The organism is Nitrosomonas sp. ANs5, from assembly GCF_050584665.1.
GTDB lineage: Bacteria > Pseudomonadota > Gammaproteobacteria > Burkholderiales > Nitrosomonadaceae > Nitrosomonas.
Window position 1 is genome coordinate 1 of the sequence record NZ_JBEUDO010000001.1, and the last position, 57671, is coordinate 57671.

The window sequence follows — 57671 nt, forward strand, 5'->3', positions numbered from 1 at the left end:
TTTTATTACTGGAAACTGAATGACACTTGCTTCAAGTTTGCAACCCAAAATTCCACGGGTTGGTTTTATTTCGCTGGGATGCCCTAAAGCGACCGTTGATTCTGAGCGTATTTTGACTTGCTTGCGCGCAGAAGGCTATTTGATTTCATCGAGTTATGCTGATTCCGATCTGGTTGTGGTCAATACCTGCGGTTTTATCGATAGTGCCATTGCTGAGTCGCTGGAAACGATCGGTGAAGCCCTGGCCGAAAATGGGAAAGTGGTGGTCACAGGATGTCTTGGCGCCAAGAGCGACATCATTCGGCAAATACATCCCAAAGTGCTGGCCGTGACCGGGCCTCAAGCGACCGAGGAGGTGATGGAAGCCATTCATCATCATCTGCCCAAGCCACATGATCCTTACCTGGATCTGGTGCCCCCTCAGGGTATTAGGCTGACACCCAAGCATTATGCCTATCTCAAGATTTCCGAGGGTTGTAATCACCGCTGTACGTTTTGCATTATTCCCAGCATGCGCGGGAATTTAGTCAGCCGGCCAGTTGGTGAGGTGCTGCAGGAGGCGCAGAACTTGGCCGATGCCGGTGTCAAAGAACTGCTGGTCATTTCTCAGGATACCAGCGCCTATGGCGTGGATATCAAGTACCGGACTGGATTCTGGCAGGGAAGGCCGGTCCGAACAAGGATAACCGAACTGGCCCAAGTGCTTGGAGAGTTAGGAATCTGGATACGCTTGCATTATGTTTATCCCTACCCGCATGTCGATGAATTGATTCCCCTGATGGCTGAAGGCAAGCTTCTGTCCTATCTGGATATTCCTTTTCAGCATGCCAATGCGCGTATCTTGAAGTTAATGAAGCGTCCGGCCAACAGCGAGAATGTACTGGCGCGGATAAAGCACTGGCGGGCGATTTGTCCCGAGATTACGTTACGCAGTACGTTCATCGTCGGTTTTCCGGGAGAGACCGAGCAGGAATTCGAGGAACTGCTCACTTTCCTCGAGCAGGCACAACTCGATCGGGTGGGGGCATTTACGTACTCTCCGGTTGAGGGGGCTGCTGCCAATGCCCTGCCTGATCCTATTCCTCCCGAATTGCAGCAGGAACGGTTGGCGCGCCTGATGCAATTGCAGGAGGCGATTAGCCGGGAGCGGCTGGCAGGTAAATTAGGCCAGACACTCCGAGTGCTGGTGGATACAGTCGATGAGAATGGTGCGATAGGCCGTAGTTCTGCTGATGCACCGGAAATCGATGGACTGGTTTATATCGATAGCGGCTTGCCACTCAAGGTAGGGGATTGGATCGATGTGCGCATTACCCGAACCGATACTCATGATCTGTGGGCTACGCCGGTTTGACATAGCGTTTTCAATGGCAGCAACCCTCGCGCGCAGGGTGCGCTTATGCACTATAAAACTGACGAGAGATTACTCTGGGCTTCTTGGCTGCTGCGCCATCGATGAGGTGAGGCATGTGATATGTTTCGCGCCACTTGATAATAATGGGGTTTTCTGGTATTGATGAGCGGTTCTATTTTTCCCCTATATATAATAATCAGGAGTGTTGCAGAGCATGAACATGCAATTAGAGTCACATAAATCGATAGCTCCTTATGAGCCAAAAAAGGGTGAGGAGTATATGAGTCCCGAGCAGCTGTTGCATTTTCGAAAAATACTGGAGGTCCAGAGAGCTGAATTATGCAGGGAAATAGACCGTGCAGTCCATGTGATGCAGGAAGGGGCAACGATCTTTGCCGATCCCAACGACCGGGCCAGCCAGGAATCCGATATGGCCTTGGAATTACGTAACCGTGATCGCGAGCGTAAGCTGATAAAAAAGATCGATGAGACCTTTCATAAAATTGACTCGGGTGATTATGGTTACTGCGAGAAATGCGGCGTCGAGATTGGTCTGAGGCGATTGGAAGCCAGGCCGACTGCATCGCTCTGCATCGATTGTAAAACGCTGGATGAAATCCGGGAAAAGCAAATGGCTAAATAATGTTTATGGCGCCACTGGCCTCAGTTTCTATTACATGCTTAAGGGTACCTCTAAAAATTCAGAGTTTTAAACAAGACGAGGCGAGAATAAAAAATGTTGACGCAGCATATGATTGATATGTAAGGAGACATTTTTTGTGAACAACGACGTATTGTGACGAAATATGGATTTTTAGAGGTGCCCTTGAGAGACTGTTTGGGTATTTCCTGTATTAGGTCAGCGCCGTCAACATTATCGTCATTGTGTCGAGATAGGGTTGCCGGAGAGCATCTGGATGGGCCCGGTCCGTTGGGCCTCGCCAAGGATAGGGGTCATTTTACTGTTCGTGACGAGCGCGCAGCGAAGCAATCCAGCCCAATGTCAACCTGGCCTTGATGCTGAGTGCCTTGCAAGCAGGCAGCGGTGGAGGTTGCCGATAGTTTTTAGAAAAAGCAGTGCGTATTGACACGTATTATGCAGCGGTATGATTACTCACGGCCAGCGTTTCCAAACAGCCTCCTAGGCGCTTGCTGGGAAAATGGCAGCACCATGATTGGCTTTATGCCAGGGTGACTGACCCCAGACAGGTATTTCCAAATAGCTTTCAGGACAGCCGAGCTAAATCAAATAGTTAATCACATCCTGTTGTCGATTTATTTTTCACTTTGGTAATGGTATTGATAAACATACCTGCCATAACTATGGCGTGATGAAGTTTCGGGAATATCATTGAAAATAATGCCTTTCAGATTGACGCCAGCCTGAACGAGTTTTCGGGTACTCTGTTCAAGTTCTCTTATCGGATGCGCGCCAGCTTTGGCTACCATAAGTGTTGCGCTTGCCAGGCGACCGATAATTGCCGCATCGGTAGCTGCCAGAATCGGTGGTGAGTCGATAATCACCAAATCATATCGTGTGCTCACGTTATCCAGAAGTTGCCTGAGATGTTCATGCAACAACAGTTCCGAAGGATTCGGAGGGATGGCTCCGGTGGGAATGAAATCAATGTTTGCCAATGGGATGGATTTGATGGCCTCTTCTATCCCAATGGAATGCGTAATGAGATCAGACAGGCCGTTTGCTCTTTCCTGAAACAAATGTTTATTGGCTACACCCCTGCGCAAATCTCCGTCGATCAGCAATACCTTCTTGCCGGCATCCGCCATGACTACGGCAAGATTGACAGCGACGAAGGTTTTGCCAATTCCGGGGCTGGGGCCGGTAATCATGATGATGTTGTTATGCGCTTCCAGGAAGGCAAAATGCAGGGTGGTGCGCAAACTGCGCAGACTTTCCATCGCAAGATCTTCTTTGTATTGCAGGGACAAGAGTAGAGGCGCGGAATTACTGGCCGAGGGGTGCGCATGTTTCAGTCTTTTATCGATTATTTTCTGATTCTTGCTATGCTGGATGGTTGCGTAGACAGGTATATGCAGGATTTTTTCGATTAAATCGGGATCCTTGACGCCTCGATTAAGTGATCGGAGGATGAATGCAGCCACAATGCCCAGAATTAATCCCGCAGCCAATGCGATGGCTATGATCAGCAGTTTCTTGGGTCTAACCGGTTCGTCGAGTGGCAGGGCATAATCGATAATCCTGACATTGCCAACGGTGCCTGCTTTGGCTACGCGTATGGTTTGGGCATGATTGAGCAAAGTGGTATAGAGTTCCGTGCTGACTTTCAAATCTCGCGATAGCCTCAATATGACTTGCTGGGTTTCTGGCAGCAACCCGATTTTTTTCTCGTAAGCGCTGATTTGCGTTTGTAGCCGGCTGATCTGTTTGTCTATCGCCACGACATTCGGGTGAGATTCCGTGAATCTCTGGCGTAATTCATCCCGTTTTTGTTGCAATAAGGTGAGCTGAGTATTCAGCTCAACTGTACCGCGCAGGATATTCTGGGTTTCCAGGTCCAGATCGATGGAACCCTTATGGGTTCTGTAATCATTCAGAGTGGAGGTAGCCGTTTCTAGTTGTTCCTTGAGTTCGGGCAATTGCTTCTCCAGAAACGCCAGGGTTTTCTGTGATTCGGCAGATTTCTGCTCGACGTTTTGCTGCAGGTAGGTATTGGCAATTTCATTGATGATGCGTACAGCTGCTGCCGGGCTACTCGACTCGATCGCCAGTTCGAGAATGCCAGTACCCTTACCTTTCTCGCTGATGGAAATGCTTTCTTTCAATCGACGGATTGCTTCGCCCTCCGAGCGTTGTACCAGTGCGAAGCGTGTGTGCGGGCGTGCCTGCAAGCGTGCGACAAATATTTTCACTGGCTGCTTGCGATTGGCTTGCTGAGCATGGGCCAGTTTACCAACTTCACCTTCCAGAATTATTTCATCCTGAAAAATGAGCTTGAATCGGTCATTTGCCATGGCTTGTATAACGATTTCCTCATCTTTCCAGTTATTCGGCACTTCAAGTGTGTCGACTTGAATGACTTCGCCTCCCCAAGCGAAATGGTCGAATCCGAACAGTGGATCGGAGAGAATATCGCTGCCGTTGCGTTTCTGGTACCAACGGGCAATGGCTTTCCCAATCAGCGGGAAATATTTGGGTTCTGCAATAATGTCGAGATGGAGATTTTTGATGGTCTTGCCCAATATCATTCTCGATTTAATCAATTCAATTTCAGCCTGTACTGGTGTTTTGGTCTCAAGGAATCCAGTCAGTGAATCTAGTCCGGCCATCGATTGCGTATTTTCCTTGACCTGCAGCAGACTATCCGCCTTGTATACCGGTTGATCCAGCAAAGACTTGGCGATACCGAAGAAGAGCGCGACTAACGTGATTGCTACAATCAATCCCTTGTTATCCGCCAAGGTGCCTAGCAGTTCACCCAGATCAATTTCGTCGCCATTACGGTTGATAGGATAATCAGGACTGGCCTTGGGCAAAATGGCTGGTGGGGCTTCAGGTATTGAGTATGTCATTGTTTGCGTCCGGTTCATAAAATTGCATTGAGCTTCATCTGAATGGCCATGTTTTCTATTCAGGACCAGTGATTACTGTTTCAGGAAGGGCTGGACTCTAAGTGCGCCATCGAAAGCATTCAACAGATTGATCGTAGGTTGTATCTGTCCAATAATCTGATTCCAGCGTATGCCTTCGGCCCGGTCAACGTAGATGACATCCCGCGGTTGAAGCGGGAAACGGTCTGCCAGTAGCAGGGCGTCAGGTGATTTTGCGTCCAGGTGATAGATCTCCGGTTTGCCCAGCCCTCCGCGGAAAACAAAGATTCTGGCTGCATCGGAAGTTTCCTGGTCAAGCCCACCTGCCTCACTGAGCGCTTCGGTCAGAGTCATGCGCGCCTTGTGCATGACGAGGCTGCGTGAACGGCCCATTCCCGCACCGCCCAGGACCCGGAAATTGGTTTCGCCCAATACGAACACCTTATTCAACGCGCTATCGGGCACATTCAGCACATCCCCATGTTGGAGCAATACATTCTGGGTAATATCGCCACCTTCATAGAGGCTTAGCAAATTGATGCTGTAGGTTTTGTTGTCGCGAGTCAGTGTGATATTGCGCAAATCAGCTTCATGATTCACGCCGCCGGCATTGTTGATCGCTTCTAGTACGGTCAGCGGAATGTCTTTGACCAGTTGAATGCCGGGCTGCGTGACTTCCCCCACCACATACACCCGCTGACTGCGATAGGCGGCCACCCTGACATCCAGCTGTACAAACTCTATGTATTTCGATAGCCGCCGGGTCAATTCTTCGCGAATTTCTTCGACTGTGCGGCCTGCAGCCTGGACGATGCCGACATAGGGATAGAAAAATGTGCCATCCTCGCCCACCACGTTACCTGCCGCCTCGGCTGAACGGAATTGGCCAGCCGGGATAGTCAGTTCAGGGTGATCCCATACAGTAATGTTGAGAATGTCCCGTGGGCCGACTCGATATTGTGTGTAAGGCTCATCCTCGGTAGGCACGCCTTTGACGGTTTTCGAACCTATCCGGTAATCGAAATAGTGGTTGGCAACATTGTCAGGGGCAAGGCTGAAATTACTGTAGTTCTTTTCGAGCTCGATGATCAGCTCGGCATTGATAGTCTGGATGTTGAGTTTCTCGAGAATGACTTCATCATTTTCTTTGGTCGGCATTTCCACGCTGGACTGCCTGGCAAATTGTCTTACGTGCTGCCCGGGCACGATCGTGCAGGCAGCCACCTGGCATAAGGCCAGGATGCATAAATAAGTTCTTACTTGCCGTAAATTCATGCTGGATAGAAGACAGGCTTTTTATGACAAATCATTTAATGGAAGTTTGAGTAGCCCGATGGAATTGCATGCAATCTATACCGGGCTGGGATTACAATTTCTCGACCCATTGCGTTACACCCTGTTCGATAAGTGTCATCGACTGTATGAAAATCGATAATTCTTTCTGATAAGGATCGTCAATATCAAATTTCCCCCATTTTCCCAGGCGAAACACTTTGCCTTTCGCGCTGAGCTCGCGTGTTTCAATCGCGGTTTTTTGCCATGCTTCCATTACCAGAATGAGATCGGCGTTGCGAATCATGTCACTCGATATTTGACGGGCGCGGTGGGCGGAAATATCTATCCCTTTTTGCAGCAAGAGTTGATGGGTGTTTGGATCAGCGCGCTGTCCCGTCAACGCCCCCAGTCCGGCGGAGCTGACGAAATAGCCAGTTTTGCCTTTTTCATCCAACGCGTGTTTCAGGATCCCTTCAGCCATCGGACTTCTGCAGATATTGCCGACACAAACCATGAGTATCTTGCTGAACAATTTTGATTTTCCGTAAGTACAATCAAAGCGGCATGTAACAGCCTAAAAAAATATGCCGAATCACATTGTGATAGCCAGTCTGCATCCGGTTGTTATGGAAGGGTTCTTCTGTGAATGGCGGCAGATTGTGCATGCTGGATTTCTCAGTTGGGCGGAATAGAATATTCGGTTTTTGCAGGTGTCGGGCATGCCGCTAACCGCCCCGAAGCCAACGTATTCAAAGATTGAAGTATGCTTTAAGAAAATATGCAGTAGTTCATGATGCTCATTTTCCAGCAAGTGCCCAACTGAGGAAACCAGGATCATCTGCCTGCCATACCTTGCACGCCCTTCAAGATATATGGTGCAACGAATACAGGGTTTTGCAAGTGGCGAATAGTAGGGCAAAAACAGTTATCTTCACTGGAATGTTCCGAACCAGAAATGGTTACAGTTGAACTGTCAGCAGTTGCAATCAGGATCTGCTGCGTGTTTAAGTGCCCATATATTGGCTGGCAACAGATAGCTGATAAAAAAAACCCTGTTGCTTGTCCAGACTAACTTCATACGACCTAGACGCCAATGCTGTTGAGACATAGTATCGCCTATCTGCTGGCACGCGGTGGCCCGGGTCTGGTGAATTTTGCCGCACTTGCAATTTACACGCGCCTGCTCAATCCCGATGAATACGGGCGCTATGCATTAGTCATTGCTGGAATAAGCTTCTTCAATGTCGTTTTCTTCCAGTGGCTCAGATCCTCATTGCTTCGATTTCTACCGTCGCACCTCACCAATCCGGTTCCCGTACTGGGCACTCTCTTGTGTGCTTTTGCTGGCATAGTTTTTCTTACTGGTTTATTGGGCACCACTATTATTTTGCTGTGGGCGGAGACCTCCTGGAAAAATCTGATCGCACTTGCCATCCCGTTACTCTGGATGCATGCCTGGATCGATCTCAATCTGGAGCTGGCCCGTAGCTCGCTTCAACCCAGGCATTACGGTATGGTGGCAGCGACAAAGGCCGTAACCGCACTGGTGCTGGGTGTTTGCTTCGTGATGTGGGGGCTTGGTGAATTTGGCCCCTTGCTTGGCATGCTGGCCGCTTTGCTCATTGTCGGTCTGATATGGGGGTGGAAACCATGGATCAAAGCGCTCACCCGGCCATCGAACCAGTTGTTTGTGAGTTTCCTGAAGTACGGCATGCCGCTTACTGCCACGTTCGCGCTTGGATATATCATCAGTACTTCGGATCGCTTCCTGATCGTATATTTCCTGGATGAAGCCGCCGCCGGGCTTTATTCAGCGGCGTATGATCTCGGTAGCCATACGCTGACAATTTTATTGAGCACGATCAATCTGGCAGCATATCCGCTGGCAGTGCGTGCACTCGAGCAGCATGGGGCGGCAGCGGCACGAGAACAGCTGCGCCGAAATGCAATTTTATTGCTGAGTATTGGCTTGCCATCTATCGCAGGATTCATGCTGCTTTCGAGTCATATCGCGGATATTGTTCTGGGTGCAGATTTCCGTGAAGAAGCGGCATCCCTCCTTCCATGGGTGGCGATATCGGTGCTTTTTGCCGGTTTCCGGGCCTATTATTTCGATCTTGCTTTTCAGCTAGGCCGAAGGACTATCATCCAGACTTGGATTGTTGCTGCAGCGGCAGGTACCAATCTCATGCTCAATATCCTGCTCATCCCCGAATTCGGTGTATTAGGCGCAGCCTATGCGACTGCTATTGCCTATGGCTTGGCGTTATTGCTGAGCGGCTTCATTTCACTAAAATATTTTCTGTTGCCATTGCCTTGGCAGGATGCATTAAAGATATTTCTTTCCACCATACTCATGGCCCTGGTGCTGTCACCGACACTCGCTTATTCAGGTTTTTTTGTGTTGTTGGGCCAGGTTATCCTGGGCGTGGTGACTTTTGGCTGCGCTGTGCTCGCGATCGATGCCGGGGGGTATCGTAGCGAAGTCTTACGGAGATATTTCTCATGACTAAACATATTGCCATCTTCATCCCCTCATTGAGGGGAGGGGGTGCAGAGCGCGTCATGGTCACGCTGGCTAATGGTTTTGCAGCGCGAGGGTTCAGGACAGATCTTGTCCTTTCGCAAGCAGTGGGGCCATATCTTGAGGAAGTGGCGGCTAACGTTCGGGTGGTCGATCTAGGCTCAAGTCGAGTGGCATTGAGTTTGCTGCCTTTGATGCGATATTTTCGCCGGTCTCGACCGATGGCCATGTTATCGGCACTCGGGCACGCAAACGTGATTGCTGCGGTTGCCAAGCAGCTGAGCGGCGTCAGGACGCGTCTGGTTGTATCGGAGCATAGTACCCTGAGTGACGAAGTCATTAGAAAGCGTACAGGACGTTCCCGTTTGCTCCCCTTTATGATGACAAAAACATACCGGTTTGCGGATTCCATTGTCGCCGTTTCGGAGGGATCGGCTCACGCACTTTCGGAGCGTATTGGAGTGTCGCAAAATGCTGTGCGCGTTATCTACAACCCAATTGACTGTGAACACATCCGGCGGCTCAGTCTGGAACCACCCGAACACCCATGGTTCCGGGAGGTCGGTTTGCCTATTGTGCTCGCGGTTGGCAGGCTCACAGCCGCCAAGGATCATAAGACATTGATTCGCGCATTTGCGCGAGTCAGGCAAAAACAAGCTGCCAGACTTGTGATTCTTGGTGAAGGGGAATGCCGCAATGAACTAGGGGCGCTGGTCAAGACGCTTGGTCTTGATGATTGTGTATCCATGCCCGGCTTTGCAAACAATCCCTTTCAGTATATGAGGCGTGCGCAGTTATTTGTATTGTCATCAGCATGGGAAGGTTTGCCCACTGTCTTACTAGAAGCGATGGCATGTGGAACAAAAGTTGTCAGCACCAACTGTAAAAGTGGTCCGAGTGAGATTCTTGAGCTCGGCAAATGGGGGGAGCTGGTTCCGGTTGGTAATGACGAGGCACTTGCTGATTCAATCATCAAGAATCTCGATGAACAGCAGTCAGTCAATTTCAGTGATCGCTTGGAGGTATTTTCGCCCTCTAAAATATTGGATACCTACGAGGATGAATTGTTTAAGGGCCGCCCCGGCAACACAATCTATTGCTGAGCCTGCCGATGAGAGTGAATAAAGCATATCTGCAGTATGCATGCATGTTGATATTCATCGCAGCCATGCTGTCCATTCCTTGGGAGGTGCTGCGAGGTGAGGTATTTCTGGATAAACAGGTTTACTATGAGTATTTCCAGTATGGAAAACTGATTCTTGAATTCCGTGAATTCGAAAGTGTGATCGATTATTTCATCCATGAATTTCTCTGGCATTTCTCGGTGCACTTCCTGGTGCATGAGCTGGAAATACCTTTGGATTATATATTTCTCGGGATCTCTGCCTTCTTGCTCACGGTTTTTTCACTTTACCTGGTGAAGCAGCATGGTGCGTTATCTCTGTTGTTGTTGATCAACCCACTCGTGATTGATCTTGCTTTTTCCCAGTTTCGATCGGCACTTGCGATTGCTTGCCTAGGGGCAGCTTTTCTCGTGCGCCGATCTTTGCTGGCATACGTTTTCACCGGCATCGCTTTGTTATTTCATACTGCAGCATCGATATTCATCGCGATCAATGCATTTGCGTATTTTGGTCAACGATATATGGCCAGGCATGGCAAAAGTGGGTTGGTCGCGATAGGGATTTTTGTTGGCTTGGGGGTTTTTATTTCCCTGCTGATTGGTCCTCTCCGGGAAATTATTCTGACACTTCTGGGAGACCGCAGAGTCCATTATCCGGATCAATCGAGTACTTTTTTATATATTTCTTTTTGGGCCGGATTACTGGTTGCGCTCATTTTGCACGCAAAAAAACATGCGTTGAGCAAAGCACAGTCTATTTCCGCAGTCATTCTTTCACTGGTTACGACAAATCTTTTTACCGGTGGCTACTCAACCCGCTTTCTCGCAACCATGTTCCCTTTTCTCGTTTCAAGCGTATTGACAATAGATCGTGGGATTCGGCCACTGATACTAGCAGCCTTTGTGGCATATACCGCTCTTCAGTGGTTGTTTTGGTTAAATATCATTTAACCAGATGAGGTGATTATTGAAATATTTTTTATAAATAATCACGTATCCAATGGGAGTATTTTTGTTTTCTGACAATGATTGCAGAGGCGAGCCCAGAATCTCCCATGCCAAAAAATAGCCAATTATGAATATTGCAACACTTCACATCATTACTACTCTTGGCAATGGCGGTGCGGAATCCGTGCTCTACCGGTTGTGTATTCAAAATCCGGAACAGCATGAGGTGATCTGCCTTACAGATTCCAGAAAATACGGTCCATTGCTATCGACTGCTGGCGTGCGGGTCCATACGCTTGACATGCCAAGGGGAAAGATCACCCCAGCCGGTCTTTTGCGGTTGTGGAAGCTGATCCGTCAGATACGACCGACTGTGATCCAGACCTGGATGTATCACGCAGACCTTCTGGGTGGCGTGATCGGTCGCTTGGCGGGGAACCAGGCAATTTTCTGGAATATCCGCCATACGGATCTGGTGCCTGATAAATCCCGACGCAGTACGATTATGGTGGCAAAAATCTGTGCGCTTTTATCGCGCTGGATGCCACACAAAATTGTCTGCTGTGCCGAACGGGCCACGGCAACTCATGCTGCCATGGGTTATGACCCCTCGCGGATGGTGGTGATCGGTAATGGCTGCGATCTGTCACGCTTTACACCGGATGTAGCAGGCGGCAAAAAAATTCGGGATGAGTTAGGTATTCCTGAGAATGTGCCACTTCTGGGGTATGTCGCGCGTTGTCATCCACTCAAGGACCACAATACATTGTTGGCGGCGTTTGCCTTGATTCGCCGGACTTGGGCCGGTGTGCGCCTACTGCTTGTTGGGCCGGGCATGGTCGCAGAGAATTCAGAATTGAAAGCCATGATCATGCAATATAGTTTGGGTGGGACGGTATTGCTTGCTGGACCACGAACCGATATTCCTGCTGTCATGAGCGCACTGGATTTGCATGTGATGTCGAGTGTAAGCGAAGGTTTTCCCAATGTGCTGGCGGAAGCCATGGCTTGTGGTACACCCTGTGTGACGACGGATGTGGGTGATGCTGCGCTGATCGTTGGGGATACTGGTTGGGTGGTGCCCGCCAACGCACCCAGTGCTCTGGCTGCAGCCATTTTATCAGCGCTTGTTGAACGAAATAACGGTCATGTGTGGAACAAACGGAAATGTGCAGCAAGAATGCGAATCGAAGAACGTTTCTCGCTTGCATCAATGATTTCGGCATATCGGGCTGTTTGGCAAACTGCAAATGCTAGCAAATCAAAATAGATGGTTTGATGGAATTCTTGCGTGGTTCACGATTGCTGCGTCTGAATCGAAGGGGATAAGTTCTTTTTTATCAATCAATAGGGGGGGGCATGAAGGATGATTGCTGGGAGATGGGTGCACTGTCTGGTCACCTGGATAGTCAGGCCGTCCTGGATGTGGTTCGCTCTTCACTGCCGGGTAATGCGGCCACGCGTAAAACTGAAAAGTATTGGCGCTGGAAACATATCGAGAATCCATTTGGAATGAGTCTGGGAACAATTGCCAATGTTCAGGAAGAGGTGATAGCAGTGCGCAGCTTTATGCAATGGCGCTTCTTGTTCGGTACAACAGAGCTGACGGCTGTCCGGGCCGTGGATACAGTGACTGCTGATGCATGGCGAGGAAAGGGGATTTTCAAGCAGCTGACGCTGCAAGCAGTGAAAAACTTGGAAGCCGATGGGGTCGATCTTGTCTTTAATACGCCCAATCAAAACAGCGCTCCGGGCTATCTTAAAATGGGTTGGTGCGATATTGGCTCAGTACCGTTATATATTCGACCGCTTGAACCGTCGAGAATAGTTTGGGCTCTGATCAAAGGCAAGTCTGGGGCAGGTCCGGTGATGCCTGCCTGGTATCCTGATGAGGCCCAACTACCGCGTTGGGTCGAATGGGAAGACCACGGTGAAATCATCGCTGTCATGCGCTCGCATGAGATGAACCGGCGGCCGTTTGGCCTGCGTACAGTCCGTACAGCTGATTACCTGTCGTGGCGTTATGGACGGAATCCGCAGGCCGATTATCGTGTTCACATTCTGCGTGAAAATGGTCATGCTGTAGCCGTTGCCGTCCTTCGGCCAAATATACGCTATGGTCTCAGGGAGCTGGTAATTACGGAGATATGGGCACGTGATGCGAATCCGGGTTTCATGCGGCGTTTGTTGGACACCCTGGGACGCTGTGCGGAAGCAGACTATATGATAGCCCACTTTGCAAAAGGCTCGGCTGAGTACACTGCATTGCGCAAGTCTTCTTTTTTCAGGGTACCTGTCCGAAAAATGCGCTTATTCACCCGGAAGCTTGGCAAACCATTACCTGCATCGGTTTTTACGATGCAGGGTTGGGATCTGACCCTGGGAGACCTGGAACTTTTCTGATTCCCTCATCATTCCTGGAGAACAATGTGCGCGATATCTTGAAAGCTGTAGTGGCTGCCCATGGCCATTTTTTTTACAAATACCCACCGGGATCGGTATCCATTCTTATGTACCATCGGGTCACCGGTGATCTGCCGGTCGAGTTGGATTTGCCATTCGAAATATTCAAGCGACAACTGACCCGGTTGGCCGAGGAAGGAAATGTTGTGCCTTATCGCGAAGCGGTAAACAGATTACTTGAAGGGCGGAATGGCAATCATTGTCATACCTATGCGATTACCTTCGATGATGCTTACCAGGATTTCTACACGCATGCCTGGCCATTGCTGAGGGCTCTCGATCTCCCGGCTACCTTGTTTGTGCCGACCCGCTTCATTGATGAACCCGCTCATTTGCCGTTGTCTCGTGCAGTGCCGGGTGCCAATACGAAACTGCAGTCCATGACTTGGGAGCAGCTGCGTGAAGTGGCTGCCGACCCGCTGATTACCCTCGGTTCACATACACATAATCATCCCGATCTCATCAAGCTTTCTGATCTGCAGATTGCCGATGAAATGACACATGCTACCAGGCGCTTCCAGGCCGAACTGGGATGGGTGCCGGCTGATTTTGCCTATCCACGTGGGCTCTGGGATGAGAGGGTGCAACATGTGATTGCCGTCTACTGTGAGACAGCAGCCATTGTCGGTGGTGAGATTGCCCAGGTTGCAAATATCTCACGCTATGCGGTGCCACGCGTGCCGATCCGCCGGAGTGATGGCTGGCGCTGGTTCGAGCCGCGAATCAAAGGTAATTTGGCTGGGGAAGAAAAAGTGATCAGGTTTGCCAAGAAAATGCTGAGTGGTGTGCGTGGTTACTGATTACATGGTGAGGCATATATCTTGAAGATTATTCTATTCGCGAATACTGACTGGTATCTTTATAATTTTCGTTATTCGCTGGCACAAGCTTTGCGTGACAGGGGGCATGAGGTGATCTTGGTATCTCCAGCAGGCCCTTATGGTGCACGCTTACAAGCGGATGGTTTTTGCTGGATTCCAGCGCCGATGGAGCGGCGCAGCCTGAATCCATTGCGTGAGCTGGTGTTAGTGCTATGGCTTCGGCGTTTGATAGTTGATGCACATGTGGATTTGGTCCATGGGTTTACGATCAAGTGCGCAATCTATGGTTCTTTGGCTGCACGGCTGGCGGGTGTGCCAGCGCGGGTCAATGCGGTAGCCGGTATGGGCTATGTTTTTACCAGCAACGATTGGAAGGCGCGCTTTCTGCGGCCACTGGTACGGAGCCTCATGCGCCTTGCGCTGGATGGTGCTGATGCTCGGCTGATATTGCAGAATCCCGATGACGCCATGCTTTTTGAGCAGGCACAGTTGGTGGATCCCGCACGGGTCCGGCTGATTCCAGGCTCTGGCGTGAATTGTCAACGCTTTGGATATACAGCTAGGTTGCGTGAGGCCGGGCGTTTCCGTGTATTGTTACCCGCCCGGCTGCTCTGGGATAAAGGCATTGCGGAGTATGTTGAGGCTGCCAGATTGTTGCGTGCCGCAGGACGCGAGATCGATTGCCTGCTGGCGGGCGATCCGGATCCAGGCAACCCAGCCGCTGTCCCTGAAACAACGCTGAGTAACTGGGTGGATAGTGGTCTGATACAGTGGCTGGGGCATGTGGACGACATGCCTGGACTCTATCGTTCAGTGGATGTGGTCGTGCTGCCCAGTTATCGGGAAGGGTTGCCCAAGGGGCTGATCGAGGCTGGCGCCTGTGCACTGCCTTTGGTGACGACCGATGTACCAGGCTGTCGGGAGGTGGTGACGGACGGTATAGATGGTTTGCTGGTCCCGGCGCGTGATGCAGCTGCTCTGGCGGATGCGATCGCCCGCCTGCTAGACGATAGTGAGCTTGCACGGCGGCTTGGGTTGGCGGCCAGGGAGAAAGTTTTACGGGAGTTTGACGAGCGGATTGTGATCCAACGCACAATAGATGTGTACGCAGAGCTACTGCCGGAATCCTACTGAGATTCCATCCGATGAGAGGCAAATACTGGGATTCTTCCCATCCATGCCAACCCAGCCGATCATCCGCAGAGTCATTGTCTGGATAATGCGAAAATGCTTTCTCCCAGATCTTCAATGTGCACATCCTGAAAACGGTCTAGCAGCGCGCTGAAACGCCGAAGATAAGCTTTCACCTGGGAATATGACACGGCAGGAAAAATATGCTGCTGATAGTCGGTGCTATCGGTTGTGGTGCGCCGGATAAACGGTGCACGTTTGAGCAGGCGGCGGATTTCAGCCTCGGTCCAGCCTCTCATCCGGTCGGCGAGGGAAGGTAGTCTGCGGCCCAGAAGTAGCGGTTTAGCTTGTTCGAGACTGCCCAGAATGCGCTCGCAAGTACTCCGGCCTTCTAAGAAGCTGTTTGGAAATTTCCGTTTTGGGCTTATCTCATCAACGTCATATCCATGGCAGTGATGCATAGTTGCCGAAAAGTGTCTGGATAGCCGCTAGCACGTCACTTGTCCTGTGCACCATTTTTGTTTGACTTTTTCCTCGAACCCAAGATTCATGCCGGAAGCGCGGCCTTCCTTGAAAGCAATATTTGGCGGGGTGCCTTCGCTTAGGCGATAGCTGGTCCACATGGCGCCGGCTTTGTTCCCGGTCGCACAATGTACCAGGATGGGTGGGGAAGCTTGGGCAATGGCTTGCTTGAAGGCAGTCAGCTGTGATTCATCGATTCCTTCGCGTGTGACTGGAATATTGATATAAAGCATATTTTCTGCTTCAACCGCCAGCTTTTCTTTTTGTGTTTCATCCGGTTCGGGACGCAAGTCGATCACTGTGCGGAAGCTGTGTTTGACCAGTTCCTTGATGGAGTCGTTGCTCAATGCACCCGAGGTGGCGATTTTCGGAGTGACGCGCTGGTAACGCATCAGGTCATTGACTTGGGTTGCATAGGGTACTTGATCTTTAGCGTTCGCTGCGCTCGTCAACAGCATGAGCAGCATGATGGCAGAATGTCTCAAAGTAATCATTTTAAGCTCCAATAATGTTGCAAAGTCTGCCAATCGTAGCATAAATACCGAATTGATAGAAATCAGGGTGCGTAGTATAAGTGGCTAGAATAGTTGAATAAAGCAGTACACCAGGGTGCGGCCATCTCCTGCCTTTATGGGCGATTCGCTTGTTATCTGTTGAATGATGGTAGAGTGGCTTCGCGCGGCGAGACGGGCGGTGTTTTGGGTTAGGGGGTAATGCAAACATGCCTAGTACTCCGTTCCGCCAAACCGCTTACATGAAATCGCGCCTTCGCCTGTCATGCGTTGTTGCAAATCCTCGCCATAGCTACGGCTATGACTGCGGTTTGCGCTTAGCCTGGCAGGCGAATCCATCGATTTCATTTGTAAGCTAATTGACGGAACGGAGTGCTAGGAGGCTGTCCGAGAATAGACTGATCTACTGCGGACGAGCCTGATTGGCCGGATTTTACGATCCTTTTCGTTAAATAGAACGACTATTCGCCTCAAATGATCGAAAAATCCAACTCAACCAGCCTCGCTCTCGCTACGATCGCTATTCTCGGACAGCCTCCTAGCGGATTATTTTCAGATCGCGCGATGCTGAATGGGTCAGATCGGGTGCATCTTATTTGGAAAATTGGAAGGAGGATAAGTCAGTGTTTTCCCAGGCGGACTACATACATATGTCTCATGCCCTGAGATTGGCCGGGAAGGGGCTTTATACTACGAGCCCGAATCCCCGCGTGGGATGCGTGATCGTGAATGGCAATCAGGTGGTCGGAACAGGCTGGCATGCACGCGCGGGAGAACCTCATGCAGAAATCTACGCCCTGCAAACGGCGGGAAAGCTGGCGCAAGGCGCCAGTGTTTATGTCACGCTGGAACCTTGCAGTCATCATGGCCGGACACCGCCCTGTGTGGCTGCTCTGATACAGGCAGGCGTGGCCAGGGTTGTTGTCTCCATGCGGGATCCCAACCCCAGAGTCAACGGGCAGGGGCGGGAATTACTGCGACAGGCCGGTATCAGCGTGCAAGTCGGGCTGTTGGCAGCCGAATCCGAGGCACTGAATATCGGATTTGTCAGCCGCATGCGGCGCAATCGTCCCTGGGTCAGGGTGAAAATAGCAGCGAGTCTCGATGGCCGCACTGCGTTAAAGAATGGTGATAGCCAGTGGATTACCAGCGAAGCGGCCCGCCGGGACGGCCATAAGTGGCGTGCGCGTTCCTGTGCTGTGTTGACTGGAATCGGCTCGATCAAGAGTGACGATCCGCAGCTGACGGTACGGCATATTGATACTGGCAGACAGCCGATGCGTGTGGTGGTCGACTCACGGCTGGAAATACCCTTGCAGGCAAAATTATTACGAACTGCCGGAACGACCTGGATTTTTACAGCAACGGCTGACGAAGAGAAAATTCAATTGCTGGAAAGTGCCGGCGCGCGGGTTTTTATTTTGCCCGATAATACAGGAAAGGTTGATCTTGGTCGCATGCTGACACAACTTGCCGGGCTCGAGGTCAATGAATTGCTCGTCGAGGCGGGGCCTACATTGAGTGGTGCACTGGTAATGACCGGATGGGTTGATGAGCTGATTTGCTATCTTGCACCCAGCCTGTTGGGAAACCCGGCACGAGGGATGCTCGACCTTCCTGAATTTACGAGTCTGTCCGAGAAATTGAATTTGCAGCTCCAGGATGTTCGAAAGGTGGGGCAGGATGTGCGTTTGCTAGCCAGAATCGTAGGGTGCGCTTGCGCACCATCCGGCCGACGCTGAATTTTGGTTGCCGGAAAAAGTCTGGCTTCACGATTTTCAGCTTCGTGAATTACTAACAATTTACGGTTCCAGGCGAATTCTCCCAAAGGCGCGGAATAAGCCTTTTATTTTGAATGTACGCTTGCCTCTTGGTCGTATATCATGTTTTCGACCAGACGGCGCTACGTTACCCACCTGTCTGCGTGGCAAGGTATTCTTCCGGGAAGTCATCAACATGTTAATACTTGGACCCATCATTTATTAAGGAATCTGGGGTTATGCGTATTTTGCACATTCTGGACCATTCCATACCGCTGCATAGCGGGTATACGTTCCGGACTCTGGCCATACTCAAAGCACAGCGTGCCATGGGTTGGGAGACTTTCCATGTAACAAGTGCCAAGCACAAGCAAGCCGGTGTGCTGGAAGAAAGCATTGACGACTGGCACTTCTATCGGACGCCTGAACATACGCATCCCATCAGTAAACTACCGGTATTGAACCAGGTTGCCATTATCAACAGCTTGAGCCGGCGTCTCATGGATATCGTGCAGGCCATCAAGCCGGATATCTTGCACGCGCATTCTCCGGCGCTGAATGCCATTCCAGCTTTGCGAGCCGCACGAAAATTACATATTCCGGTTGTTTACGAGGTGCGCGCATTCTGGGAGGATGCGGCAGTAGACCATGGTACCAGCAGAGAAGGAGGGGTGCGCTATCGCCTGACGCGTGGCTTGGAAAGTCATGCTTTGCAGCGCGTGGATGCGATCACCACAATCTGTGAAGGTTTGCGTAACGATATGATTGGGCGTGGTATTGCCGCCGAGAAGATTACTACTATTCCCAATGCAGTCGATATTGATAAATTTGCATTATGTCATGCCCCGGATGAAGCACTTAAGCAAAAACTGGGGCTGCTGGATAAACGCATCATTGGTTTTATCGGCTCATTTTATGCCTACGAAGGGCTGGATGTGTTGTTGCGGGCGCTGCCGCTCCTGCTGACGCGTCACCCTGATTTATATGTCCTGCTGGTCGGTGGTGGGCCGCAGGAAGGCAATCTTCGGCAGCTCGCCAAGACACTCGCTATCGAAGACAAGGTGGTTTTTACCGGCCGCGTGCCGCACGATCAGGTGCAGCGCTACTATGACCTGATCGATGTGCTGGTTTATCCAAGACTTTCCATGCGATTGACTGATCTGGTGACGCCTTTGAAGCCGCTGGAAGCCATGGCGCAGGGGCGGGTGCTGGCTGCTTCAAATGTGGGTGGGCATCTGGAATTGATCCGGGATGGCCATAACGGTATCTTGTTCCAATCGGGCGATCCACATTCATTGGCTGAAAAAGTCGGCGCGTTGTTGGAGACGCCCCAGCAGTGGGCGGCGTTGCGTCGTGCCGGTCGGGATTTTGTCGAGACGGAGCGTAATTGGGCGGCCAGTGTGGCGAAATATCAGCCGGTTTATCACGGCTTGGTGACGGAACGGAAGAAATAGGCTGAATCTGTGAATAAGTTCCATTCTTCTCTGGCGCCCGAATCCCGGGTGGTTCGCCGTGAACATTTCGAGGAATCTGAGCGATCGTGGCAGGAGATTTCAGGATTGCGGATAGGTCTGGTTGGTCCCTTGCCACCTCCTGCCGGCGGAATGGCCAATCAAACCCGGCAGCTGGCCGGGTTGCTGCAGCAAGCAGGGGCGCAGGTCACGCTGTTGCAGGTCAACGCACCTTATCAACCGGCTTGGATCGGCAGGATAAAAGGCGTGCGCGCGATCTTTCGTTTGCTTCCTTATTTGGTAGGCCTGTGGACATCGGCCAAACAGGTCGAGTTATTCCATGTGATGTCCAATTCTGGATGGTCATGGCATCTTTTCACTGCACCGGTTATCTGGATTGCCCGCTTGCGGCATAAGCCCGTCGTCATTAATTACCGGGGCGGCGAGGCGGAAGCATTCTTTGCCCGGTCTTTTTTTTGGATCAGGCCGAGTTTGAAACATGTCCAGGCAGTCATTGTGCCGTCTGCTTTCCTGAAAAATGTTTTCGAGAAATATGGCATCAAAGCCATCATCGTTCCCAATATTATCAATCTTGAACGTTTTTCCATGTCTGCCGGCACAGGGCGCAGCCTGAAGGTGCCGCATATCATTGTCACACGCAATCTGGAACCGATTTACGATATTGCGACAGCAATTCACGCATTTGCGCGTGTCAAGACGGTGATGCCTACAGCCCGGTTGACGATTGCTGGTTCCGGTCCGGAACGCTCTGCGCTGGAGTGTTTGGTAACCGAGTTGAAAATGGCAGGTAGCGTGCAATTTACCGGCCGTCTGGAGAATGAAGCCATCGCGACGCTTTATCGGGAAGCGGATCTGATGGTAAATCCAAGTTTAGTCGATAATATGCCGAACTCAATTCTGGAAGCCTTGGCAAGCAGTGTGCCAGTGGTGAGTACCCATGTCGGTGGCGTGCCCTTTCTAGTGACGCATAACCGGAATGCGCTCCTGGTGCCGCCTGGCGAGCCGGTGGCGATGGCAGAGGCTATGCTGGCGGTATTGGGCGACGAAACAATGGCAATGCGATTGGTTGAGGAAGGGCTTGAATCAGTCCAGCAGTACACATGGCCCAGGGTACGTAACCGGCTGCTGGCTGTTTACCGGCAAGTTTTGGCTGGCCATTAAGCCTGTAAATTCCGGTTGATCGCTATTTTATAGGGCTGACATATTATGACGATGAGAATAAGTTGTCGTTTTCGAGCCTTCTTGATGGGTGGCAATGTGACGTACCGGGTTGTAGGGTTTTCAAGCCGCATTCCTGTGACTTGGGCAGTGTTCGTTTCAGCTTGTCTAGCTGAAGTTCTCAGGTTGATAACGAAGCAAGAGGTACTGGATGGGTGATTCTCCGAGAAGACGGTCTGATTATTACACTGCCTGGGTCAGCGGGATGCTTTTTCCCTTGCATGAGCGCTTCAAGGGGCATGCCAGTGTCAAGGTACGCAAGACCATGGAGCGCTCACAATGGTTGTCACCAGAGCAAATTGTGCAAGGCCAGCTCGACGGGCTTCGTCAGCTGTTGTCGCATGCGCAAGCACATGTTCCCTACTACCAGAAGCTGTTTGACTCAGTCGGTTTGGCACCGAACGATATGCGCTCTTTGCAGGATCTACAGGGTTTGCCTTTGCTCGATAAGGAAAAGATTCGGGCCAACCTCGATACGTTGCGTGCCGATAATGCGCGCAACCTGACGCGTTTCAATACCGGCGGATCAAGTGGTGAGCCGTTGGTTTTTTATATCGGGAAGGAACGGGTCAGCCACGATATTGCCGCCAAGTGGCGTGCCACCCGTTGGTGGGGCGTGGACATCGGAGATCCTGAGATCGTGATTTGGGGGTCTCCAATTGAGCTCGGTGCGCAAGATAGGCTGCGCAGCCTGCGCGACTATCTCTTGCGCAGCAAACTGTTGCCAGCTTTCGAAATGTCGGGCCAGAAGCTGGAGCATTTTCTGGCCACCATTCGGAGACTTCGCCCAAGAATGTTGTTCGGTTACCCTTCGGCTTTGTCGCATATCGCACAATATGCCGATAGAAAGGGGGTGGAAATGAATGACATCGGGATTCAAGTCGCATTTGTGACCTCGGAGCGCCTGTATGATGATCAGCGCCGGCAAATCGGTGCCACTTTCGGGTGCTCGGTCGCCAATGGTTATGGTAGCCGCGATGCAGGTTTTATCGCGCATGAATGTCCGGCCGGCGGTATGCACATTACCGCTGAGGACATTATCGTGGAAATTATCGATGCGGAAGGACGTGTTCTGCCCCATGGTGAGGCTGGAGAAATCGTTGTGACGCATCTGGCAAGCGGCGATTTTCCCTTTATACGCTACCGGACCGGGGATGTCGGGGTGCTGGATGATAAAAGGTGCGCCTGTGGCCGAGGACTGCCATTGTTGCGCGAGATACAGGGACGCAGTACCGATTTTGTCGTGGCGCAGGATGGAACCATCATGCATGGTTTGGCCTTGATTTATATTTTGCGTGATATGCCACAGATCAGGGCTTTCAAAATTGTCCAGGAAACTTTGGATTTCACGCGTATCCTGATCGTTACGGCATCCGGTTTGGATCAGGCAGATGCGAGTCACATTGTTGCAGCCTTTCAATCCAGACTGGGTAAGCATGTCGCTGTGAAGATCGAGGAAGTAAGCGAAATTCCTGCCGAGAAATCTGGCAAGTTTCGATATGTAGTCAGCAAGGTGACGGTACCTGCCGAGCAGTGAATAGCATGCAAACGGGTTGTGCCCGAACAATATGCCTATGAAAAAATACCCGCTTGCCATTATTGCGCGAGCATTCTGACTCGCGCCATGCTTTTTCTGTGTCAGTGATCACTGTACGCTGGTCAGGGTGTCATGAAACAGTTCTAACCTCGGCTCCGGCAGCGCGCATTTTGCTGGTCTCTGGTCGATGGTTGGCATATGTATGATGGACGCATTTTGACCTGAAACCCCCGCTTGGGTAGGCGGTTGTCTGCAATTTTCAAGTTACCGGGTGGCCATGGTCCTTCTGAATACGCTGACTGTACGTCATGGCGGCCAACTGGGTAATCCGGGTTTAATCAGCAGTCGCCTGATCCTGAAGAACCTTCATGAGGAATTGTTTAGCCTATGTCATGGAAGCATTTATTTGTCCCGACACTGACCGAGTCTGGTAAGCCTCAAGGCCATCACCGGCTGGCCTATACCGACTGGGGAGACCCGAAGAATGAACATGTTGTCGTCTGCGTGCATGGGTTGACCCGCAATTGCAGGGATTTTGATTTTCTGGCGGCGGCCTTACAACAAGATTTCAGGGTGATATGCATCGATATGGTAGGGCGCGGGCGCAGCGACTGGCTTCAGCGCCCGCTGGATTATAATTCGCCGCTGGTTTATTTGTCGGATGTGGAGAACATGCTCAGGCATGTGCATACCGAAGCGCCCGGACGTATGCAATTGTATTGGGTGGGCGTTTCCATGGGCGGATTGATTGGCATGATGCTGGCTGCGCGGCCGCACCTGCCCGTCGATTTCAACGCGCTGGTCATCAGTGATATCGGTCCTTTCATTCCAACCTGGATTCTGAGGCGGTTCGCGGACTTTGTCGGTAAAGATCCGCGTTTCGACAGCCTGGATCAAATGAAGAACTATATGAAAAGCATCTCGATGTCATGCGGCGACCTGAGCGATGCACAATGGCATCATTTGGCAAAATATGGTGCGCGAGATCATGCGGACGGAACGGTGGGTTTCCGATATGATCCCGCCATTTCGATCAGTTTCCAGCCGGATGTCGCACAAGATATCGACTTGTGGCCACACTGGGACAGGCTTGCACTGCCAACCCTGGTGCTGCGTGGAGAAAAATCGGATCTTCTGCCGCCGGCCATGGCGGGTGAAATGCAGTTACGTGGTCCCAGGGCGAATGTTGTTGAATTGCCGGGTATCGGGCATGCACCCATGTTGATGGATTCTCGGGAAATTGGTCTGATCAGGAATTTTTTGCTGAAATTCAAATCTCATAGCTAAGGATGGTAATGCCTTCCAGCCAATTGACAGTATGATGAGAATAAGAGGCTAAAAATGCTGTTGATATATGCGTGGGGACATCTTAAGTTGCCGTCTGATATGACGATTAAGAGAAGTGTAATCAGCAGTCGGTCCGAGTTGTTATCTCATATTTGCGATATTTAAAATAAATAAAATGAAACTTTTTAAAAGAATACCCAACCCGAGAGAAATTCGTCAGAAATTAGGACTCAATCAGCAGGAGTTTTGGAGCAAAGTTGGTGTGACCCAGAGTGGAGGTTCCCGCTATGAAAGTGGACGGGAAATGCCAAAGGCGGTAAGAGAACTGTTGCGGCTCGTGCATATAGACCGTATTGATTTGACCAAAATCAAGCGGGATGATTTGGTCGTAGCCGCGATGCTGAAGGCCCAATATCCTGATTTATATAAAAGCCTGAAAAAATCTGCCAAGCAACTGAAATAGCGTATTTTGCTGTCACAATCGTTAATTGACTGGATGACTCGTTGGCTATCAGTTTCAGGGGCTGACTTTGACGGGAATGCCAAGCGTTCTGATTCTGGCAGCAAAGGTTTCCATCCATTCCTCGCTGACTTTCGACAGTCGCGCAGCTTCGGGTTGTAAAGACGGGCGTGCCAGGGTGTAAAGCAGCACTCCTCTGATCTGGACCCCATCCTGCAGAAGCGCATCGACAAAACTGATATAGGCATCCAGCTCAGTCTGACCGGGCGGCGTTTCATCCAGCTGGAATACGCATGTTTGTAGCCAGGTAGGGCAGAGCGAAGCTGCCAGGCATAAATTTTCACGCATGCGCGCCAGGCTCATGTGGGTGTGGTTGATCTGCAACCGGCCCACTTTCGTGACGCTGTCCAGCTTGAACCAGATTTCACCGTTCAGCTTGGCCAGCTGGCTGAGACCATTTTGTACCGTTACGCGATGAATCAGGCTGCCATTGGTGATCAGTACGACTTTGAGCGTGTCGGGCAAAGGGAATTCATCTTTCACTTTGCCAATCAACTGGATCACTTGCTCGAATTCCTTGGCGCTGGTAGGCTCGCCGTTCCCGGACAAAGCGATGTCATGTATGACTCTGGCTTCCGGCGGGACTTTTTCCTGCATGAAACGCCCGTATATCAGTTCATGCAAAAAACTACGTAGCTCCTGTTCCAGTTTAGGCAAATCGATGACCGGCGCGCTCCCGCGTTGGAGTGCCGGCACCTGGCAATAGAGGCAGCGCCAGTTGCAGGCATTATTCGGATTGAGATTAATGCCGATCGACAGGCCGCCTGCACGCCGCGAAACCACCGGATAGACATAGGTCAGGCCGGCGCTATCGCGGCTGTGATCTTCTGGAGTCAATCGTTTGACTGTAGGTTGCAATGGTATAATTTCCGGAATGTTAATCACTCGAAAGTTTGAATTCGATGCGGGCCATCGGATTTCCACGCATACCAGCAAATGCCGCAATTTGCATGGGCATCGCTATGTGCTGGAGATCACATTGTCCGGTCACATTATCGCTGATGCCGGCGTGCCTGAGCAAGGTATGGTCATGGATTTTTCAGAGGTAAAACGTATTGTAAGGGAAGCACTCGTCGATCAGTGGGATCATGCGTTTTTGGTCTACGCCGGGGATACTCTGGTATTGTCGTTTCTGCAATCCCTGCCGGATCATAAAACAGTTGTGCTCAAGGTCCAACCTACAGCTGAGAACCTCGCGTTAATCGCTTTTGGCGTGCTCGATCGGGCTTTCTGTGATAAGTATGGCAATCAATTGCAGCTTGAGCATGTGCGCCTGTTTGAGACCCCCAATTGTTGGGCGGATGTGAACCGGAAGGACGTCATGTATGATCAGGGTGCTTGATAACCGCTTCCTGTTTGGCGCCGTTTTGCAAATCGAATGAATCTTGTTTTTTATGCTTCTGAACTATTTTCACTGTCAGTATGGCGCATGAAATGCGCCTAGTACCAGGCTAGCGGCGGCAGCCGTCATACTAGGGTGCGCTCGCACACCCTACGGGGCGACCTGCTCCGCTATTGGTTTTGATAACCACGAATACACACAAATACACACCAATGATTTAGTGGTGATGTTCACATGGATAGAGTTTAGTCATGCGAAAGGGAGAAGGTGCGATAGCCGGCCAAATTACGTGTGAAACACATTCGAAGTGATTTTCAGTATTCGTGTCCATTGGTGTGCATTCGTGGTTTTATTTGTAGAGTGCGCTTGCGCACCATAAAACTGACTAGGAAGTATCCTGAGCGGCATGCATCCTGCTGGAAATTTCTTATATGTTTAGTGCTTGGTATACAGCATTTCCTGGATGTCGTGCCGGGAATGCCATGTTAACTTATTAATAAATCAGCAATAACTATGTTTATTGACTCCCATTGTCATCTTGATTTTCCTGATTTGGCCGCCCAGTTGCCCGAGTTGCTACAGAATATGCAGTCCGGTCAGGTCACGCATGCCCTGTGTGTCAGTGTGAATCTGGAAGATTTTCCGCGGGTGCTGGCATTGGCCGAAGCGCATCCACATCTTTTTGCTTCGGCCGGGGTGCACCCTGATTATGAAAATGTGCGGGAGCCCGATGCCGCGTGCCTGGCAGAACTGGCGGATCATCCCAAGGTCATTGCGATCGGCGAGACAGGGCTGGATTATTTTCGCTTGCAAGGTGATCTTGAATGGCAGCGTGAGCGCTTTCGGCAACATATCCGTGCGGCCAGGCAATGTGGCAAGCCGCTGATCATCCATACGCGTGCAGCTTCTGCGGATACCTTGCGCATCATGGAGGAGGAGGGGGCGGATCGCATCGGCGGCGTCATGCATTGCTTTACCGAATCCTGGGAAGTGGCCCAGCGTGCGCTCGAGATGAATTTTTACATTTCGTTCTCGGGCATTGTGACATTCAAGAATGCGAAAATTGTCAAGGAAGTGGCGCAAAGAATGCCTGCCGAAAGAATTCTGATCGAGACGGATTCTCCTTACCTCGCGCCCGTCCCGTATCGGGGCAAGACCAATCAACCCGCATTTGTGCGCCATGTCGCCGAGGAAATCGCGCGACTGCGTGAAGTCAGTCTGGAGGAAATCGCATCTACGACAACGAACAATTTCTTCAACTTGTTCAAGGTGGCCTGACCATGCATACGACCCCACAGCAAACTTTCCCTATTCGCACACTGGTTTTTCTGCTTTGTCTAGTCATTCTGAGCATGCCCGTGCATGCCGGTATGGATGAAGATTTGATCAGGGCCGTGGAGAACAATAACGCCTCCCAAACCCGGAAATTGCTGGACAAAGGTGCAAATCCCAATGTGCGCAATTCTCAGGGATATACTGCCCTGATGCTGGCCGCACGCAACCAGCAACCTAAACTGGCGATATTGTTGCTTGAAGCTGGCGCGGACCCAGATTTGCGGAATAAGTACGGCGAGACAGCCATCATGCTGGCCAGCTATCATGGTCAGCTGGAGCTGGTCAAACAGCTCTATGCCAAGGGTGCGGATATCGATCATGATGGCTGGAACCCGCTGATCTATGCTGCCAGTAAAGGCTATAGCGAAATTGTGCAATTCCTGCTGAGCTTTGGGGCAAGCGTCAACGCCACAACCGATAACGGCACAACCGCACTGATGATGGCTGCACGCGGCAATCATTACGATACGGTCGAATTGTTGCTGAAACACGGCGCAGACGCGCTGATACGAAACGAGGCGGATGGTACGGCGCTCAAATGGGCAGAGAAACGGGATCATCGCAGTGTGGTGAAGCTGCTTGAACGCAATGGCGTGACTGAGTGACGCCATTGCAATCAAACTGAACGAGCACGATAAAATCTCTGCTGCTGCATCGGAAATTTGTATGCGCTGCGGGCAGCTGTTTCCATGATCTCGGTTGTACTGGGTGCTAGGATGGCGGGAGCGGATAGGGCAGCGGCAGCAACGCCAGCTGCGGACCATCGGGGTGCTGCCAGTGTATTATCGTGCTGGCTTGTGCGCTACTGATTTGAATGACGGCCAGCACATCGTATCCCCCGGCAGGCGAGGGGGCCGCGCGAACGATCATCCCGCAAGCCTGATTTTGCGTATCGGCACTGAACAGATCATTACCCGCAGCTACAATCGAAGGTGAATCAATATGCGCACGATACATGCGGCGCTTGAGCCTACCCAGATACTGGGTGCGCGCGACTATTTCCTGGCCTGGATAACAGCCTTTCTTAAAACTGACGCCACCGATAATATCCAGATTGATCATCTGTGGAACAAACTGTTCTTGCGTTGCCGCTTGAATGCTGGGGATTCCCTCGCTGATTTCCAGCCATTCCCAGCACTTGGCGCCGGCGCAGTGAGCTTGCTCATGGATTCGTGTCCATAACGAAGATGCATGGGCAGGCGTGGTGATGCACTCAAATCGTTGAATATTATGGCACAGCAGTTGCCCATCGGGTATTGGCGTCCACCGCAGTGGCTGTGTCGGAATGGTGATATGGGGCAGGCTGGCTTGTAGCAACTGTCTGGCTTTCTGCCCCGCAATGCCGAAGCGCACAAGATTTTTACTTTCATCTTGCAGAGTTACTTTTGCGCGCAGCACGAACATCCTGAGCCGTTTTATCACGGCATCAACCCGTTCCAGGGGGAGTTGCATCAAATAGCCTTCTCCGGATAGATCCTGCCAGATCAGAAAATTGCTTAACAAACGTCCTTTGGGTGTGCAATAGCCGCCATGCGTCGCGATATCGGAGGTGACGGTGCGGAGATCGCAACTCAATTGTCCTTGTAAGAAACTGTGCGCATCCTCTCCGGAAAAACGAATCAGGCCTAAATGAGAAAGATCAGTCAGTACCGTGTCCACCTCGGTATGAGCCAGTTCTTCGGCTGGATGGCCAAAATGCTGCACGCAATCGGATTCGATATGCGCATTCTGGCCTGCCAGGAATGTAAACCAATCAGAATTCATGAGTGAATTTATTCAAATTATCCAAAATTTGCCAGTTGCTTGAGAGCTGAACTGTGCTTGATGTAAGCTTGCAGAAAGTTTCTGCCATGTAACAGCATGTAACATGCAGCGGTTTGGCTGCACATGCGCGAACGAGGTTATTATCCAGCGAAACCGAATTGTATGAAGAATCAGGCCCATTCATCAATATGGATAAATTAAATATCCAGCTGCATGCCTCCAGACAGCTCGCCGTTTTGCTAGGGCTCGCGCATGGCGCGGCAGTGGGCGCGATTTGGCCAACGGCATTGCCTGTGCTGCTGAAGATTTGTATGACGTTGCTGCTGGCAGGCAGCCTATACTACTACTTCCGGCAATTTGCCTGGTTAAATTCGTCGCAGGCGATTGTCAAATTGCAGTTGACTGGCAGAAATGGCTGCCGGGTCAGTCTGCTGACAAATGACCATCTTGATTGCCGTGTGGATGGCAATACTTTTGTCGCATCCTATATGGTCGTACTTTGCCTGAAAGACGAACATACTGTTTGGCGTCGTACCCTTGTCATTCTGCCGGACGCAATCGATGCAGAGGCGTTCAGACAGCTTCGTGTCTGGTTGCGCTGGAAATGGCGGGATGCTCGGGACTAACCCGCACAGCGTGCAGTCCAAATTTTTTCTGTCGATGTAAAGAGCAGGCGCCTGAGGGAAGAAATCAGGCATAATCTGCATTTGCTATCCTAGTATAATCCAGTTATGAAATTCGATATCGTGGTAATTGGTGGTGGGTTGGTCGGGGCAAGTCTGCTGGCCGCATTGAAGGACAGTGGTTTGAAGCTGGCGGTGGTTGAGTCTCGCTTGCCGGCGCCCATTCCAGATGATGCGAGCTGGGATGGGAGGATTTATGCGATCAGCCCCGGGAGTGCCGATTTTCTGCGGAAAATGAACGCCTGGCAGAGGCTGGATGCCGCGCGTATTACCCCCGTTTACGACATGCAGGTCCATGGCGATGATCAGGCAGCCAGACTTGATTTCAGTGCCTACGAAAGCGGTGTGCCGGAGCTTGCTTATATCGCCGAAAATCGGCAGTTGCAGCATGCCATCTGGGAGATGCTGACATCCGGGGCGGCCAATGTCGAGATATTCTGTCCGGCGCGGTGCGCATCGATAGCCTGGCATGAATCGCATGCCGAGCTGACACTTGCGGATGGCAGCAGTTTGCAGGCGGCCCTGGTGGTCGGTGCGGATGGTGTCAATTCCTGGGTCAGGGAACAGGCGGGTATCGGTACCGAATCCCATAGCTATTTTCAGACCGGGATCGTCGCCAATTTTCAGACTGAGCGCGCCCATCACAACATCGCATTTCAATGGTTCCGCCGTGACGGTATTCTGGCACTCCTGCCACTGCCAGGCAAACGCGTGTCCATGGTTTGGTCAGCCAATAAATCCAGAGCCGATATGCTGCTTGAACTGTCCGAGGAAGCGTTGGGCGATTTCGTTGCTCAGGCTGCCAATCACGCACTGGGTGCGATGCAGTTGATTACGCCGCCACTTGGATTTCCATTGAATTTTGTGCATGTCCAATCACTTGTCAAACCACGGCTGGCCCTGATCGGCGATGCCGCGCATGGCATTCATCCGCTTGCCGGGCAGGGGGTGAATTTGGGGTTGCGGGATGCGCGTGAACTTGCCAATCTGCTTTTGCAGTTTGACGGGGTGGGAGATTGCGGCGAACATCACCTTTTACGTTGTTACGAGCGGAGCCGGAAAGAAGACATTCTGGCCATGGAATGGGTCACAGACGGACTGCAGAAATTGTTTGGCAGCGAGCATGCAACCCTCATTCGTTTGAGAAATCTGGGATTCGAGATCACCAACCGCTTGCCTGTTCTGAAAACCAGGTTGATGCAGCACGCACTGAGTTGAGCCTGCCTGCCGTCAGCGATTAAGCCATTTACATAGGAGAAACTCAATGTCCATATCTTTCCGATCATTCCGTTTTTTGGGCTTGCTGGGCTGTTTCCTCGCGGGAATTGTCCTGGCCGAAGAAACGGATCTGAAAAAAGCTATTCAGGCCCATTTCCCTGAGAGCGAGATCGAGAGCCTGACCCAGACGCCGTTCCTCGGACTGTATGAGGTGGTCATCGGCGGCGAAATTTTTTACACAGATGAAAAAGCAGACTATTTCTTCATGGGCCACATTGTGGACACCCAAACCCGGGTCAGTCTGACCAGCGAGCGCATGCAACAGATCCGGGACGCACGCCGGATTGCAATCGATAGCTTGCCGCTGGAGCATGCCATCAAGGCAGTCAAGGGAAACGGCAAAAGAACCCTGATCGTGTATTCCGATCCGAATTGCCCTTACTGCAAGCGGCTGGAAAAAGAGCTGGTCAATGCAACCGATGTGACTATTTACACCCTGCTTTACCCAATTCTGAATGGCTCAGCAGCTACCGCCAAAGCTATCTGGTGTGCCGAAGATCGGCTCAAGGCATGGGATGATTTTATGCTCAGAGCGATTGCACCAGCCGCTAAGGATTGCGAAACACCAATGCAAACATTGTTACAATCGGGGCAGCAACATCGGGTGACGGGGACGCCCACCCTGATATTTGCTGATGGTTCGGTTGTGTCCGGGCTGATTCCGCTCGATGAAATCGAGAAACGGCTCAACCAAGCGGTAGCCGGTAAATAGCGATAGTCAAGGTTTGCGCGCCTGGTGCTGGTATTTTTTGGGAAGCAGCACCCACATTCTGGCTGGTTGTTTCATTTTGCCTGCCTGGGTCTCGGCTTCTTTGCCGTATCCCCAGAAAAAATCAGCGCGCACGCCGCCCTTGATAGCACTGCCGGTATCTTGCGCCACCATCAACCGGTTGAGGGGTTCGGCAGTGTTGGGCCAGGTTGTGGCCAGGTAAATCGGTGCGCCCAAGGGGATGCTGTCAGGATCAATGGCAATACTTCTGCCAGCGGTCAGCGGTACACCGAGTGCGCCGACCGGACCGGAAAGGCTGGCGGGTAGCTCACGAAAGAAAATAAAACGTGCGTTCTGCTGAAGCAAGGTTTCGAGCTTATCCGGATTTTGTTGGCCCCAGCGTTTGATCCCTTGCATGGATGCCTGCCAAGCTGCCAGCTCGCCCTGTTCGATGAGCAGCTTGCCTATGGAGCGATAGGGATAGCCATTATGATCGGCATACCCAACTTTTACGATCTCACCATTTTCCAGGATAACCCGCCCGGATCCCTGTATCTGCAGAAAGAACAGTTCAACCTGATCTTCCACCCATAAGAGTTCTCTGCCTTTTAACAGGTTGCGGTTGTTCTCAATTTCTGCCCGTGTATAGTAGGGGACAACCTTGCGTCCTTCCAGGCGGCCCCGCGCAAGGGTGGATGGGTTGTCGGCATGGGTATTGTTAAGGTCGATCGTCAGTAAATCCTTGGGGGGCGCATAAATGGGGTAGCGAAAACGGCCGGAAGGTTTTCTGCTGCCATAAAGCAGAGGTTCGTAGTAACCCGTGGCCAATCCTTCGGTGCTGCCATCCGCATTAACCACCTGATAGGGAATGAAATGATTTTCCATGAAGCGCCTGATGGTCAGTTCATCGGGGCGCTCGATGGCTGCGGCGCGCGCACAGATTTCCTGCCATAGTGAGCGGTGCTTGAGAGGCTGACAGCCCTGGAGGAAGGTTCCCCAAGTCGGCAAAAGTGTCGTCTGTTGCCAGTCCGGTAACCGGGCCCAGTCAGAAGCCTTGAGCAGGCCTTTGCCATGGATAATGGCGGGTGCTTTCGGAGGATGTTGGGAAGGCGGTGGGGCTTCGGTCGAGACTATCGGCTTCTCTGCTATGGAAGGTTTCGGGGTGGCTGTTTCAGTCTTGCAACCTGACAGTCCAAACAAAATTGCGAGCCCTAGCAATGTCGATTGGGTTTTCATCAGAATTCAGTTAAAGTTATAGGTTTATAGTAAATGACAGATTAAATCTGATAAATATGTGGGTATTGGCATTCGAAGCAGCATTGGTATTGGCGCTGATAGCATTTATCATCTGGTGGACCCTTCCCAGGAAAAAGAACAAACAGGCCGAAGCGCAAGATGAGGCCGACAAAAAAGAGTAGCGCATGCGGGCTCACACAGGATTATCTATATCAATAAAATGATGGATGAATCCAAACTTGTGCGAGAGATGTTCCCCGAGCGCCTGGACGCCGTAGCGTTCGGTTGCATGATGTCCGGCCGCGATATATGCGACACCGGATTCCCTCGCGGCGTGCACGTTTTGTTCGGAAATCTCGCCAGTGATATACGTATCCACCCCTAACGCAATCGCTGCTTCAAAATAGCCCTGCGCTGCGCCCGTACACCAGGCGATACGCTCAACTGGCTTGGAAGCATCACCGATTGCGAGAGGTGTGCGTCCCAGAACCCGCTCCAATGTGTCGTTCAGCGCTTGCAAACTGGTGGGTTCGGCCAAGTGGCCGTGCCGCGCGAGATCCTGTTCGCCAAAACAGCCATCTTCCGTGATGTTCAATTTCATCCCGAGCTGGGCATTGTTGCCCAGCTCGGGATGAGCGTCCAGCGGCAGGTGATAGGCGTAGAGATTGATGTTATGCTTGAGCAAGGTGGCGAGGCGATGGCGTTTGATGCCGCGCAAACGGATGTCTTCGCCACGCCAGAAATAGCCATGATGAACCAGCACGGCATCCGCCTGCCGCGCAACTGCGGCCTCCAATAATGCCTGTGACGCGGTCACACCGCTGACGATGGTATGTACCATTGCGCGGCCTTCGACCTGTAAACCATTTGGGCAATAATCCTGGAACTGACAGGCATTCAGCAGGTCATTCAAATAATGTTCCAACACGTTTTGTTGCATAATGTCTTTTTTGAATTCAAGCGATTGATAATCTGCTATGTATAAACTTTGGTCAATTTTTGCACAAACTGCAACTGTTCTGCTTGCTATTTTTTTTGTGGTGTCCACTTTACGCCCTGAGTTGTTGCCCTGGACGCCGCGGGGCAAGCTCGCAACCATACGCGAAGTTGCAGGGCCAGAGATCGTGGCGGCACCTCGCGCTGACAGTTTCAATGCTGCCGCGGAACGGGCCATGCCTTCGGTGGTGAACATCTATACCAGTAAAGAGGTCAGAGCCCCTCAGCATCCGTTGATGGAAGATCCCTTCTTTCAGCGCTTTTTCGGTGATCGCTACAGCCCCAGAATGCAACGGACCTCCAGTCTCGGGTCTGGGGTGATTGTCAGCCCGGAGGGATATATTCTAACCAACCATCATGTGGTGGAAGCGGCCAGTGAGATTCAGGTCGCGCTGGTTGATGGCAGAAACGCGAAGGCGCGCACGATCGGTTCGGATCCGGAGAGCGATCTGGCCGTGCTCAAGATCGATCTCGATAATCTCCCCAGCATTACTTTTGGTGAATCCGACCAGGCCAAAGTTGGGGATATCGTGCTTGCAATCGGCAATCCTTTTGGTGTTGGGCAGACTGTCACCATGGGGATTATCGGCGCACTCGGCCGCTCTCAGGTGGGCATCAATACCTTTGAGAACTTCATTCAGACCGATGCGGCGATCAATCCTGGTAATTCGGGCGGGGCCTTGACCGACACATCCGGCAACCTGATCGGCATCAATACCGCGATATACTCGCGCACTGGCGGTTCTCTCGGGATTGGCTTCGCCATTCCCGTCAGCGCGGTCAAACAGATCATGCAGCAAATTATTGAGACCGGTGGTGTTGTACGTGGCTGGCTGGGTGTCAGCATGCAGGATATCACCCCCGAATTGGCCGAATCGTTCGGACTGGAAAGAACTCGCGGTACCCTGATCGCGGGTGTGCTCAAGAATGGTCCGGCTGATGATGCCGGAATCAAGCCTGGCGATATTCTGATTGCCGTGAATGGAGAAACGGTCAGAAATTCTTCGGAAATGCTGAACAAGGTCGCAGCGCTCCCGCCCGGAAAAGTCACGACACTGACAATTTTGCGCAATGGCCTGGAACAAAAGGTGCAAGTCCTGGTGGGCAAACGTCCAACCTAAGGTTTGCATCTCATGAATATCAAGTTTCTAAACGGCTTGCCAGCCGCGCTGGTGCGTTGGGTCGACCTCAATCTGCTATCTCTCGGCAGGGAGATGCGGCTTTCCTATTTGCCGCCCTTGATGGTCTATCTGGCAGCTGGCATCTCCAGTCTGACTGGCATCGTCGGCACATTCTATGTCAAGGAGCGTCTGGGACTGTCGGCAGAATTCCTGGCAGCACTCGGGTTCTGGATGGCGCTACCCTGGGCGCTCAAAATGCCGCTTGGCCATCTGGTGGACTTGATGTGGCGCTGGAAAAGCCTGCTGGTCTATATGGGTGCTGGTTTGATCGCACTCAGCCTGTTCATCATGGTCGGGCTGCTCGGTTATACAGAAAGTATGCGCGCGCTTGCACCGCTGGCCCATTGGTATGTCGCGGCCGCGTTGCTGGCACCGATCGGATATGTGCTGCAGGATGTCGTGGCCGATGCCATGACCGTAGAAGCGGTGCCACGGGTTGAACCGAATGGGAACATGGTCGAGGCAGGCAAGCGCAAGCAAATGCACATCACCATGCAGACCCTCGGCCGGGTGGCAATTATCGGTGGCGGGATACTGGTGGCGGTGGTTAACGTCATATTGATGCGCGACGTTGCGACACTTTCGGAAGAAGAGAAAGGCGCTGTCTATTTATTCGTTTATCAACTTGCCCTGATCATTCCGCTGGTATCTGTTTGCGGGGTTTGGCTGGCGGCCTGGTTGAAACGGCGTGATACCAAGCGTTTTATTACGCAAGGCCTCGATCGCAAGGCGGCCGAAGCCTTGCTGAATGTGCATAATGAAGCCCCGCCAATCAATTGGTGGATACTTGGCGGGGGCTTGGTATTCATGATTATTTCATTGGGTGCGGGTCTTGGGCAAATACCTGGTGCGGAAGAAATTATCTTCTGCCTGTCGATGGCAATTATCCTGTTCCTGATCTGGCGCTTGACCAGCGAGCTGGAGCCTGAAGCACGCCGGGTTCTGGTCGGTACGGCTCTGCTGGTGTTCGTGTTTCGCGCGATTCCCACTCCTGGTGCCGGGGCGACCTGGTGGATGATCGACGAGTTGGATTTCGATCAGCAATTTCTGGCGACATTGTCCTTGATTGGCTCCACATTGACACTTGCCGGAATGTTCATTTTTCGTCGCTTCATGGCGGAACGTTCGATGGCGTATGTCATTGGTTTCCTGACTGTAGCTGGCACGGTTCTGTCATTGCCGATCATCGGCATGTATTTTGGCTTGCATGAATGGACTGCTGCGCGCACGGATGGTGTGGTGGATGCGCGTTTTATTGCGGTGATCGATACTGCACTGGAATCGCCGCTCGGGCAGATCGCAATGATTCCCATGCTTGCCTGGATCGCCAATTCCGCGCCCGACAAACTCAAGGCTACTTTCTTTGCCGTGATGGCATCCTTTACCAACCTGGCATTGTCTGCCTCGCAACTGGGCACCAAATATATTAACCAGGTATTCACTGTCACGCGTGAAGTCAAAGATGCAGAAACCGGTGAGATTCTGATCCCCGCTGATTACAGCGAGTTGGGCATACTGCTTATAACAGTGACCCTCATCGGTTTCGTGTTGCCAATGCTGACAGTTGTTTTGATCAAATACTCTCGCCTGCGTAGTGCCTGAGCATTCTCATTCTGTTTATCCAACCCAATTGTTGCCGGCAAACCTACTGCTGTAACGGCTCAGCCGTGTTTACATCCCGCCCATCAACGCAGACCGGAGCGCAGTCGCGAGGGCGCTCCCGCCCGTGCCTTCAACATACTGCACAATAGTGGGTATGAATTTCTGAACCATGTCGGGTGTCATGCCGAGTTGCAGGAATGTGCCAGCCATGCCACCACTACCGAGTGCGCCGGCAGCAGGCGCGGCACCCAGTAGACTTTGCATATCGGGGACCGAATGGCTCAAAGCAGTAAAATCACTGCCCGTCATTCTCGATTTTGCCAGCTGTAAGAGTGCGCCTGCGCCACCCTGCGCCTGCTGCTGGGTGACACCCAATTGCTGCATCAATACTTCGGTTAGTCCGGTGCTGCTGTCTGCAGTCGGTGCGACGGTCGTGGCGGTGTCACCACCGCCTTGCAATATTTGTTTACCTTGCTGCAGAGCGCCATTAGTGCCTGAGAGCGTATCCAAATCGAATGCATGGACATGGTCAGCCAGACCTATTGCGGTACTTAGCGAAAAGCCAGCCATTAACAATTTAACCGTTTTCATTGTATCGGCTCCTTATTCTGGAAACACTACATACAACGATACCAGATTTACACATTACGCAATATGCCCCTATGCAATTTTCAGTAGAATATATGTGCCGTTCAGAGATAATCCCTCGCCAGTTTCATGGTGCGTAAATGCACTCTGCGCACTGCAATACTTCACTCACCATTTCTGGGGCTTCGTATTCATTCGCGTTGATCTTCCGGCGACTATCCGTGCCTCGCCTGCGACTACCCTGGCAAGGCGCTCAGCATCAAGGCCAGGCAGGCAGGCTTGGGTTGGATTGCTTCGCTGCGCTCACAATGAACCGCAATAAACGTAACCGCTACCCACACCCGTAACAGCCATCGCCATGACGAGCAAGCAGGGCTGGGGAATAATACGTCGTTACAATTCACTATTATGCCTCCATACAATTCTCAGCACATGAGGCAGCAGGGCATCATCTATCGTCAGTTGATCGGTGCGCAAGCGCACCGATCAACTGGATGGTTACGCGCCCGTTGGCGCTGGCCATTACGGAGATTGCCATTACGTCTGAAGGGTTACTGAAAATGGTTCATAGGTATATTCACTATTTGCTTCCCTCCAGTATCCGGATGTAGTTCGCCCGTTCAAACGCGCTTGGGTCGATGGTGTTTTGCTGGCTCATCACGCCTTTGAACTGGCTGACGGATTGGAAATCCAGCATTTCCATCCATTCCTGTACGCCTTGGGTGATGGTGGCGAGATGGTTGATGCCATGCTGGTAAAGCGAGGAAGCAGTCATGACTGCATCGGCGCCGGCCAGCAGGTACTTGATCGCTTCAGTGGCGCTTTGCACGCCGGTGGTTGCGGCCAGCGATGCGTGGATTTTGCCATACAAAACTGAAATCCACAGGAGTGGGAGGCGGATTTCGTTGGCGTGGCTGTATTCCAGGTTGGAGAGCACTTTCAGTGCCCGGATATCGAAGTCGGGCTGGTAAAAGCGGTTGAAGAGCACCAGGCCGTCTGCGCCGGCATCTGCCAGGCGGTGGGCCATATTGCCCATGGCCGAGAAGTAGGGATTGAGCTTGATTGCGACCGGTACTGAGACACTGGTTTTGATGCGGCTGACGATATCCAGGTAGCGTGCCTCCACCTCGGTGCCGGTCAGCGCCAGGTCAGCCGGGATATAGAACACGTTGAGTTCGATGCCATCGGCACCGGCTGCTTCCATTTGCTGGGCATAGTCGATCCAGCCTGCATCGGTGATGCCGTTGAGGCTGGCGATGATGGGGATGTCCACGCGCGCTTTGGCCTGGCGAATGATTTCCAGATATTGGTCCGGACCGACATGATAATCTTCTAGCCCAGGGAAATAATCGAGGGCTTCGGCGAAAGTATTGCTGGTTGCATCCAGCACGGATTCATAGGCTGCCATCTCCTGCCGGAGCTGTTCCTCGAACAGCGAGAACAGCACGACCGCGCCCGCGCCGGCATCTTCCATCTGAACAATGTTATCCACCTGTTCGGAAAGCGGGCAGGCTGAAACAACGATTGGCGAGCGGAGCCTGAGCCCCATGTAGGTGGATGTCAGATCTTTCATATTTTTGCTCAGTATATTTTTGAGTTGATCAATCTGCGTGCCTGCTGTTTTCGCCACACAGCTCCGAAATCTCCGTCTGATCAGGCAATCGGCTGGAAATCCTGCGATGGCCAGCTCGCCATGTCCTCGTAGGTTTTCCAGCGAAGATTGACGATTTCCTGGGCCAGTTTGAGAAGATGTTCCGCCTCGTCCGGTTTGCTCTGCGCGAGGATACGGTAGCGCAGTTCATTGTAGGCATAGTCCTTCAGCTTGATCGTCGGGCGGGGGGAATCAAGGATGAAGGGATTCTTGCCTGCCTGACGCAGAGCTGGATTGTAGCGGATCAGCGGCCAGTGGCCGGAAGCGGCAGCCAGTTTCTGCTGATCCAGTCCTTTTGCCATATTGATGCCATGAGCGATGCAATGACTATAGGCCAATACGAGCGAGGGGCCGGGATAGGCTTCCGCTTCGCGCATGGCCAGCAGCGTTTGCTGCGGATTGGCGCCCATGGCGATCTGTGCGACATAGACATTGCCATAGGAGATGGCCTGCATGGCCAAATCTTTTTTACCGACCTGTTTGCCGGCTGCGGCAAACTTGGCAGTAGCCGCAGTGGGGGTTGCCTTGGACATCTGGCCACCGGTGTTGGAATAAACCTCGGTATCCAGCACCAGCACATTCATGTTCTTGCCACTGGCGAGCACATGATCCAGTCCCCCGGCACCGATATCGTAGGCCCAGCCATCCCCTCCGACTAGCCAGATGCTGCGTCGCACCAAGGTGTCTGCAACCGAGAGCAGGCTACTGGCATCGGGGCTGGTCATTTGCAGCAGTTTCACCTTGAGCAGACCGACTCGTTCGCGTTGGCGGGAAATTTCGGATTCCAACTGTTGCGGGGCATGCAGAATCCCATCCACCAGTTCATCACCCAATGCTGGCCGCAGTTTTTCCAGCAAATCACGGGCAATTACGGCATGCTTGTCGACTGTGATTCTCATTCCCAGGCCAAATTCGGCATTGTCCTCGAAAAGCGAGTTGGACCAGGCTGGACCTTGCCCCTGTGCATTGGTCGTCCAGGGAGTGGTCGGCAGATTGCCGCCGTAGATCGATGAGCAGCCCGTGGCATTGGCCACGATCAGGCGATCGCCGAACAGCTGCGAGAGCAGACGTAGGTAAGGTGTTTCGCCGCAACCGGCGCAGGCGCCAGAAAATTCGAACAGCGGTTCCAGAAACTGCGCACCGCGTACCAGGGAAAAATCGATTCTGGTGCGATCGTTGACTGGCAGCTGCATGAAGAAATCGATATGTTGTTTTTCGCGTTCCAGGACAGGAGCCTTGCTGTGCATGTTGATCGCTTTCTTGCCCGGCTCGGTCAGGCTGACGGCCGGGCAGGCTTCCACGCAGAGCCTGCAACCCGTGCAGTCTTCCACATAGACCTGCAGGCTATAGCGTGTTTCGGGGAAGCCTTTGGCGTTGATAGGGGCAGAAGGAAATTCAGCCGGTGCGCCCGCCAGGCGTGCACCGTGATAGAACTTGGCTCGAATGACGCTATGTGGGCAGACGAAGCTGCAGTTGCCGCACTGAATGCAGATATCCGGTTCCCAGGCGGGTACCTCATCGGCAATATTGCGTTTTTCCCATTTGGTGGTACCGCTGGGATATGTGCCGTCTGCCGGAAGCATGCTCACTGGCAGCTCGTCTCCCTTGCCCTGCATCATCATGGCAGTGACTTCCCGGACAAACTGTGGTGCGTCGGCGGCGACTGCCGGTGGTATTTGCTTGCGGCTGTTTACCTGGTCCGGGATGTCGACCGGGTGCAGGTTCGCCAGGGCTGCATCCACGGCGCGGAAGTTTTGCGCAATGACAGCCTTGCCTTTTTTGGCATAGGTTTTCTCGATCGCCCTTTTAATCTGGCTGATGGCCTCATCCTTGGGCAGCACACCGGAGAGGGCGAAAAAACAGGTTTGCATGATGGTGTTGATGCGGTGGCCCATGCCACTTTCCCGGGCCACTTTCGAGGCATCAATGACAAATAGTTGGACGCGCTTGTCGAGGATGTCCTGCTGTACTGGCCGCGGGAGTTCGTTCCAAATGGCTTCAGGGCCATAAGGGCTGTTGAGCAGAAAGCAGGCGCCCACTCTGGCGTGAGCCAGAATGTTTTCTTTCTCGATAAAGTTGTATTGATGGCAGGCGATAAAATTTGCCTCCTTGATCAGATAAGGCGCCAGGATCGGGTTTTTACCAAAGCGTAAATGAGAAACAGTTTTGGCGCCTGACTTCTTGGAATCATAGACAAAATAGCCTTGCGCATGAAGCGGCGTATTCTCCCCGATGATTTTAATGCTGTTCTTGTTGGCGCCCACGGTGCCATCCGCCCCCAGCCCAAAAAAGAGAGCCTCTGTCATGGTTTTGTCTTGCAGCACAAAATCTGGGTCATATTCGAGACTGCTGTGGGTCAGGTCGTCGCGAATGCCAATAGTGAAATGGTTCTTGGGCGTATCTTGCTTCAGCGCATCGAAAACCGCCTTGGCCATGGCCGGCGTAAATTCCTTGGACGATAAACCGTAACGGCCACCAACTATTCTCGGCAAGGCGGGGATTTTTCCCTCGCTGAAGGCTTCCATGAGTGTGGCGGTGACGTCCTGATACAAGGGTTCGCCGGTTGCGCCGGGTTCCTTGGAGCGATCAAGCACGGCGATTCTACGTGCGGTAGGAGGGAGTGCATGCAGAAAATGCTGCATGGACAGGGGGCGGTACAGCCGCACCAGAATGGTGCCTACTTTCTCTCCGAGGCCGGCAAGGTGTTTGCAGGTTTCGATGGCAGTCTGCGCGCCGGAGCCCATCAGGATGACGACGCGCTCGGCATCGGGCGCGCCATAGTATTCAAACAGTTGATAGCGGCGTCCGGTCAGTGTCGAGAAACGGTCCATGTTTTCTTCAACGATGGCAGGCAATTGAAGGTAGTAGGGGTTGACGGTTTCACGTGCCTGAAAGTAAACATCGGGGTTTTGCGCAGTGCCACGTATCACCGGTCGATCCGGATTCAGGTTGCGGTAGCGGTGAGCGTAGACCAGCTCGTCATCCATCATGGCGCGAATCTGCTCATCGGAGAGCAGCGTGATTTTGCTCACTTCGTGGGACGTGCGAAAGCCGTCGAAAAAGTGCAGAAAAGGAATGCGGGCTTTCAGCGTGGCGGCCTGACAGATAAGCGCCATGTCATGCGCTTCCTGAACCGAGGCCGAGGCCAGTAGCGCAAAGCCAGTCGTGCGGGCGGCCATGACATCGTTATGATCGCCAAAGATCGAAAGCGCCTGCGCAGCCAGAGATCGCGCGGCCACATGAAACACGGCCGGGGTCAATTCTCCCGCGATTTTGTACATATTGGGCAGCATCAGCATCAGCCCCTGCGACGCGGTAAAGGTGGTGGTCAAGGCACCGGTCTGCAAGGCACCATGCACAGTGCCTGCCGCGCCGGCCTCACTTTGCATTTCTATGACTTCCGGTACATTTCCCCAGATATTGGGGATGCCCTTGGCAGCCCATTCATCGGCAAGCTCTGCCATGGTGGAAGAAGGTGTGATGGGATAGATCGCACACACTTCGTTGACGCGATAGGCAATGTAAGCGGTTGCTTCATTACCGTCTATGGTGGCAATCCTGTTATTCCGGGTGGGTGTTGTCATAGCGGCCTCAAAGGTACGAGTTCAAGCGTTTGCATGCATTGTTTACTCCGGCTCCGCTACCATTTCTATGGCATGACAGGGACATTGCTCGAAACAGACCGCGCAACCCGTGCAGAGATCATAGTTGAAGCGGTAACGCTTACCCGGCCCCAGCTTGATGACGGCATCCTCCGGGCAGGCGCCATAGCAACCATCGCATTCAAAACAATTGCCACAGGAGAGGCAACGCTGGGCTTCATAGCGTGCTTCCTCTTCATTCAGGCCACCTACGATTTCGTTGAAGTCATAGGTGCGGGTTTCGGCTTTCAGCTCAGGCTGCGTCTGTTGCGGTGCGAAAGTCTGATACCAGGTATGCAGGCGTTCAAAGCCGGCTATCGGATGTTTGGGGGGGCTGGAGTAGGGCCGGCCACGCAAATAGCCATCGATGAAGCGGGCCGCTTTCTTGCCGTGACCGATGGCAATGGTGACGGTACGTTCGCTCGGTACCATGTCACCACCGGCAAAGATCGCTGGGCAGCCGGTCATCATGTCTGGCCCCGCTTTCACCATGCCATCCTGGTCGAATGTGATGCCTGGCACATTGCGCAAGAAGCTGGTATCGGTCTCTTGGCCGAGGGCGAGCACGAGTGCATCGGCTTCCAGTGTTTCATATTCTCCCGTGCCAACCGGCTGGCCGTTTTCGACACGCATAATCTCGACCTTGAAGGATTGCTGGTCAATTTCCTTAATACTGCGCAGCCAGTTGATTTTGACCCCTTCCGAGAGCGCTTCATTCACTTCGGAATCAAAAGCGGTCATGTGCGTGCGATCCAGGCGGAAGATGATCAAGGGCTCATAACCCAGGCGCTTGGCAATGCGGGCGGCATCCATTGCCGTGTTGCCACCGCCGTAAATGGCTACCCGCCGCCCTAATTGCGGGGCAGAGTCCGTGTTTGCATTTTTCAGGAAAGTGAGCGCATCGAGGATTTTTCCTGCATCGCGTGCGGGAATGTCGATTTTCTTCGACAGGTGCGTGCCAATAGCAAGGAAGACGGCGTCAAAATGGCCTGCGGCCTTCTCGGCCAGCACATCTTCCACTTTATGGTTGAAGGTCATTTTGACGCCGATAGCTTCTACTTGCTGGGCCTCGGCTGCCAGCACATTGCGCGGCAGCCGATAGGCGGGAATGCCAAAGTGCATCATGCCCCCGGCAACCGGACCCGCGTCCCGTATTTCCACCTCGTGCCCCAAGCGGCGCAAGTGATAGGCGGCCGACAATCCGCTGGGACCTGCGCCGATCACGAGCACGCGTTTGCCGCTAAGTGCGGCTTCAAAGCGCGGCTGCCAGCCTGCTTCCAGCGCTTTGTCGCCAAGAAAGCGTTCCACTGCATGGATGCTTACCGGTTCATCCATATGTGTGCGGTTACAGCTATCCTCGCAGGGGTGATAACACACTCGTCCGAGGATGGCTGGCATGGGATTGTCCTCGATGAGTTTTTGCCAGGCTTGTTCATATTGTCCCGCCATGGCCAGCGCCAGCCAGGCTTGAATATTTTCACCTGCCGGGCAGGCATGGTTGCAAGGGGGGAGGAAATCCTGGTAAATCGGACGCTGCTTGCGTAGCGGGCCTGTGCCTTTGGCATGGCGGAGCAGATCGGGAGAAGCAGTAAGATCGGTTTTGTTCTGGGACATAGTGAATTATCCTGGATCTTTCCATTGAACGTTGCCAACCGGTTCAGGGACATGGCATTTCATGGTATTGGCGGATTCACCTGCTCAGCCAGCGTAAGTGTTTTAGAGCAGTATTTGTTTTGTCGTTCCCAAGGTAAATAAAAGCAAGGTGAAAGGCCAAAATTTTCCCGGCTCGATAGGGTCTTTTAGTACGAGTCTGACAGACTAGTACTCCGTTCCGCCAAACCGCTTACATGAAATCGCGCCTTCGCCTGTCATGCGTTGTTGCAAATCCTCGCCATAGCTACGGCTATGACTGCGGTTTGCGCCTAGTCTGGCAGGCGAATCCATCGATTTCATTTGTAAGCTAATTGACGGAACGGCGTACTAGAACGAACAAGCTGTACCCGATCGACCCGAACGAGAGGGAACACCTTTGTTCAGTGTCAATGAAAACTGCTGAGAATGCAATCCCCAAATAACGTTTGGCGCTATGTGGTGGGCTGGGGAATGCATACAGACTACCGATCCAAACATTGGAACCGGGGCGGGTCGATGAATGGCCGATAGCCTTTGGCTTGTCAGAATTGATGGGTTAGAAGTAGTTGTACATCAGGTAGATATATCCAGCAATAAAAAACGAGGCAACTATTATCACTGCCTTTTTCATTATCCATATCCTCCATTTCTGTTGAAATTGATTTTAATATTTTAACGCAATGGCTTAATCACGCGAATGCCTGTCCCTGTCACGAAACTAGCTTCGGCAGGTGTGGCATGCATTCACGCACCATATGACTTGTGACAGAAAAGCTGTTTGGAAAATTCCGTTTCAGGTCCATCTCTTCAACGTCATAGCCATTGCGGCGATGCATGGCTGCCGTGACTTTGAACGCTACCTGAATTGTGGCGAGTGATTATTTTCGGCTGTCACCTTATGGCGGTGGCAGTGATTCGGGAAAAGTTGGCGTACATTTACCGCAAGGGCTGTCCGGCATGCTTGCCGGAAGTCAGAAATTTCAAACAACCTGATAATTTCATGCAATGGGAAATACAGAAAGCCAGCTTCCAGTCAATGACACATCATCGCTATATCTTGCGCGGCCAAGTCTCGGGTAGAAAGATAGTGATCAATCGCCCGGGCTGCCTCTCGGCCCTCTGCAATGGCCCACACAACCAGCGACTGTCCGCGGCGACAGTCTCCTGCAGCAAATATGCCTGGAATACTGGTTGCAAAATGACCATAGTCCGCCTTGAAGTTGGAACGATTGTCGGTTTCCAGGCCCAGGCTGGATGCAATGGATTGTTCTGGACCAAGAAAACCCATGGCAAGCAAAACCAGCTGTGCGGGAAAAATTGTTTCGGAGCCTGCGATTTCGGTAAAGGGTGCTTTGTCACTGGGTTTCGACCAGTCGATGCGTAGCGTGCGGATCGCAGCGACATGGCCATGTCCGTCATCGATAAATGCCTTGGCCAGGATCGCAAACTCTCTGGGGTCACGACCGAAACGAGCCGCTGCTTCCTGATGTCCATAGTCGATCCGGAAAATCCGTGGCCATTGCGGCCACGGATTGCCGGCAGTGCGTTGCAACGGTGGCCGTCCCAGCAACTCAAAATTGATCAAGGATTTGCAACCATGACGCATGGCCGTGCCGATACAGTCGTTGCCTGTGTCGCCGCCGCCAATGACAATCACATCCTTGTTTCTGGCAGAAATAAGGGGCGTTGTCACCTGGCCATCATCCAGCAACATCTTGGTGTTGTGATGCAGAAAGGGCATCGCATAATGGATTCCATCCAGCTGGCGCCCCGGGATCGGCAGATCACGCGGACGCGTGGCGCCGCAGGCCAGCAAAATAGCGTCATAATCACTCTGCAGTGCATGAATATCGATATAGGTGATGGTTTTGTCGTCTGCCTGGCTGGCGGACGGTATGTCATTGCCAACTATGTATGTGCGGGTGATAAATTTGACGCCCTCGGCCTGCAATAAATTGACGCGCCGCATCACGACTGTTTTATCCAGCTTCATGTTAGGAATGCCATACATCAATAGACCACCGACACGATCATGGCGCTCAAATACAGTGACGCTATGGCCGGCCTGATTTAACTGATCCGCTGCCGCCAATCCGGCTGGACCACTGCCGATGACCGCGACTGTTTTACCGGTGCGATGGCTTGGCTGTTTGGGCGTTACCCAGCCTTCGGCAAAGCCACGGTCGATGATTGCACATTCGATATTTTTGATCGTGACCGGTAAATCGGTAATCCCCAATACGCATGCCCCCTCGCATGGCGCCGGGCATACGCGGCCGGTGAATTCCGGAAAATTGTTGGTTTTATGTAATCGATCCAATGCTTCCCGCCACCGGCCCTGATAAACCAGATCATTCCATTCCGGAATGAGATTGTCGACCGGGCACCCTGTTTCGGACTGACAGAATGGCACGCCACAGTCCATGCAGCGGGCACCCTGGGTTTTCAGGTGTTTTTCCGCTACCGGGACAAGAAACTCCTGATAAGATTTGAGCCGCTTGGATGGGTCCGCATAAGGAACTGTCTGGCGCGGATATTCCTTGAAGCCTGTTGGTTTGCCCATATGAACACCCCCTCGTTGCAATATTGGGTGGCAATTTCAATAATTAACGGGAGCCTGAGCAAGCGCATCAGCCTGGATCAGCTGCAGCCGGAATGATTGAATTCATTGGCTCATGACCAGTGTATGTTCGATACGCGCTGCTCCCAGTCCTGATTTCTCCACTTCATCTGCGCGCACAGTCAAGCCCAGCAATACACTTTGGTAGTCAATTGGCATCACTTTTGTGAACGCGGTCAGTGAATGTTCCCAGTTATCCAATATGTTTCTGGCGACGGTCGAGCCGGTATAGCGATAATGATTCTCAATCATTTCATGCAGCTCGATGATGTCCAATTTGTTTTCCATTTTCTCCAGTGTGACCGAGCCGGGATTGCAATGTGCCCTGAATCTGCTTGCAGGATCCCAGACATAGGCAATGCCGCCAGACATACCTGCCGCAAAATTACGACCGGTCGGGCCAAGGACGGCCACCCGGCCGGCTGTCATGTATTCACAGCCATTATCGCCAACACCTTCGACCACCGCATGGGCGCCGGAATTGCGCACACAAAACCGCTCGGCCGCCATGCCCCTGAAATAGGCTTCCCCGCTGGTTGCGCCATAAAGCGCGACATTCCCGATGATGACGTTTTCTTCGGGTGCGTATGTCGCGCAGCGGGGGGGATAAATAATCAGTTTGCCACCTGACAATCCTTTGCCCACATAATCATTGGCTTCACCTTCCAACCGGATGGTGATCCCGCGCTGCAGCCAGGCAGCGACCGACTGGCCGGCCGAGCCGGTGAGCTTGATTGTGATGGTATCGTCCGGTAAGCCGGCAGCGCCATAGGCCTTGCATAACGCATGGCTGAGCATTGTGCCGACGGTGCGGTGTGTGTTGAAAATGGGCAGATCGATAATCACTTTGTCGCCGGATTGCAGGGCAGGGTGGGCCAGCCTGATCAATTCGTTGTCCAGCGCCTGTTCCAGGCCGTGATTCTGCTTGATCTGCTTGAAGCGGCCAACATTCTGACGATAAGCAGGCGGTTGTGCCGGCGTTAGAATCGGAGAAAGATCGAGGCCATGATTTTTCCAATTGCGGACAGCTTCATTGGTTTCCAGCATCTCTACCTGGCCGACCATCTCTTCGATCGTGGCGAAGCCTAATTCTGCCATGATGCGGCGTGTATGTTCCGCGACCATGAATAGGTAGTTGATCACATATTCGGGCTTGCCTGCAAAGTTTTTGCGCAGCTGCGGATCCTGTGTGGCAACACCAACCGGGCATGTATTCAAGTGGCATTTGCGCATCATGATGCAGCCCAGAGTGATCAAGGGGATCGTGGCAAATCCAAATTTTTCGGCGCCCAGCAGGGTGGCGATGACCACGTCACGACCGGTTTTGAGCTGTCCATCCGTCTCCAGTGAGACCCGGCTGCGCAAATCGTTCAATACCAGTGTCTGGTGCGCTTCACTGATGCCCAGTTCCCAGGGAAGGCCAGCATGTTTGATACTGGTCCAGGGCGATGCGCCGGTGCCGCCATCATGTCCGCTGATGAGGATGTGATCGGCATGGGCTTTGGCCACGCCTGCGGCAATCGTGCCGACACCCATCTCCGCGACCAGTTTTACACTGATGATGGCAGATGGATTCGCATTCTTTAAATCATAGATCAGCTGAGCCAGATCCTCGATGGAATAAATATCATGGTGCGGGGGGGGAGAGATGAGCCCGACACCAGGGATGGCGTGGCGTGTTTTAGCTATGATCCGGTCCACTTTGTAGCTTGGCAACTCGCCACCTTCACCTGGCTTGGCGCCTTGTGCCATTTTAATTTGCAACTCATCCGCGTTGGCCAGATACCAACCGGTGACGCCGAAACGCCCTGAAGCAATCTGTTTGATGGCGGAACGGCGCAAATCGCCATTTTGATCGGGGATGAAACGGGCAGGGTCTTCACCACCTTCGCCGGTATTGCTTTTGCCGCCTATGCGGTTCATCGCTATCGCCAATGTTTCATGGGCTTCGCTGCTGATTGAGCCAAAGCTCATTGCGCCGGTACGGAATCGCCTGACGATGCTGGCTGCTGATTCGACTGCTTCCAGAGAAATGGCGGGACGCACATTCTCTCTGAATTTGAACAGACTGCGTAAAGTGCAACGGTTGCGATCATCCGTGTCAACGAGCTTGGCGAATTGCTCATAGGCCTCGCCGCTATTGGTTTGAGCGACTGTTTGAAGCAAGGCAATGGTTTGCGGGTTCAGGGCATGCTTTTCGCCCTCGGCCCGCCAGTGGATCTGGCCATCGTTGGATAGGAGCGGCGATCGGGCCGGTTGACGGCGTGGATAGCCTGCTGCATGGCGCTGCAGGATTTCATTTTCCAGCACTGCCAGATCTGCGCCATCGATGCGACTGGCGGTGCCGGCGAAGCACCGCTTGATGACCTGTTGACTCAGGCCGATGGCCTCGAAAATCTGTGCGCCTTTGTAAGAGGCCAGTGTGGAAATGCCCATTTTTGCCATGACTTTCAGCATGCCCTTGGCTACCGCCTGGTGATAGGCAGTCACTATGGCGTCATCGCTGTCGAAGACCGGCGGCAATCGTCCTTGATGCCGATCTTGCCATAAGACCTCGAAGGCAAGATAAGGGTTGACTGCATCCGCGCCATAGCCTATCAGCAGGCAATGATGATGCACTTCACGCGCCTCGCCAGTTTCGATCACGATCCCAAGTTGTGAACGTTTGCCTTGCCTGACCAGATGCTGGTGAACGGCACCGACGGCCAGCAGCATGCTGCTGGCGACTCTTGCCGGACCGATATTTCGGTCTGACAATACTACCAAGGAGTAACCTGCTGTCACTGCGGCTTCGGCCTCGTGGCAAATACGCGCGAGTGTTTGGTCCAAGCCCTCGCCACTTTTGTTCACATTCCATGTGATATCGATGGTGAGGGTTTTCCAGCCGTAATCCGGTCGAATCCTGTCAATTTGCTTGATGGCGGACAATTGTGCATTGCTGAGTATCGGTTCAGGCAGATAGAGTCTGTGGGCATGCTGTTCAGTGGTGGTCAACAGATTGCCTTCGGGGCCGATATAACAGGCCAGCGACATGATCTCCGATTCCCGAATGGAATCGATGGGGGGGTTGGTCACCTGTGCAAATAATTGCTTGAAATAGTCGTAAAGCAGTCGCGGCTGTTCACTGAGTACCGCCAGCGCGGCATCGTTTCCCATCGAACCGATTGGATCGCGTTTTTGTAGAATCATGGGGCGCAGGATAAATTGCAGGGTTTCGGTGGTATAACCGAACGCCTGCATGCGCGCCAGCAGAGCCTGAGGATCAGGCTCATGCGTCTGTTGGCGGTGAGCGGGCAAATCCTCCAGACGGAGGCGTTGGTGCGCCAGCCAGCGGGCGTAGGGGCGGTGTGAAGCCAGCGTGTTTTTGAGTTCATCGTCCGGAATCAGGCGACCCTCATCCGTGTCGACCAGGAACATATGGCCGGGTTGCATGCGCCCTTTGGTTTTTACCATGCTCGCTGCAACCGATGGCAATACGCCCGCTTCGGAGGCCATGATGACGCGATCGTCATGCGTGATGGTAAAACGGCCGGGACGCAGGCCGTTGCGGTCCAGCACCGCACCGATATAGCGGCCGTCAGTAAACGTGACCAATGCCGGCCCATCCCAGGGCTCCATGAGACATGAAAAATATTCATAGAAAGCCCGTTTCTCCGCGGACATCAATGGATTGTTCTGCCAGGCTTCGGGGATCATCATCATTACGGCTTCGGGCAATGGCCTGCCCGCAAGCAACAATAATTCCAACACATTATCGAACACACCGGAATCACTGGTCGTCTGGTCGATGATGGGCAGCAGCTTTTTGAATTCCCCGGCGAACAAGTCGCTGTCCATCAACTCTTCACGCGCGCGTATCCAGTTGATATTGCCACGAAGCGTATTGATTTCACCATTGTGGCCCAGGAAGCGCATGGGTTGGGCGCGATCCCAGGAAGGGAAGGTATTGGTGGAAAAGCGCGAGTGAACCATCGCCAGATGGCTGCTGAACCTGCTGTCAAGCAAATCGGGATAATAAAGCGGCACCTGCCCGCTGGTCAGCTGACCTTTATAGACAATGACACGGTTATTCAGCGAGCATACATAGTATTTGTCCAGCAATTCAGGTCTTTCAGCCGCGATCCGGTGGTAGGCCTGCTTGCGCAGCAAATACAATTGCCTGCAGAAAGCGGGCTCGTCCAGATCGGGTGCGGCAGCAATGAACAGCTGCTCGATGGCTGGTTGCGTCAGTCGTGCGGAAAGACCGATATCGGCTTTGTCAGCGTCGGTCGGTAAAGTGCGCCAGCCAAGCAGGATTTGTTCCTGCTGGGTGATATAGTATTCCAGCTGTCGTTTGCAATAGGCCCGGTCATCCGGGTCTGGCGGCAGGAAAATGTTGCCGATACTGTAGCGGCCCGGCTCGGGCAAGTCGATGTCAAAGTCGTGCTGTGCGATTTCCCGCATGTAGGCATCGGGAATCCCGGTCAAAATACCTGCGCCATCTCCAGTATTCTTTTCGCAACCACACGCGCCCCGATGATCCATGTTGCGCAGCATGTCCAATGCATCAAGTACTAGCTGGTGGGAATGCCGGCCCTTGATATGCGTGATGAACCCAACACCACAAGCATCATGTTCGTCTGCTGGGTCATACAAACCCTGCCTTGGGAGAATGGTATTTCTCATCATCACTCACCTCCATGTGCTGTACTGATAGCGTACTCCCAAACGTTTGCTTAGGCTACTTTTAATTTGTCCTATTATCCCGGACACCAGCTGGGTGAATTTAAAAACAGCAGCTTATACTTCTATAAACAATATATTGACCGTATGAGAGAGTGTCGGACTGAAGATTATGGTGCATCAATGCGCTCTCTAGTACTTCGTTCCGTCAATTAGCTTACAAATGAAATCGATGGATTCGCCTGCCAGGCTAGGCGCAAACCGCAGTCATAGCCGTAGCTATGGCGAGGATTTGCAACAACGCATGGCAGGCGAAGGCGCGATTTTATGTAAGCGTTTTGGCGGAACGGAGTACTAGGTTGCCGCGCCGCATATACGGCTCGCAGCAACGATAAACGGTAGGGTGCGCTTGTGCACCATCCAGCCGGCGCTAAATTACGGTTGATGGGAAAAGTCTAGTTTCGCGATTTTTAGCTGCGTGAAGATGGAGGGAGAATGAAGATCTGCGATGCGTTGAGATCGGGAAATATCCGCAAGTGCTGAATGAATCGAAACAGATATGCCCTAGGAGGCTGTCCGAGAATAGACTGATCTACTGCGGACGATTTTGGCTGGCTGGATTTTCCGATCCTTTTCGTTGAATAGAACGACTATTCGCCTCAAATGATCGAAAAATCCCGCTCAACCAGCCTCGCCCTCGCTACGATCGCTATTCTCGGACAGCCTCCTAGAACATCATGGGCATTCTGAAATTTAAACGGATATCCTGCGCATCGCTGGTGGTGCCTATAGCGAATGATAGGTTCAGCGTGGTGAGCATTGAGTACTTGAAAGCATAACCGATTAGTAATTGTCCAATATCTAACTGGCTGCCGGGCAGTTTCCTGCCATTCACCCTGGAGTTGAAATTGTGGCGATGCGAGTAGCCGATATTGAAGGACGAACGTTCATTGATGCCAAATCCCATCCCGAAAGTAATGCCAACGCCATCACCTGGGTTGACCCGGATATCTTCTCCGCCGATGTTGGTCTCTTTGGTGCGGGCATTGAAGTTATAGCCCAGGTTAGCAAAGAAAACTGCCGGGTCGGAAGCATAAAGCGCAGTGATACTGGGCTGGAAACTGAAAAAACCGGCACCGGTCGGGACTTCAGTGGGAAATACTGCGCCGGGTACACCCTGAGCCTGCGCGTATTCTATATCGAACGGACCTTTGCCTGTCGGCACTGTAACGAACATATTTCCGACCAGGATAGGCCATCCGCCCGCTCCGGAGTTGAGCTGGTAGCGCGCAGCAAATTCAATGTCGCCCAAGCCATGTCCCGAAGCATTAAAAGTCTCATCGATCCCGGCACCAACGCTGATTGGCCGGGAGCGTTGTTCGTCAAAACGCGCCCGGTAAGGAATTCTTGCTTCCACCTCAAAACGATCGGTGACGCCATAGCGCCCGCCTAGACTTGCCATAAAGCTGTGACGGTCAATTTGGCGCACGTCTATCAAACCGACAGCGATTGCAGGTAGAAATGTGAATGCATCCAGAAATAGGCGATTGCTGTCGGTGAAGGAATATTCCAGTGTCGGTTCAATTACAAATTTCCCTTTGCGTGTCAGGACACCTCCGACCGTGTCGCTTAGCCTTGGCATTTCGGGCGGTCTCGGTTTTTCCTCTTTTTGTAAAGGCGCTTGCCCAACCGGGCCGGCAGGCATATTGGCAGGCTTTGCTTGCGCAGTAGCCTGACCAGGGCTTTTATTAACCGGCCTGCTAGGTTGTGCGGTCTGAACGTTGCCGGCAGGACTCGGGGCAGGGGGCTGACTTGATTGAGCCGATTTGGCGGGCTGTTTGGAAAGGCTATCGAGACGAGTTTTGAGTTTTTCTATTTCCTTTCCCTGCTCAATAATGATACGGCGTTGTTTCTCGAATTCTTTTTGTTGCTCCGCAAAGAGCGCCTTGTATTGCTGGAGTATCTCGTCTGATTCGTTTGTTTGCGGGAATGCTGTGGTAGCGATTGACAGACAAAGGACAAGAAATGGGTATTTTATGATTTTCAGTGATAAAGCAATTTTGTTGCGCACATTCCTCTCCGCGATCGACAGCTTTTACAATCTCAGCCTATTGAACTATTTTAACCCAGGCATGATAAAATCAGTAAAAACCCGATGATCGCTGTTAATTATTTCTGCATTCTGCAGATTGCTGATTTCTATGTTGATTTCCGTGATCGTGCGGATCTGTTGGCCATCCAATGTATTCTGGATGAAGGAACCCATTGCTGGTGTCATGACGGAGTCCGCGACCAAATTCTGAATGCCGTTTTGCAGCAATAAAGTGTCTTTCGGCGTTTGAAAATAGGATGAGAACAGTTCGTTGCCATTCAGCATGACGATTTTTTCCAGATTCAAATCAATGCGTACGCCATTGGGAAGAATAAACCCGCCTCTCAATTCATCGAGCTCATCATCTGTCGCCCGTTCCCAATTGTTGTCATGATCAAAAGCTGAGCGATAAGCCACGTTATCCACACCTTCGGCTGTTGCCGGTACTGACAAGCAGGTGAAGGTGGCTGTTAGAAGAATCGCTGGAACATTGACTTTTTTTTGTTGAACGTTGCTGGTTTCCATTGTTCCTCCCTCTCCTAAAAGCGCCTAGCGGAAATCCCAGGGCCCAGGACGTAACACATTAAAAATTGCTAAACTGGAGTGATCGACAGCGTCCCCCAAAGGCGCTAACCGATCCGCCCATTCCTGACGAGCTTGCTGATAGGATACTTCAGGATCTAGGTTGCCGTGAATCAGAAATAAGATACGATTACCCCACATTTTTTCGAATTCATGTCTGGCGATAATCTTTACCCCTTGCGCTGGATCACCCACCAATATTTTATGGGTATCGACACCCTTGATAATGACAAAATGCATGTAACCCTTGTCATTGATGATGGTGATGGCGGGGCTACCGGTGGAGTACAATTGGTCCAGGTTTATCTTGAAACCATCCGAGGGATACCCTCTTCGTTCGAGATAGAGCTTCATATCCAGCATGGAAAATCCTTCTTTCTTGATTTTCTGTTGATTGCCATGCTGAAACATGTCGACGAAAACGGATTGCTCATCGACGATATCGTCATAATGATAAGTGAGCAGGCTAGCCAGCGCAGCCGAACCGCAACTGAAATCAAACTGCTGCCGATAGACGGTACTGAAACGGCGCTCGGCAAAACTTTTTCCCTGAATGTTGAAATTACCCCCGCCTGCTATGCCGACCAGCTCTATGCCAAAGGCGGTGCCGCCAGTCATTATCCAAACTATCAGAAGCAGTGTCGGTCGAAGTTTCATGTCTGGCTCTCGGGGTCTGTGAAATGGTTGCTTGGTTATTACGGCAACAATTTTGTAAAATACTTACGAATTCAGCTTCTTGCCAAGATATAGTCTGCCTGAATTATTGCTCAGGATGTGCTTGCTTATTAAGGCAAAATCGTGACATTGATGATTGTGGAATCCTGTATCAATACATTATTACCTGAATTCTGGATGACTGAAAACATACCACCTGCACCGGCAAAGGAGCCGTGATCAATAATATTGAAGCCACTGGTATTATTGGTTGCATTGTTATCGGTAAGTGTCGCGCGTACATTCATGTTGTTGAGTGTTGTTATATCGATTCCCTCCCGTCCTCGTGCATTGTCCAGTTCCTCAATCGATGCTTTATCGGCGTGAAAAAGAAGCGTACCTTCCCAAAACTCCTCTGAATCAGGCGCAGCAGCATACAGCATATTAACCGGGATTGACATCGCCAAAGCAATGAGACTTTTTCTGATCATGGTATCCATATCAAACCCACCTTTCTAATTTACGCTCGCGTATCCAGCCTGGAAAAAAGCTGGCAAGCAAGCTGAATCGAGCATGACTTGCCAGCTATCCATATCAACTAAAGCAGATTAAACGTGATCAATCGTTACTGATTGACGTTTACGTTGCCTTGGAAAGATACTTGTTGCTGAATCAGTGAGCCTGATCCTGAATTTTGTGCAACTTGGTTCAGGCCGGCAGCACCATTGAATGAGTCGCCAATTGAATTGTGAGCGAATGGAATTGCATTCTCGCCGTGCCCGTCAGTTGAATCAACTCCGACACCCGATACAGTACCATCCAGTGTGGCGTTGTTAACAGAATAGGTGTAGTTGCTGGTTGCATCACCCCCGTTGGATGCCGCGCTACCATTGTCGGCACTGGTCATGCTGTGATCGCTGTTATTGGTGTTATCCACCGTAGTGGTGCTGTTGTTGTTGGCGGCTGCCGAATTTTCAGATGCGGCGGCATAGCTGTTGTCGCTGTTGTCGCTGTTATCAACTGTAGCAGTGCTGTTGTTGTTGGCAGCTGCCGAATTGTCGGATGCGGCGGCATAGCTGTTATCGCTATGATCGCTGTTGTCTACCGAAGCGGAGCTGTTATTGTTTGCGGATGCAGACCTTCTTTCAGCGGCGGCATAGCTGTTGTCGCTGTTATCAGTAAGGCTGTTATCGCTGTTGTCAACCGTGGCGGTACCGCCATTGTTGGCAGAAGCAGCGCCGCCATCTCCTGCGGCCGATGAATAGCTGTTGTCGCTGTTATCATCGGTGTTGTTGAACGAGTCGGTGGCGGTCTGGTTGTATGAGTCGTTGATACTGTTGTTGGTGTTATCGCTATTGTCTGCCGTAGCGGTGCTGCCATTGGTGGCTGAAGCATTGCCGTCACCAACTCCTACAGCAGCTTCGACAGCGATACTGTTGTCACTATTGTCGCTGTTGTCAGCCACGCTGTTATCGCTGTTGTTGCTGTTGTCGCTATGGTTGCTATTGTCGCTGTTGTCAGCCACGCTGTTATCGCTGTTGTTGCTGTTGTCGCTATGGTTGCTATTGTCGCTGTTATCAGCCACGCTGTTATCGCTGTTGTTGCTGTTGTCGCTATGGTTGCTATTGTCGCTGTTGTCAGCCACGCTGTTATCGCTGTTGTTGCTGTTGTCGCTATGGTTGCTGTTGTCGCTGTTATCAGCCACGCTGTTATCGCTGTTGTTGCTGTTGTCGCTATGGTTGCTATTGTCGCTGTTGTCAGCCACGCTGTTATCGCTGAAGTCTTTGTTGCTATCCACATCGCCAACAGTCGATGTGCTGCCTTCACTCGAAGCAGCGGTACCCGTGCCTTCGGCATAGGAATTAACACTGGCATGCTGATCGCCTTCAAAACCTTCGGCCGCAGTGTTGGTCGGGTTGGCCCAAGCGTTACCTGCTACACCAAATGCAAGAACGATACTGGCAACCAAGACTTTCTTGGAAAACTGTTCCATGGTATTTCTCCTTTGATATCGTGGATTAAGAAACAAAAAATATTTGAAAATATTTTTTATATCTTGAAATGCCATCGAGGCTATTTGTCTCCGATTGGAGACGGTACCTCTTTGGTGTTTTTATCGTAGGTGATACTTGGAATCTTAGCAATAATGCAATTGCATACAAAACAGGACAACGTACTTGAATTTGACTGCAAAAGTTGCCAAAACAAAAATATTTTCGAGTTTCGGTTTGAAAAAACCTGGATGTGATCTGCGGATGCACCGTTTTTATATCCCGCCATTAGGGATTCTGGTGCTGGTGAGGAAAGGATAAAACGTCTATTCAATAGTTAATCCGTAAATCTACCAATAATTCCGGATTCTCCAATCGGGTGAGGCGGCTTGCACCCTTTTCATGTACAAGACCGGGTGTCAGTTTTTCTGAGATTCTGCCGCGCTTTATTGAAGAATCCGGGCTGCTTATTCTCTTTCTTTGTCGGTCAAGGCTCCGAAGAATAGTTTTACGTCCTTGACAAAGCCTTCGCCCACTTGCCGACCCAGCTGATGTTTGGCCATCAAGCGAATGGCTTCGTCCAGTGTTTCGACGGACCCATCATGAAAATAGGGGCTGGTTTTGGTGATGTTTCTGAGGCCGGGCACCTTGAATACTTTTTTGTCACTTTCGATGCCCGTGACTTCGTATCGACCCATGTCGGCGGTTTCATAGGGTTCGACCATGCCTATTTCTTGAATGAATTACCGCCCAGCGCCACACCGTTATGGCAGGTAGCGCATCCCATGTGGATGAATTTCCTCAGCCCTCTTTGTTCGGCCTGGCTGAGTGCCTCCTTATCGCCATTGAGAAAATCATCGAAACGAGAGGGCGTCAACAGCGTGCGCTCGAAAGCGCCAATGGCAATGCCGATGTTCTTATATTGGAAGGGATCATCCTAGCCTTTGAATGCTTCTGGAAAAAGTGTTTGATAGGCTTCGATTTTTTTTAATTTGTCGATGACGGCAGCTTCACTCGGCATGCCTATTTCTACTGGATTCAGGATGGGTCCAAGGGCCTGCTCTTCGACATCTTTGGCACGGCCATCCCAGAATTGGGCAATATGTAGCGCGGCATTGAGGGTGGTGGGTGAGTTTCTGCCGCCGCGTTTGCCTGCATGGCCGGGTGAGGTCGGTTCGTTATCCACACCAAATTTGTCCAGGCGATGACAGGAATTGCAAGAAATGGTGTCGTTGACCGAAAGCCTGGGATCCATGTAAAGCACTTTGCCAAGTCTGATCAAGGCTGCGTTCTTTTGCTCGTCAATGATCGAAGCGGGGAGTGGCTCAAAAAATAGTTTAAGGGTTGCTTCATCCAGTTCCGGGCCACCACCACGCATGCCACCATGATGCTTGC

General features: G+C 52.0%; 46 protein-coding genes (1 of these 46 running past the window's edge). 23 read left to right on the forward strand and 23 right to left on the reverse strand.

All coding sequences use genetic code 11. From position 1 onward, the window contains the following. The first annotated feature begins 19 nt into the window (after window positions 1–19). Together rimO and dksA are read left to right on the forward strand one after the other, a co-directional pair. Window positions 20–1354, forward strand: coding sequence for a 30S ribosomal protein S12 methylthiotransferase RimO (rimO, locus tag ABTW62_RS00005; protein ID WP_430902517.1), 1335 nt, complete (start codon window positions 20–22; stop codon window positions 1352–1354). 214 nt (window positions 1355–1568) lie between these two features. Further along, on the forward strand, window positions 1569–1997 hold the full coding sequence (gene dksA, locus ABTW62_RS00010) for an RNA polymerase-binding protein DksA (protein ID WP_430902518.1): 429 nt from the start codon (window positions 1569–1571) through the stop codon (window positions 1995–1997). Window positions 1998–2629: 632 nt separating this feature from the next. Here dksA and ABTW62_RS00015 read toward each other — a convergent pair. The 3 genes from ABTW62_RS00015 to ABTW62_RS00025 form a co-directional block, all read right to left on the reverse strand. Continuing rightward, complete coding sequence (locus tag ABTW62_RS00015) at window positions 2630–4906, reverse strand: polysaccharide biosynthesis tyrosine autokinase (RefSeq protein WP_430902519.1); 2277 nt, start codon at window positions 4904–4906, stop codon at window positions 2630–2632. 72 nt (window positions 4907–4978) lie between these two features. After that, window positions 4979–6199 (reverse strand): polysaccharide export protein, encoded by a 1221-nt coding sequence (locus ABTW62_RS00020; protein WP_430902520.1) that lies wholly within the window; start codon window positions 6197–6199, stop codon window positions 4979–4981. A 91-nt stretch (window positions 6200–6290) separates the two neighbouring features. Then, entirely contained in the window at window positions 6291–6713 is a 423-nt protein-coding gene (locus ABTW62_RS00025) for a low molecular weight protein-tyrosine-phosphatase (protein WP_430902633.1), read from the reverse strand. A 579-nt stretch (window positions 6714–7292) separates the two neighbouring features. Here ABTW62_RS00025 and ABTW62_RS00030 point away from each other — a divergent pair. The 7 genes from ABTW62_RS00030 to ABTW62_RS00060 all read left to right on the forward strand — a co-directional run bounded on the left by ABTW62_RS00030 (window position 7293) and on the right by ABTW62_RS00060 (window position 15212). Then, a complete protein-coding gene (locus tag ABTW62_RS00030; protein WP_430902521.1) occupies window positions 7293–8708 on the forward strand; it encodes a lipopolysaccharide biosynthesis protein in 1416 nt (471 codons plus the stop codon). After that, window positions 8705–9826 (forward strand): glycosyltransferase, encoded by a 1122-nt coding sequence (locus tag ABTW62_RS00035; protein ID WP_430902522.1) that lies wholly within the window; start codon window positions 8705–8707, stop codon window positions 9824–9826. Before ABTW62_RS00030 ends, ABTW62_RS00035 begins: the two co-directional genes overlap by 4 nt. A gap of 44 nt (window positions 9827–9870) precedes the next feature. Then, a complete protein-coding gene (locus ABTW62_RS00040) occupies window positions 9871–10797 on the forward strand; it encodes a hypothetical protein (RefSeq protein ID WP_430902523.1) in 927 nt (308 codons plus the stop codon). Between the two features lie 124 nt (window positions 10798–10921). Continuing rightward, window positions 10922–12064, forward strand: a complete 1143-nt coding sequence (locus ABTW62_RS00045; RefSeq protein WP_430902524.1) for a glycosyltransferase family 4 protein — start codon at window positions 10922–10924, stop codon at window positions 12062–12064. A gap of 89 nt (window positions 12065–12153) precedes the next feature. After that, window positions 12154–13197, forward strand: a complete 1044-nt coding sequence (locus ABTW62_RS00050; RefSeq protein WP_430902525.1) for a GNAT family N-acetyltransferase — start codon at window positions 12154–12156, stop codon at window positions 13195–13197. A gap of 26 nt (window positions 13198–13223) precedes the next feature. Beyond that, the gene (locus ABTW62_RS00055; RefSeq protein ID WP_430902526.1) at window positions 13224–14057 is read left to right on the forward strand and encodes a polysaccharide deacetylase family protein; all 834 of its coding nucleotides are present in this window, start codon (window positions 13224–13226) and stop codon (window positions 14055–14057) included. Window positions 14058–14078: 21 nt separating this feature from the next. Continuing rightward, window positions 14079–15212: a glycosyltransferase family 4 protein gene (locus ABTW62_RS00060; RefSeq protein ID WP_430902527.1), complete on the forward strand. Its 1134-nt coding sequence runs from the start codon at window positions 14079–14081 to the stop codon at window positions 15210–15212. A gap of 71 nt (window positions 15213–15283) precedes the next feature. Here ABTW62_RS00060 and ABTW62_RS00065 read toward each other — a convergent pair whose 3' ends face one another. Next, on the reverse strand, window positions 15284–15508 hold the full coding sequence (locus ABTW62_RS00065) for a hypothetical protein (RefSeq protein WP_430902528.1): 225 nt from the start codon (window positions 15506–15508) through the stop codon (window positions 15284–15286). Window positions 15509–15697: 189 nt separating this feature from the next. Next, complete coding sequence (locus tag ABTW62_RS00070) at window positions 15698–16225, reverse strand: beta-lactamase hydrolase domain-containing protein (RefSeq protein WP_430902529.1); 528 nt, start codon at window positions 16223–16225, stop codon at window positions 15698–15700. A 641-nt stretch (window positions 16226–16866) separates the two neighbouring features. Here ABTW62_RS00070 and ribD point away from each other — a divergent pair. The 6 genes from ribD to ABTW62_RS00100 all read left to right on the forward strand — a co-directional run bounded on the left by ribD (window position 16867) and on the right by ABTW62_RS00100 (window position 23980). Continuing rightward, complete coding sequence (gene ribD / locus ABTW62_RS00075) at window positions 16867–17985, forward strand: bifunctional diaminohydroxyphosphoribosylaminopyrimidine deaminase/5-amino-6-(5-phosphoribosylamino)uracil reductase RibD (protein ID WP_430902530.1); 1119 nt, start codon at window positions 16867–16869, stop codon at window positions 17983–17985. Between the two features lie 257 nt (window positions 17986–18242). Continuing rightward, a complete protein-coding gene (locus tag ABTW62_RS00080) occupies window positions 18243–19457 on the forward strand; it encodes a TIGR04063 family PEP-CTERM/XrtA system glycosyltransferase (protein WP_430902531.1) in 1215 nt (404 codons plus the stop codon). Between the two features lie 9 nt (window positions 19458–19466). After that, window positions 19467–20636, forward strand: coding sequence for a glycosyltransferase family 4 protein (locus tag ABTW62_RS00085; RefSeq protein ID WP_430902532.1), 1170 nt, complete (start codon window positions 19467–19469; stop codon window positions 20634–20636). A gap of 208 nt (window positions 20637–20844) precedes the next feature. Then, entirely contained in the window at window positions 20845–22230 is a 1386-nt protein-coding gene (locus ABTW62_RS00090) for a phenylacetate--CoA ligase family protein (protein WP_430902533.1), read from the forward strand. 387 nt (window positions 22231–22617) lie between these two features. Continuing rightward, complete coding sequence (locus tag ABTW62_RS00095) at window positions 22618–23517, forward strand: alpha/beta fold hydrolase (protein ID WP_430902534.1); 900 nt, start codon at window positions 22618–22620, stop codon at window positions 23515–23517. Between the two features lie 175 nt (window positions 23518–23692). After that, the gene (locus tag ABTW62_RS00100) at window positions 23693–23980 is read left to right on the forward strand and encodes a helix-turn-helix domain-containing protein (RefSeq protein ID WP_430902535.1); all 288 of its coding nucleotides are present in this window, start codon (window positions 23693–23695) and stop codon (window positions 23978–23980) included. A gap of 54 nt (window positions 23981–24034) precedes the next feature. Here ABTW62_RS00100 and ABTW62_RS00105 read toward each other — a convergent pair whose 3' ends face one another. Continuing rightward, window positions 24035–24895 carry a radical SAM protein gene (locus ABTW62_RS00105; protein ID WP_430902634.1) on the reverse strand — a complete coding sequence of 287 codons (861 nt, stop codon included), beginning with the start codon at window positions 24893–24895 and terminating at the stop codon, window positions 24035–24037. A 16-nt stretch (window positions 24896–24911) separates the two neighbouring features. On the opposite strand from ABTW62_RS00105, the gene queD reads away from it, so the two are divergent. The 3 genes from queD (at window position 24912) to ABTW62_RS00120 (ending at window position 27319) form a co-directional block, all read left to right on the forward strand. Beyond that, window positions 24912–25379: a 6-carboxytetrahydropterin synthase QueD gene (queD, locus tag ABTW62_RS00110; RefSeq protein ID WP_430902536.1), complete on the forward strand. Its 468-nt coding sequence runs from the start codon at window positions 24912–24914 to the stop codon at window positions 25377–25379. Between the two features lie 513 nt (window positions 25380–25892). Beyond that, window positions 25893–26657 (forward strand): TatD family hydrolase, encoded by a 765-nt coding sequence (locus ABTW62_RS00115; protein WP_430902537.1) that lies wholly within the window; start codon window positions 25893–25895, stop codon window positions 26655–26657. Between the two features lie 2 nt (window positions 26658–26659). Next, window positions 26660–27319: an ankyrin repeat domain-containing protein gene (locus ABTW62_RS00120; protein ID WP_430902538.1), complete on the forward strand. Its 660-nt coding sequence runs from the start codon at window positions 26660–26662 to the stop codon at window positions 27317–27319. Window positions 27320–27425: 106 nt separating this feature from the next. Here the strand turns inward: ABTW62_RS00120 and ABTW62_RS00125 are convergent, their stop codons facing one another. Continuing rightward, window positions 27426–28478: a YgfZ/GcvT domain-containing protein gene (locus tag ABTW62_RS00125; protein WP_430902539.1), complete on the reverse strand. Its 1053-nt coding sequence runs from the start codon at window positions 28476–28478 to the stop codon at window positions 27426–27428. A 188-nt stretch (window positions 28479–28666) separates the two neighbouring features. Here ABTW62_RS00125 and ABTW62_RS00130 point away from each other — a divergent pair, with 188 nt between their 5' ends. The 3 genes from ABTW62_RS00130 (at window position 28667) to ABTW62_RS00140 (ending at window position 31151) form a co-directional block, all read left to right on the forward strand. After that, a complete protein-coding gene (locus ABTW62_RS00130; protein WP_430902540.1) occupies window positions 28667–29104 on the forward strand; it encodes a protein YgfX in 438 nt (145 codons plus the stop codon). A 105-nt stretch (window positions 29105–29209) separates the two neighbouring features. Next, complete coding sequence (locus ABTW62_RS00135) at window positions 29210–30379, forward strand: UbiH/UbiF family hydroxylase (protein WP_430902541.1); 1170 nt, start codon at window positions 29210–29212, stop codon at window positions 30377–30379. 46 nt (window positions 30380–30425) lie between these two features. After that, window positions 30426–31151 (forward strand): DsbC family protein, encoded by a 726-nt coding sequence (locus ABTW62_RS00140; protein WP_430902542.1) that lies wholly within the window; start codon window positions 30426–30428, stop codon window positions 31149–31151. 6 nt (window positions 31152–31157) lie between these two features. Here ABTW62_RS00140 and mltA read toward each other — a convergent pair whose 3' ends face one another. Both mltA and ABTW62_RS00150 read right to left on the reverse strand, forming a co-directional pair. Continuing rightward, on the reverse strand, window positions 31158–32384 hold the full coding sequence (mltA, locus tag ABTW62_RS00145; protein ID WP_430902543.1) for a murein transglycosylase A: 1227 nt from the start codon (window positions 32382–32384) through the stop codon (window positions 31158–31160). A 193-nt stretch (window positions 32385–32577) separates the two neighbouring features. Further along, on the reverse strand, window positions 32578–33324 hold the full coding sequence (locus ABTW62_RS00150) for a Nif3-like dinuclear metal center hexameric protein (RefSeq protein WP_430902544.1): 747 nt from the start codon (window positions 33322–33324) through the stop codon (window positions 32578–32580). 37 nt (window positions 33325–33361) lie between these two features. On the opposite strand from ABTW62_RS00150, the gene ABTW62_RS00155 reads away from it, so the two are divergent. Continuing rightward, the gene (locus ABTW62_RS00155; RefSeq protein ID WP_430902545.1) at window positions 33362–34501 is read left to right on the forward strand and encodes a Do family serine endopeptidase; all 1140 of its coding nucleotides are present in this window, start codon (window positions 33362–33364) and stop codon (window positions 34499–34501) included. Between the two features lie 12 nt (window positions 34502–34513). After that, the gene (locus ABTW62_RS00160; protein WP_430902546.1) at window positions 34514–36163 is read left to right on the forward strand and encodes a hypothetical protein; all 1650 of its coding nucleotides are present in this window, start codon (window positions 34514–34516) and stop codon (window positions 36161–36163) included. A 69-nt stretch (window positions 36164–36232) separates the two neighbouring features. Here ABTW62_RS00160 and ABTW62_RS00165 read toward each other — a convergent pair whose 3' ends face one another. The 14 genes from ABTW62_RS00165 to ABTW62_RS00230 all read right to left on the reverse strand — a co-directional run. Beyond that, window positions 36233–36754, reverse strand: coding sequence for a DUF2780 domain-containing protein (locus ABTW62_RS00165; protein WP_430902547.1), 522 nt, complete (start codon window positions 36752–36754; stop codon window positions 36233–36235). A gap of 577 nt (window positions 36755–37331) precedes the next feature. Beyond that, window positions 37332–38324 (reverse strand): dihydroorotate dehydrogenase-like protein, encoded by a 993-nt coding sequence (locus ABTW62_RS00170; protein ID WP_430902548.1) that lies wholly within the window; start codon window positions 38322–38324, stop codon window positions 37332–37334. Between the two features lie 80 nt (window positions 38325–38404). Then, window positions 38405–41986, reverse strand: coding sequence for a pyruvate:ferredoxin (flavodoxin) oxidoreductase (gene nifJ / locus ABTW62_RS00175; RefSeq protein ID WP_430902549.1), 3582 nt, complete (start codon window positions 41984–41986; stop codon window positions 38405–38407). A 42-nt stretch (window positions 41987–42028) separates the two neighbouring features. Beyond that, the gene (locus ABTW62_RS00180; RefSeq protein WP_430902550.1) at window positions 42029–43657 is read right to left on the reverse strand and encodes an NAD(P)-binding protein; all 1629 of its coding nucleotides are present in this window, start codon (window positions 43655–43657) and stop codon (window positions 42029–42031) included. Between the two features lie 1051 nt (window positions 43658–44708). Continuing rightward, entirely contained in the window at window positions 44709–46238 is a 1530-nt protein-coding gene (locus ABTW62_RS00185; RefSeq protein ID WP_430902551.1) for a glutamate synthase subunit beta, read from the reverse strand. A 102-nt stretch (window positions 46239–46340) separates the two neighbouring features. Next, the gene (gene gltB / locus ABTW62_RS00190; RefSeq protein WP_430902552.1) at window positions 46341–50963 is read right to left on the reverse strand and encodes a glutamate synthase large subunit; all 4623 of its coding nucleotides are present in this window, start codon (window positions 50961–50963) and stop codon (window positions 46341–46343) included. Between the two features lie 721 nt (window positions 50964–51684). Continuing rightward, the gene (locus ABTW62_RS00195; RefSeq protein ID WP_430902553.1) at window positions 51685–53028 is read right to left on the reverse strand and encodes a transporter; all 1344 of its coding nucleotides are present in this window, start codon (window positions 53026–53028) and stop codon (window positions 51685–51687) included. Between the two features lie 45 nt (window positions 53029–53073). Beyond that, window positions 53074–53574, reverse strand: coding sequence for a hypothetical protein (locus ABTW62_RS00200; RefSeq protein ID WP_430902554.1), 501 nt, complete (start codon window positions 53572–53574; stop codon window positions 53074–53076). 24 nt (window positions 53575–53598) lie between these two features. Next, window positions 53599–54288, reverse strand: coding sequence for a C39 family peptidase (locus tag ABTW62_RS00205; protein WP_430902555.1), 690 nt, complete (start codon window positions 54286–54288; stop codon window positions 53599–53601). Between the two features lie 128 nt (window positions 54289–54416). Beyond that, on the reverse strand, window positions 54417–54785 hold the full coding sequence (locus tag ABTW62_RS00210; RefSeq protein ID WP_430902556.1) for a hypothetical protein: 369 nt from the start codon (window positions 54783–54785) through the stop codon (window positions 54417–54419). 125 nt (window positions 54786–54910) lie between these two features. Continuing rightward, a complete protein-coding gene (locus tag ABTW62_RS00215) occupies window positions 54911–56278 on the reverse strand; it encodes a hypothetical protein (protein WP_430902557.1) in 1368 nt (455 codons plus the stop codon). A gap of 465 nt (window positions 56279–56743) precedes the next feature. Continuing rightward, the gene (locus ABTW62_RS00220; protein WP_430902558.1) at window positions 56744–57001 is read right to left on the reverse strand and encodes a hypothetical protein; all 258 of its coding nucleotides are present in this window, start codon (window positions 56999–57001) and stop codon (window positions 56744–56746) included. A 2-nt stretch (window positions 57002–57003) separates the two neighbouring features. Continuing rightward, window positions 57004–57153: a hypothetical protein gene (locus ABTW62_RS00225; protein ID WP_430902559.1), complete on the reverse strand. Its 150-nt coding sequence runs from the start codon at window positions 57151–57153 to the stop codon at window positions 57004–57006. 60 nt (window positions 57154–57213) lie between these two features. Further along, on the reverse strand, window positions 57214–57671 hold the 3' portion of the coding sequence (locus ABTW62_RS00230) for a cytochrome-c peroxidase (RefSeq protein ID WP_430902560.1). Its footprint extends 133 nt past the window's final position; only the last 458 of its 591 coding nucleotides appear in the window; its start codon lies beyond the right edge, outside the window; it ends in the stop codon at window positions 57214–57216.

What these genes read in the sequence shown, in the direction of transcription:
- rimO (WP_430902517.1), top strand. Translation starts at nt 20, where the DNA reads ATGACACTTGCTTCAAGTTTGCAACCCAAAATTCCACGGGTTGGTTTT.
- dksA (WP_430902518.1), top strand. Translation starts at nt 1,569, where the DNA reads ATGAACATGCAATTAGAGTCACATAAATCGATAGCTCCTTATGAGCCA.
- ABTW62_RS00015 (WP_430902519.1), bottom strand. Translation starts at nt 4,906, where the DNA reads ATGACATACTCAATACCTGAAGCCCCACCAGCCATTTTGCCCAAGGCC.
- ABTW62_RS00020 (WP_430902520.1), bottom strand. Translation starts at nt 6,199, where the DNA reads ATGAATTTACGGCAAGTAAGAACTTATTTATGCATCCTGGCCTTATGC.
- ABTW62_RS00025 (WP_430902633.1), bottom strand. Translation starts at nt 6,713, where the DNA reads ATGGTTTGTGTCGGCAATATCTGCAGAAGTCCGATGGCTGAAGGGATC.
- ABTW62_RS00030 (WP_430902521.1), top strand. Translation starts at nt 7,293, where the DNA reads ATGCTGTTGAGACATAGTATCGCCTATCTGCTGGCACGCGGTGGCCCG.
- ABTW62_RS00035 (WP_430902522.1), top strand. Translation starts at nt 8,705, where the DNA reads ATGACTAAACATATTGCCATCTTCATCCCCTCATTGAGGGGAGGGGGT.
- ABTW62_RS00040 (WP_430902523.1), top strand. Translation starts at nt 9,871, where the DNA reads ATGTTGATATTCATCGCAGCCATGCTGTCCATTCCTTGGGAGGTGCTG.
- ABTW62_RS00045 (WP_430902524.1), top strand. Translation starts at nt 10,922, where the DNA reads ATGAATATTGCAACACTTCACATCATTACTACTCTTGGCAATGGCGGT.
- ABTW62_RS00050 (WP_430902525.1), top strand. Translation starts at nt 12,154, where the DNA reads ATGAAGGATGATTGCTGGGAGATGGGTGCACTGTCTGGTCACCTGGAT.
- ABTW62_RS00065 (WP_430902528.1), bottom strand. Translation starts at nt 15,508, where the DNA reads ATGAGAGGCTGGACCGAGGCTGAAATCCGCCGCCTGCTCAAACGTGCA.
- ABTW62_RS00070 (WP_430902529.1), bottom strand. Translation starts at nt 16,225, where the DNA reads ATGATTACTTTGAGACATTCTGCCATCATGCTGCTCATGCTGTTGACG.
- ABTW62_RS00080 (WP_430902531.1), top strand. Translation starts at nt 18,243, where the DNA reads ATGCGTATTTTGCACATTCTGGACCATTCCATACCGCTGCATAGCGGG.
- ABTW62_RS00090 (WP_430902533.1), top strand. Translation starts at nt 20,845, where the DNA reads ATGGGTGATTCTCCGAGAAGACGGTCTGATTATTACACTGCCTGGGTC.
- ABTW62_RS00095 (WP_430902534.1), top strand. Translation starts at nt 22,618, where the DNA reads ATGTCATGGAAGCATTTATTTGTCCCGACACTGACCGAGTCTGGTAAG.
- ABTW62_RS00100 (WP_430902535.1), top strand. Translation starts at nt 23,693, where the DNA reads ATGAAACTTTTTAAAAGAATACCCAACCCGAGAGAAATTCGTCAGAAA.
- queD (WP_430902536.1), top strand. Translation starts at nt 24,912, where the DNA reads ATGTTAATCACTCGAAAGTTTGAATTCGATGCGGGCCATCGGATTTCC.
- ABTW62_RS00115 (WP_430902537.1), top strand. Translation starts at nt 25,893, where the DNA reads ATGTTTATTGACTCCCATTGTCATCTTGATTTTCCTGATTTGGCCGCC.
- ABTW62_RS00120 (WP_430902538.1), top strand. Translation starts at nt 26,660, where the DNA reads ATGCATACGACCCCACAGCAAACTTTCCCTATTCGCACACTGGTTTTT.
- ABTW62_RS00125 (WP_430902539.1), bottom strand. Translation starts at nt 28,478, where the DNA reads ATGAATTCTGATTGGTTTACATTCCTGGCAGGCCAGAATGCGCATATC.
- ABTW62_RS00130 (WP_430902540.1), top strand. Translation starts at nt 28,667, where the DNA reads ATGGATAAATTAAATATCCAGCTGCATGCCTCCAGACAGCTCGCCGTT.
- ABTW62_RS00135 (WP_430902541.1), top strand. Translation starts at nt 29,210, where the DNA reads ATGAAATTCGATATCGTGGTAATTGGTGGTGGGTTGGTCGGGGCAAGT.
- ABTW62_RS00140 (WP_430902542.1), top strand. Translation starts at nt 30,426, where the DNA reads ATGTCCATATCTTTCCGATCATTCCGTTTTTTGGGCTTGCTGGGCTGT.
- mltA (WP_430902543.1), bottom strand. Translation starts at nt 32,384, where the DNA reads ATGAAAACCCAATCGACATTGCTAGGGCTCGCAATTTTGTTTGGACTG.
- ABTW62_RS00150 (WP_430902544.1), bottom strand. Translation starts at nt 33,324, where the DNA reads ATGCAACAAAACGTGTTGGAACATTATTTGAATGACCTGCTGAATGCC.
- ABTW62_RS00155 (WP_430902545.1), top strand. Translation starts at nt 33,362, where the DNA reads ATGTATAAACTTTGGTCAATTTTTGCACAAACTGCAACTGTTCTGCTT.
- ABTW62_RS00160 (WP_430902546.1), top strand. Translation starts at nt 34,514, where the DNA reads ATGAATATCAAGTTTCTAAACGGCTTGCCAGCCGCGCTGGTGCGTTGG.
- ABTW62_RS00165 (WP_430902547.1), bottom strand. Translation starts at nt 36,754, where the DNA reads ATGAAAACGGTTAAATTGTTAATGGCTGGCTTTTCGCTAAGTACCGCA.
- ABTW62_RS00170 (WP_430902548.1), bottom strand. Translation starts at nt 38,324, where the DNA reads ATGAAAGATCTGACATCCACCTACATGGGGCTCAGGCTCCGCTCGCCA.
- nifJ (WP_430902549.1), bottom strand. Translation starts at nt 41,986, where the DNA reads ATGACAACACCCACCCGGAATAACAGGATTGCCACCATAGACGGTAAT.
- ABTW62_RS00180 (WP_430902550.1), bottom strand. Translation starts at nt 43,657, where the DNA reads ATGTCCCAGAACAAAACCGATCTTACTGCTTCTCCCGATCTGCTCCGC.
- ABTW62_RS00185 (WP_430902551.1), bottom strand. Translation starts at nt 46,238, where the DNA reads ATGGGCAAACCAACAGGCTTCAAGGAATATCCGCGCCAGACAGTTCCT.
- gltB (WP_430902552.1), bottom strand. Translation starts at nt 50,963, where the DNA reads ATGATGAGAAATACCATTCTCCCAAGGCAGGGTTTGTATGACCCAGCA.
- ABTW62_RS00200 (WP_430902554.1), bottom strand. Translation starts at nt 53,574, where the DNA reads ATGGAAACCAGCAACGTTCAACAAAAAAAAGTCAATGTTCCAGCGATT.
- ABTW62_RS00205 (WP_430902555.1), bottom strand. Translation starts at nt 54,288, where the DNA reads ATGAAACTTCGACCGACACTGCTTCTGATAGTTTGGATAATGACTGGC.
- ABTW62_RS00210 (WP_430902556.1), bottom strand. Translation starts at nt 54,785, where the DNA reads ATGGATACCATGATCAGAAAAAGTCTCATTGCTTTGGCGATGTCAATC.
- ABTW62_RS00215 (WP_430902557.1), bottom strand. Translation starts at nt 56,278, where the DNA reads ATGGAACAGTTTTCCAAGAAAGTCTTGGTTGCCAGTATCGTTCTTGCA.
- ABTW62_RS00220 (WP_430902558.1), bottom strand. Translation starts at nt 57,001, where the DNA reads ATGGTCGAACCCTATGAAACCGCCGACATGGGTCGATACGAAGTCACG.